Annotated in this window: 48 protein-coding genes (2 of these 48 only partly in view); 23 read left to right on the plus strand and 25 right to left on the minus strand. The window is 49.8% G+C overall.

The genetic code is table 11. The annotated features are described in order from the left end of the window. Positions 1–479 carry the 5' end (the start) of a glycoside hydrolase family 43 protein gene (locus D0B88_RS18595; RefSeq protein ID WP_040393811.1) on the minus strand. Its footprint begins 496 nt before the window's first position, so 479 of the gene's 975 nt are visible here — the first part of the coding sequence; its start codon is at positions 477–479; the stop codon falls past the left edge of the window. A gap of 356 nt (positions 480–835) precedes the next feature. Here D0B88_RS18595 and D0B88_RS18600 point away from each other — a divergent pair, with 356 nt between their 5' ends. The 7 genes from D0B88_RS18600 (at position 836) to D0B88_RS18630 (ending at position 9,102) form a co-directional block, all read left to right on the plus strand. Beyond that, positions 836–2,587 carry an IlvD/Edd family dehydratase gene (locus D0B88_RS18600; protein ID WP_007646115.1) on the plus strand — a complete coding sequence of 584 codons (1,752 nt, stop codon included), beginning with the start codon at positions 836–838 and terminating at the stop codon, positions 2,585–2,587. A 23-nt stretch (positions 2,588–2,610) separates the two neighbouring features. After that, positions 2,611–3,381 carry an SDR family NAD(P)-dependent oxidoreductase gene (locus D0B88_RS18605; protein WP_007646113.1) on the plus strand — a complete coding sequence of 257 codons (771 nt, stop codon included), beginning with the start codon at positions 2,611–2,613 and terminating at the stop codon, positions 3,379–3,381. A gap of 75 nt (positions 3,382–3,456) precedes the next feature. Then, a complete protein-coding gene (locus tag D0B88_RS18610; RefSeq protein WP_151059025.1) occupies positions 3,457–4,401 on the plus strand; it encodes an ABC transporter substrate-binding protein in 945 nt (314 codons plus the stop codon). 211 nt (positions 4,402–4,612) lie between these two features. Beyond that, on the plus strand, positions 4,613–6,109 hold the full coding sequence (locus D0B88_RS18615; protein WP_151059027.1) for a sugar ABC transporter ATP-binding protein: 1,497 nt from the start codon (positions 4,613–4,615) through the stop codon (positions 6,107–6,109). A 15-nt stretch (positions 6,110–6,124) separates the two neighbouring features. Beyond that, positions 6,125–7,147 (plus strand): ABC transporter permease, encoded by a 1,023-nt coding sequence (locus tag D0B88_RS18620; RefSeq protein WP_007646106.1) that lies wholly within the window; start codon positions 6,125–6,127, stop codon positions 7,145–7,147. Then, a complete protein-coding gene (gene yjfF, locus D0B88_RS18625; RefSeq protein WP_151059029.1) occupies positions 7,140–8,096 on the plus strand; it encodes a galactofuranose ABC transporter, permease protein YjfF in 957 nt (318 codons plus the stop codon). Before D0B88_RS18620 ends, yjfF begins: the two co-directional genes overlap by 8 nt. Positions 8,097–8,337: 241 nt before the next feature. Beyond that, positions 8,338–9,102, plus strand: coding sequence for an EAL domain-containing protein (locus D0B88_RS18630; protein WP_151059031.1), 765 nt, complete (start codon positions 8,338–8,340; stop codon positions 9,100–9,102). A gap of 29 nt (positions 9,103–9,131) precedes the next feature. Here the strand turns inward: D0B88_RS18630 and D0B88_RS18635 are convergent, their stop codons facing one another. Then, positions 9,132–9,920 (minus strand): helix-turn-helix domain-containing protein, encoded by a 789-nt coding sequence (locus tag D0B88_RS18635; protein ID WP_151059033.1) that lies wholly within the window; start codon positions 9,918–9,920, stop codon positions 9,132–9,134. 142 nt (positions 9,921–10,062) lie between these two features. On the opposite strand from D0B88_RS18635, the gene D0B88_RS18640 reads away from it, so the two are divergent. Next, entirely contained in the window at positions 10,063–11,280 is a 1,218-nt protein-coding gene (locus D0B88_RS18640; RefSeq protein WP_151059035.1) for an MFS transporter, read from the plus strand. A 117-nt stretch (positions 11,281–11,397) separates the two neighbouring features. On the opposite strand, the gene D0B88_RS18645 is transcribed toward D0B88_RS18640, so the two are convergent. Further along, a complete protein-coding gene (locus D0B88_RS18645; protein WP_191966472.1) occupies positions 11,398–12,057 on the minus strand; it encodes a PEP-CTERM sorting domain-containing protein in 660 nt (219 codons plus the stop codon). 118 nt (positions 12,058–12,175) lie between these two features. Here D0B88_RS18645 and D0B88_RS18650 point away from each other — a divergent pair, with 118 nt between their 5' ends. Then, complete coding sequence (locus tag D0B88_RS18650) at positions 12,176–12,559, plus strand: hypothetical protein (RefSeq protein ID WP_370452469.1); 384 nt, start codon at positions 12,176–12,178, stop codon at positions 12,557–12,559. Positions 12,560–12,579: 20 nt separating this feature from the next. On the opposite strand, the gene D0B88_RS18655 is transcribed toward D0B88_RS18650, so the two are convergent. Then, entirely contained in the window at positions 12,580–13,506 is a 927-nt protein-coding gene (locus tag D0B88_RS18655; protein WP_151059039.1) for a LysR family transcriptional regulator, read from the minus strand. Positions 13,507–13,785: 279 nt separating this feature from the next. Between D0B88_RS18655 and D0B88_RS18660 the strand changes: the two genes are divergently transcribed. The 7 genes from D0B88_RS18660 to D0B88_RS18690 all read left to right on the plus strand — a co-directional run bounded on the left by D0B88_RS18660 (position 13,786) and on the right by D0B88_RS18690 (position 21,256). After that, a complete protein-coding gene (locus D0B88_RS18660) occupies positions 13,786–14,226 on the plus strand; it encodes a DUF4198 domain-containing protein (RefSeq protein WP_151059041.1) in 441 nt (146 codons plus the stop codon). Position 14,227: 1 nt separating this feature from the next. Next, positions 14,228–15,400 (plus strand): lipase family protein, encoded by a 1,173-nt coding sequence (locus tag D0B88_RS18665; RefSeq protein ID WP_151059043.1) that lies wholly within the window; start codon positions 14,228–14,230, stop codon positions 15,398–15,400. 509 nt (positions 15,401–15,909) lie between these two features. Next, entirely contained in the window at positions 15,910–16,164 is a 255-nt protein-coding gene (locus D0B88_RS18670; protein ID WP_007644850.1) for a DUF2798 domain-containing protein, read from the plus strand. A 99-nt stretch (positions 16,165–16,263) separates the two neighbouring features. Further along, entirely contained in the window at positions 16,264–16,929 is a 666-nt protein-coding gene (locus tag D0B88_RS18675; protein WP_151059045.1) for an SDR family oxidoreductase, read from the plus strand. Between the two features lie 159 nt (positions 16,930–17,088). Next, positions 17,089–18,099 carry a Gfo/Idh/MocA family protein gene (locus D0B88_RS18680; protein WP_151059047.1) on the plus strand — a complete coding sequence of 337 codons (1,011 nt, stop codon included), beginning with the start codon at positions 17,089–17,091 and terminating at the stop codon, positions 18,097–18,099. Positions 18,100–18,194: 95 nt separating this feature from the next. Further along, entirely contained in the window at positions 18,195–19,499 is a 1,305-nt protein-coding gene (locus D0B88_RS18685) for an NAD(P)/FAD-dependent oxidoreductase (protein WP_151059049.1), read from the plus strand. Between the two features lie 362 nt (positions 19,500–19,861). Further along, entirely contained in the window at positions 19,862–21,256 is a 1,395-nt protein-coding gene (locus D0B88_RS18690) for a diguanylate cyclase (protein ID WP_151059051.1), read from the plus strand. Positions 21,257–21,262: 6 nt separating this feature from the next. Here the strand turns inward: D0B88_RS18690 and D0B88_RS18695 are convergent, their stop codons facing one another. The 4 genes from D0B88_RS18695 to D0B88_RS18710 all read right to left on the minus strand — a co-directional run bounded on the left by D0B88_RS18695 (position 21,263) and on the right by D0B88_RS18710 (position 24,084). Next, a complete protein-coding gene (locus D0B88_RS18695; protein WP_151059053.1) occupies positions 21,263–21,781 on the minus strand; it encodes a GNAT family N-acetyltransferase in 519 nt (172 codons plus the stop codon). A gap of 173 nt (positions 21,782–21,954) precedes the next feature. Further along, a complete protein-coding gene (gene lipA, locus D0B88_RS18700; RefSeq protein WP_151059055.1) occupies positions 21,955–22,989 on the minus strand; it encodes a lipoyl synthase in 1,035 nt (344 codons plus the stop codon). Positions 22,990–23,159: 170 nt separating this feature from the next. After that, positions 23,160–23,810 carry a lipoyl(octanoyl) transferase LipB gene (lipB, locus tag D0B88_RS18705; protein ID WP_225318464.1) on the minus strand — a complete coding sequence of 217 codons (651 nt, stop codon included), beginning with the start codon at positions 23,808–23,810 and terminating at the stop codon, positions 23,160–23,162. 1 nt (position 23,811) lies between these two features. Beyond that, the gene (locus tag D0B88_RS18710) at positions 23,812–24,084 is read right to left on the minus strand and encodes a YbeD family protein (protein ID WP_007644831.1); all 273 of its coding nucleotides are present in this window, start codon (positions 24,082–24,084) and stop codon (positions 23,812–23,814) included. A gap of 311 nt (positions 24,085–24,395) precedes the next feature. On the opposite strand from D0B88_RS18710, the gene D0B88_RS18715 reads away from it, so the two are divergent. The 7 genes from D0B88_RS18715 to D0B88_RS18745 all read left to right on the plus strand — a co-directional run bounded on the left by D0B88_RS18715 (position 24,396) and on the right by D0B88_RS18745 (position 33,480). Beyond that, positions 24,396–25,091 (plus strand): RDD family protein, encoded by a 696-nt coding sequence (locus D0B88_RS18715; RefSeq protein WP_007644828.1) that lies wholly within the window; start codon positions 24,396–24,398, stop codon positions 25,089–25,091. Positions 25,092–25,130: 39 nt separating this feature from the next. Beyond that, positions 25,131–26,126 carry a stage II sporulation protein M gene (locus D0B88_RS18720; RefSeq protein WP_151059057.1) on the plus strand — a complete coding sequence of 332 codons (996 nt, stop codon included), beginning with the start codon at positions 25,131–25,133 and terminating at the stop codon, positions 26,124–26,126. Continuing rightward, entirely contained in the window at positions 26,123–27,799 is a 1,677-nt protein-coding gene (locus D0B88_RS18725) for a hypothetical protein (protein WP_151059059.1), read from the plus strand. The genes D0B88_RS18720 and D0B88_RS18725 overlap by 4 nt, the downstream gene beginning before the upstream one ends. Next, positions 27,796–29,292: a DUF4350 domain-containing protein gene (locus tag D0B88_RS18730; RefSeq protein ID WP_151059061.1), complete on the plus strand. Its 1,497-nt coding sequence runs from the start codon at positions 27,796–27,798 to the stop codon at positions 29,290–29,292. The genes D0B88_RS18725 and D0B88_RS18730 overlap by 4 nt, the downstream gene beginning before the upstream one ends. Further along, complete coding sequence (locus D0B88_RS18735) at positions 29,289–30,356, plus strand: MoxR family ATPase (protein ID WP_151059063.1); 1,068 nt, start codon at positions 29,289–29,291, stop codon at positions 30,354–30,356. Before D0B88_RS18730 ends, D0B88_RS18735 begins: the two co-directional genes overlap by 4 nt. A 175-nt stretch (positions 30,357–30,531) precedes the next feature. Continuing rightward, positions 30,532–31,878: a DUF58 domain-containing protein gene (locus D0B88_RS18740; RefSeq protein ID WP_151059065.1), complete on the plus strand. Its 1,347-nt coding sequence runs from the start codon at positions 30,532–30,534 to the stop codon at positions 31,876–31,878. Positions 31,879–32,112: 234 nt separating this feature from the next. Further along, positions 32,113–33,480 carry a hypothetical protein gene (locus D0B88_RS18745; protein ID WP_151059067.1) on the plus strand — a complete coding sequence of 456 codons (1,368 nt, stop codon included), beginning with the start codon at positions 32,113–32,115 and terminating at the stop codon, positions 33,478–33,480. 150 nt (positions 33,481–33,630) lie between these two features. Here the strand turns inward: D0B88_RS18745 and D0B88_RS18750 are convergent, their stop codons facing one another. The 17 genes from D0B88_RS18750 to nadD all read right to left on the minus strand — a co-directional run. Further along, on the minus strand, positions 33,631–34,641 hold the full coding sequence (locus D0B88_RS18750) for a DUF1566 domain-containing protein (RefSeq protein ID WP_151059069.1): 1,011 nt from the start codon (positions 34,639–34,641) through the stop codon (positions 33,631–33,633). A gap of 98 nt (positions 34,642–34,739) precedes the next feature. Continuing rightward, on the minus strand, positions 34,740–36,071 hold the full coding sequence (locus D0B88_RS18755) for a DUF1552 domain-containing protein (RefSeq protein WP_151059071.1): 1,332 nt from the start codon (positions 36,069–36,071) through the stop codon (positions 34,740–34,742). Positions 36,072–36,088: 17 nt separating this feature from the next. Then, on the minus strand, positions 36,089–42,916 hold the full coding sequence (locus D0B88_RS18760; RefSeq protein ID WP_151059073.1) for a starch-binding protein: 6,828 nt from the start codon (positions 42,914–42,916) through the stop codon (positions 36,089–36,091). Between the two features lie 588 nt (positions 42,917–43,504). Further along, on the minus strand, positions 43,505–44,224 hold the full coding sequence (locus D0B88_RS18765) for a UbiA family prenyltransferase (protein ID WP_191966473.1): 720 nt from the start codon (positions 44,222–44,224) through the stop codon (positions 43,505–43,507). A 90-nt stretch (positions 44,225–44,314) separates the two neighbouring features. Next, complete coding sequence (locus D0B88_RS18770; RefSeq protein ID WP_151059077.1) at positions 44,315–45,679, minus strand: alkaline phosphatase family protein; 1,365 nt, start codon at positions 45,677–45,679, stop codon at positions 44,315–44,317. Between the two features lie 58 nt (positions 45,680–45,737). Then, entirely contained in the window at positions 45,738–46,841 is a 1,104-nt protein-coding gene (gene eboE / locus D0B88_RS18775) for a metabolite traffic protein EboE (protein WP_151059079.1), read from the minus strand. 2 nt (positions 46,842–46,843) lie between these two features. Further along, positions 46,844–47,992, minus strand: coding sequence for a 3-dehydroquinate synthase (locus D0B88_RS18780; RefSeq protein ID WP_151059081.1), 1,149 nt, complete (start codon positions 47,990–47,992; stop codon positions 46,844–46,846). 18 nt (positions 47,993–48,010) lie between these two features. Further along, positions 48,011–48,907, minus strand: a complete 897-nt coding sequence (locus tag D0B88_RS18785; RefSeq protein WP_151059083.1) for a TatD family hydrolase — start codon at positions 48,905–48,907, stop codon at positions 48,011–48,013. A 55-nt stretch (positions 48,908–48,962) separates the two neighbouring features. Then, positions 48,963–49,634: an EboA domain-containing protein gene (locus D0B88_RS18790; protein ID WP_151059085.1), complete on the minus strand. Its 672-nt coding sequence runs from the start codon at positions 49,632–49,634 to the stop codon at positions 48,963–48,965. A 304-nt stretch (positions 49,635–49,938) separates the two neighbouring features. After that, positions 49,939–51,153: a D-alanyl-D-alanine carboxypeptidase family protein gene (locus tag D0B88_RS18795; protein ID WP_007644802.1), complete on the minus strand. Its 1,215-nt coding sequence runs from the start codon at positions 51,151–51,153 to the stop codon at positions 49,939–49,941. A 97-nt stretch (positions 51,154–51,250) separates the two neighbouring features. After that, positions 51,251–52,153: a septal ring lytic transglycosylase RlpA family protein gene (locus D0B88_RS18800; protein ID WP_007644801.1), complete on the minus strand. Its 903-nt coding sequence runs from the start codon at positions 52,151–52,153 to the stop codon at positions 51,251–51,253. After that, entirely contained in the window at positions 52,153–53,184 is a 1,032-nt protein-coding gene (gene mltB, locus D0B88_RS18805) for a lytic murein transglycosylase B (RefSeq protein WP_151059087.1), read from the minus strand. Before mltB ends, D0B88_RS18800 begins: the two co-directional genes overlap by 1 nt. A gap of 36 nt (positions 53,185–53,220) precedes the next feature. Then, positions 53,221–54,375 (minus strand): rod shape-determining protein RodA, encoded by a 1,155-nt coding sequence (gene rodA / locus D0B88_RS18810; protein WP_007644799.1) that lies wholly within the window; start codon positions 54,373–54,375, stop codon positions 53,221–53,223. A 3-nt stretch (positions 54,376–54,378) separates the two neighbouring features. Further along, positions 54,379–56,385: a penicillin-binding protein 2 gene (mrdA, locus tag D0B88_RS18815; RefSeq protein WP_151059089.1), complete on the minus strand. Its 2,007-nt coding sequence runs from the start codon at positions 56,383–56,385 to the stop codon at positions 54,379–54,381. A 77-nt stretch (positions 56,386–56,462) separates the two neighbouring features. Then, complete coding sequence (gene rlmH, locus D0B88_RS18820) at positions 56,463–56,939, minus strand: 23S rRNA (pseudouridine(1915)-N(3))-methyltransferase RlmH (protein ID WP_007644797.1); 477 nt, start codon at positions 56,937–56,939, stop codon at positions 56,463–56,465. A 27-nt stretch (positions 56,940–56,966) separates the two neighbouring features. Next, the gene (gene rsfS / locus D0B88_RS18825) at positions 56,967–57,299 is read right to left on the minus strand and encodes a ribosome silencing factor (protein ID WP_007644796.1); all 333 of its coding nucleotides are present in this window, start codon (positions 57,297–57,299) and stop codon (positions 56,967–56,969) included. Positions 57,300–57,356: 57 nt separating this feature from the next. Then, positions 57,357–57,671, minus strand: partial view of a nicotinate-nucleotide adenylyltransferase gene (gene nadD, locus D0B88_RS18830; protein WP_151059091.1) — the 3' portion only. 324 nt of this gene lie beyond the right edge of the window; 315 of the gene's 639 nt are visible here — the last part of the coding sequence; its start codon lies beyond the right edge, outside the window; the stop codon is at positions 57,357–57,359.

Here is a 57,671-nt window from a genome sequence, read left to right on the forward strand (position 1 = left end):
ATATCATCCCAGTCATTTTTGGTGGCGGTGGTCATGTCGTTAGTAATCAACGCCTTACCGCGCGCATCCTTAAAGGGGCCAAGTGGGCTATCACCCACCGCCACACCTATGGCAAAACCGGGTTTGGTGTCGTTGTGGCGCGCAGTGATATACCAGTAGAACTTGCCGTCGCGCTCAATAATTTGGCTGGCCCAGGCATCGCCCTTGGCCCATTTGAAATCTTTCACCTTTAACAGGGGGCCGTGGGCTTCCCAATTGACCATGTCATCCGAGGAATAAACCAGCCAGTCGTGCATCTCAAAAAACTTGGTATTGTCTTTGGCTTCATCGTGACCGGTGTAAAGGTAGACCTTGCCGTCATGCACCATCGCCGCCGGGTCAGCGGTAAACACATCGGTAAAAATGGGGTTGGCTGCTTGTGTGAATGCCGCACAGCAAGATGCCACTGCCACGACCAAGGGTTTGATGAATGAACGCATAGGAGATTCCTCTTTCTTGTGTTTTCTTCTGTTTATTGTGCACGCCAAACGACGCAGCGGCTGATTATCAACAAGCCCCATCAGGTGGGGTTGATTTATATTGATATTATATTACAATTAAATCAAGCATCCCTTTCAAATTTTTACGTTGCCATCACAAAAGCCCCCAAACTTCGCAAGCGTCAGGGTTATTGTTCGTAAATCCTCACAATTTGGATTGCTAGAGAGGCTGCCGAAAACTTATATTGTAATACATTAATAATAATCATCTGTTCCAAGTATCTCTATATTGATATACCTGCGGCAACGGGCAGGAGCAGATTCCACTGGCGTGGCGTATTAACGAAGTAGCCTTTATGAGCCAAGACAATAACAACAGATCTACCACCAAAGCCCTGCGCAGCGCGCAATGGTTTGGCACGCAAGACAAAAATGGCTTTATGTACCGCAGCTGGATGAAGAATCAGGGCATTCCTGAGCATCATTTCCAGGGCAAACCTATTATCGGCATCTGCAATACCTGGTCTGAACTCACCCCCTGCAATAGCAGCTTTCGCGACCTGGCCGAAAGCGTGCGCCGCGGCATTCTGGAGGCTGGCGGCGTGCCGGTAGAGTTTCCGGTGTTTTCCAGTGGTGAATCCAATTTGCGCCCGAGCGCCATGCTCACCCGCAATTTAGCGGCGATGGATGTGGAAGAATCGATTCGCGGCAACCCGATTGACGGCGTGGTGTTATTAGTCGGCTGCGACAAAACCACCCCCGCATTAGTCATGGGCGCGGCGAGTTGCGACCTGCCTACTATCGTGGTGACCGGTGGGCCTATGCTCAACGGCAAACACAAGGGTAAGGATGTCGGCTCAGGCACTCTGGTCTGGCGCATGAGCGAGGACTACAAAGCCGGCAAGATTTCGCTGCAAGAATTTATGGATGCCGAAGCGGACATGTCCCGCTCCACCGGCACCTGCAACACCATGGGCACCGCCAGCACTATGGCCTGCATGGTGGAATCACTCGGGCTATCGCTGCCGCAAAACGCCGCGATTCCAGCGGTGGATTCGCGCCGCAAAACCCTCGCTTACGCCTCGGGCATGCGCATCGTCGAGATGGTGAATGAAGATTTATGCCTCTCGCAATTAATCACCCGTGAGAGTGTGATTAACGCTATTCGCACCAACGCTGCTGTTGGCGGCTCAACCAATGCGGTGATTCATTTAAAAGCCATCGCCGCACGGTTAAATATTCCCCTGGTGCTGGACGACTGGCACAGCTACGGCCATCAAGTGCCGACACTGGTCAACCTGCAGCCCTCTGGCCAATTTTTAATGGAAGATTTTTATTACGCAGGCGGTTTACCGGCCGTGTTAAAACGCATGGGTGATGCCAATTTACTGCACAAGGATTGCCTCACCGCTAACGGCAAAACCCTGTGGGAAAACAACCAGAACGCACCGTGCTACAACGATGATGTCATCCGCCCACTCGACAACCCACTGTGCGACAACGGCGGCATTTGTATTTTGCGCGGCAACCTCGCGCCGCGCGGTGCGGTATTAAAGCCCAGTGCCGCGTCACCGCAATTAATGAAACATCGCGGCCGCGCCGTAGTATTCGACAGTTTTGATCACTACAAAACCCGCATTATGGATGACAGCCTGGACGTAGATGCCAACAGCGTAATGGTCTTAAAGAACTGCGGCCCCAAGGGTTATCCCGGCATGCCGGAAGTGGGCAATATGGGTTTACCACCTAAACTACTCAAACAAGGTGTGACCGATATGCTGCGCATTTCCGATGCGCGCATGAGCGGCACGGCGTTCGGCACAGTGGTATTACACGTGGCGCCCGAAGCGCAGGAGTTTGGCCCACTCGCCGCCGTAGAAGATGGCGATTGGATTGCACTGGACGCCGAAAATGGCTCGCTGCATTTGGAAGTGAGCGATATGGAAATTGCCGCGCGTCTTGAGCAATTACGCGCCCAAAAAACGCAGCAAAAAACCGGTGGTTATTTACAGCTTTATATAGAACACGTGATGCAGGCCGACGAAGGCTGCGACTTTGATTTTTTAGTGGGTTGTCGCGGCTCTGCAGTGCCCGGCCACTCACATTAAGGTGATTTATTAGGTCAACAACTATGGCAATCACCAACCAATATCCAAGCCTGAAATACAAAGTAGTACTGATCACCGGCGGTGCATCCGGCATTGGCGCCAACTTAGTGGAGGCATTTTGCAAACAGGGCGCGCAGGTGTGTTTTATCGATATCCGCGATGAAGATGCGCACAAATTGGTGGAGCAACTGAGTCACAGCACAAGCAGCACACCACCGCGCTACTATCGCTGCAACCTGCTCAATATTCCCAAGTTGCAGGCCACCATCAAACAAATTTATAGCGATGTCGGTGCCATTAATGTGCTGATTAACAATGCCGCCAACGATACGCGCCACGATTTTCGCACTGTTACGGTGGATTATTGGAACGAGCGTTTGGCGGTGAATTTGCGCCACCATTTTTTTGCCGCGCAAGCGGTGTACCCGCAAATGCTCGAATTGGGCGGCGGATCGATTATCAATTTAGGATCCATGAGTTGGTACGCCACCCAAGGCGGTATGCCCGGTTACACCAGTTCCAAAGCAGCGATTGAAGGTTTAACACGCGGCCTTGCGCGCGATATGGGTGGTGACAATATCCGCGTAAATACGCTGGTACCCGGTTGGGTGATGACGGATCGCCAAGTAGCGATGCTCACGCAAGACAAGACTGCGCGCAACATTTTGGATAACCAGTGTCTAAAAAAATCGGTAATGCCCGAAGACATTAGCGCTATGGCATTATTTTTAGCATCAGACGATAGCCGTATGTGTACCGCGCAACATTTTATTGTGGACGGCGGCTGGATTTAATCAGCACAAGAATTCGCTTTACCGTTTTATTGCTTTATCACTTAATTTATAAATTGAATAACTCGAGGAATAACAATGAAAACTATTTTTAAAACCCTGACCCTCGCTGCCGCTATCGGCATCAGCGCCACTGCCAATGCCTTAACCGTGGGTTTTGCGCAGGTGGGTTCTGAATCCGGCTGGCGCACCAGTTTTTCTGAATCGGTAAAAGCTGAAGCCGAAAAACGTGGCATCACCTTAAAGTTTTCTGATGCGCAACAAAAACAGGAAAACCAAATTAAAGCGGTACGCAGTTTTATCGCCCAACGGGTGGATGCGATTTTAATTGCACCAGTAGTGGAAACCGGTTGGCAGCCAGTGTTGATGGAAGCCAAACGCGCGCGTATTCCGGTGGTAATTCTGGATCGCAATGTATCCGTCACCGATCAATCGCTCTACCTCACCCGCATTGCCCCCGACTTTGAAGTGGAAGGCCAACGCGCAGCAAACTGGCTGACCGAAAAAACCCAAGGCAAGTGCAACATTTTGGAACTGCAGGGCACTGTTGGCTCAAGCGCTGCTATCGGCCGCATGAAAGGTTTTAACGACACCATCGCGAAATTCCCCGAGACCCAAATTGTGCGCAGCCAAACTGCTGAATTCACCCGCGCCAAGGGCAAAGAAGTGATGGAAACCATGCTCAAAGCCGAAGGTGGCGGCAAAAATATTTGTGCGATTTGGGCGCATAACGACGAAATGGCACTGGGTGCAATTCAAGCCGTAAAAGAAGCAGGCTTGCAGCCGGGTAAAGATATTTTAATCGTATCGGTAGATGCGGTGGACGACGCGTTGAAATCTATTGTGTCCGGTGAAATTAACGTCTCCGTTGAACTCAGCCCGCACCTCGGCGGCCCGGCGTTTGATGTGATTGATCAAGCACGCGCAGGCAAAAAAGATTTTGAAAAGTGGATTCGTATGGGTGGTGCAGTATTCACTCAAGAAAATGCAGCGGCAGAATTGGCTAAACGCGGCGCCAAATAATTTTTCAAATTAATGCTGCTGAAACTGCCGAAGAAGCTGGCTGCAGGCTCGTGAGACAATCGGAGACATGGATGTCGACGCTTAGCCTCCAGGGACGGATTCACGGCGTGTCTCACGAGCCTGCAGCCAGCTTCCGATGCTTCTAGTGGCACAAACACGTTCTTAATTATTGATCGCAAAAAAGTGATCATAACTACAGTGTTAATTAACTATGAACACAAATCCAGTTTTACAACTCAAGGGAATTCATAAAAAATTCCCGAGTGTGCATGCGCTTAAAGGAGTGGACTTCACTCTGCGTGCCGGTGAAATTCATGCGTTGCTCGGTGAAAACGGCGCAGGGAAATCCACACTCATTAAAGTCATGACCGGTGTTTATCAACGCGACGGTGGCGATATTTTATTAGATGGTCAACCCATATTTCCCACCAACACGGGCGATGCACAAGCGCTTGGCATAAGCACCGTGTATCAGGAAGTGAATTTGCTGCCCAACTTAACCGTGGCGCAAAATATTTATTTGGGCCGCGAGCCACGCCGCTTCGGTTTAATTAACTGGGGCAAAGTGAATCGCGATGCCGCGGAATTATTAAAAGGCTACGACCTGGATATAGACGTAACCCAACCACTCTCCAGCTACTCCATCGCCGTGCAACAATTAATTGCCATCGCACGCGGTGTGGACATGTCGGCCAAAGTATTAATTCTGGACGAACCCACCGCCAGTTTGGACGCCGACGAAGTACAGTCGCTCTTCCGCATCATGCGCGACCTGCGCAGCAAAGGCATTGGCATTGTTTTTGTCACCCACTTTTTAGATCAGGTCTACGCCGTATGCGACCGCATTACTATTTTGCGCAGCGCAGAACTCGTCGGTGAATTTGAGGCGGCCACTTTGTCGCGCCCGGAATTAATCGGTCATATGCTCGGCAAAGAATTAGCAGCGTTGGGCGAACACAAACCTCAGAGCAGTCACAGCAGCAGTGAACCGCTGGTGGAATTAAAAGCCTTGGGCCACAACACCAATTTATCGCCGATGGATTTAACCGTTGGTAAAGGTGAGGTAGTTGGTCTTGCCGGCCTGCTCGGCTCCGGCCGCACTGAACTGTGCCGTTTATTATTTGCTATCGATAAACGCAACAGCGGCCAATTATTGCTGGATGGCAAACCAGTCAATTTCTCCGCGCCGCGCGAAGCCATTATTGCGGGCATGGGTCTCTGCCCGGAGGACCGCAAACACGATGGCATTCTCGGCCAATTATCGATTCGCGAAAACATGATTCTCGCCCGCCAAATTAAACAGGGGTGGTGGAAATTTATTTCGCGTAAAGAGCAGGAAGAAATCGCCAATCGTTACGTGAAAGAGTTGAACATCGCCACCTCGGATATTGAAAAACCGATTGAACAATTAAGCGGTGGCAATCAGCAAAAAGTCATTCTCGCGCGTTGGCTGGCAGCTGACCCACGCTTGTTAATTCTGGATGAACCTACACGCGGTATTGATATTGGCGCGCACGCCGAAATTATTCGCCTGATTCGCAAACTCTGCGCCGATGGTTTGTCACTGGTAGTCGCCTCCTCCGAACTGGAAGAGCTGGTTGCATTCAGTAACAAAGTGGTAGTGCTGCGCGATCGCAAAAAAGTAGCCGAGCTGCAAGGCGACGATATCAACCCACAACGCATTATGCAGGCGATTGCGTCGAATTAATTGATAGAGGCTGTTATGAATTTTACCAAGAACCAAAATCTGCGCCGCTATTTATGGCCCTGCGCGGGTTTGCTGGTGCTGATGATTATCAACGCCATCATTGCACCGGAATTTTTCAATATTGAATTTAAAGATGGCCGTTTCTACGGCAGCTTGATTGACGTACTTAACCGCGCCGCGCCCGTCGCGCTCTTGGCCATTGGTATGTCTTTAGTGATTGCTACCGCCGGGGTGGATTTATCGGTCGGTTCTATTATGGCCATCGCCGGTGCGGTGAGTGCGTACTACATCACCAAAGGCGTGGACAACCTTGCACTGATTATCGGTGCAGGTTTAATTGCCGGTTTAATTGCGGGCATAGTGAATGGTTTTCTCGTGGGGTATATGAGCATCCAGCCGATTGTTGCCACCTTGATTTTAATGGTAGGCGGACGCGGTATTGCGCAATTAATTAACGAAGGCCAGATCGTCACCTTTGATCACAGCGGTTTTGCATTTTTGGGCACCGGTCATTTTCTCGGCCTGCCCTTCCCTGTGGTGTTGGTAATTATCACTTTTGCGCTAGTGCAATTGCTCACGCGCCGCACGGCGCTGGGTTTATATATTGAAGCGGTGGGTGCCAACCCATCGGCCAGTCATTACATGGGGCTGAATGCTAAAGCGATTAAATTATCCGTCTACACTGTTGCCGGTTTATGTGCGGCACTGGCGGGCATGATTGCAGCGGCCGATATTCGCGGTTCCGATGCTAACAACGCCGGTTTGTGGTTGGAGCTGGATGCCATTCTCGCCGTAGTGATTGGCGGTGCATCGCTGATGGGCGGGCGCTTTTCTATTTTCCTCGCGATCATCGGCGCGCTGATTATTCAAACCCTGACCGTCACTATTATTTTGAGCGGCATTGAACCCAAATTTAATCTGCTGATTAAAGCCAGCGCCATCATTTTAGTGCTGCTGATGCAATCGCCGCGCTTCCAACAGCAATTAAGTCAGTTGAACTTCTTTAAGAAAAACAACAAGGAGATTAACCGTGCTTAATCCCAAATTTATTCCCCTCGCCGTCACCTGCATTTTATTTTTTGTATTGTTCGGAATAGGTTCAGTGCAATTTGAAGGTTTTGGCAGCTCTCGGGTATTTTTTAATTTACTGAGCGACAATGCGTTTTTAATTATTGCCGCTGTCGGCATGACCTTCGTGATTTTATCGGGCGGTATCGATTTATCGGTAGGCGCGGTTATCGCACTCACCGGTGTGGTTTGCAGTGTGTTAATTAGCAAATACAACATGCATCCGCTGGTAGTATTTCCCATCGTTCTGGTGGGCGGCACCGCCTTCGGCGCGATCATGGGTGCAATTATCCACTACTACAAAATGCAGCCGTTTATTGTCACGCTTGCAGGAATGTTTTTTGCGCGCGGTTTGGCGAGTGTAATTAGCGAAGAGTCCATTCCGATTGAACATGAATTTTATAATCAGGTCGCCGAGTTTGGTTTTATGTTGCCGGGCGATGCCTGGGTAGGTACCAGCACGATTATTTGTTTAATGGTATTAACCATCGCCATCATCATCGCCCACTACACCCGTTTTGGCGGCCGCGTTTACGCCATTGGTGGCGATATGAACTCCGCAGCACTCATGGGTATTCCGCTGGCACACACGACCATCCGCATCTATGCCATCAGCGCATTCCTCGCGACGCTGTCCGGCATTGTCTATTCCTTCTATACCTTCTCCGGTTATTCCCTCGCCGCAGTCGGTGTAGAGCTGGATGCAATTGCCGCGGTCGTTATCGGTGGCACCCTGCTCACCGGCGGTTACGGCTACATGTTCGGCACCCTGATTGGCGTACTCATCATGGGCGTAGTGCAAACCTACATTTCGTTTGATGGCACCTTAAGCAGCTGGTGGACAAAGATCGTGATTGGCCTGCTACTCTTCTGTTTCATCGCCCTGCAACAACTCTTGGTGCGCGCAAGACCTAAATAGATTGCCTTTCTGTGTAACAGAAGGGCACAGCGACTTCCGACAGATTGTTTCAAAAGCCCGGCGTCAACCACTCCGGGCTTTGTTTTTCTCCCTACCCGCCTCCACCCTCAAAAAATCTCACACATGGGCGAATAGACATTCATCGCCTATACTGGGCTTCAGGCTTGCCCTAAAAGTGGCTCAATAGAGATTGTCCCCTCCGCGAGTTAGCTACCCACATTAGTGAATAAATGAATCGACCATGAGCAAAGACGAACACTGCGGCCCAACCGGGTGCGAAGAATGCAAAAACGGCGAAGGCCTGGATTTTGACTTCACCATGGCGTTTCAGCCAATTGTGAATTGCCGTACACGCGAGATTTTTGCGCATGAAGCGCTGGTGCGCGGCTTAAACAATGAAGGTGCCGGGCAAATTTTTGAGCATGTGAACGACAGTAATCGCTACCGTTTTGATCAGGCCTGTCGCACCAAAGCCATCAAGCTCGCCGCAGAGCTGGGCATGAAAAGCTTGCTCAGCATTAATTTTATGCCCAATGCCGTGTACCGACCCGAGCTGTGTATTCGCACCACTTTAGCCGCGGCGGAAAAATACAATTTCCCCATCGAACAAATTATTTTTGAAATTACTGAAAGTGAAAAAGTCGATGACTTGGCGCATGTGCGCAATATTGTTGATTACTATCGCCAGCGTGGTTTTAAAACCGCCATTGATGACTTTGGTGCAGGTTATGCGGGTTTGAACCTGCTCGCCGAGATCCAAACCGATATTATGAAATTGGATATGGCGTTGCTGCGCAATATTGATACGCGCAAATCCAGCCAGATTATTGTGCGCGGAATTGTGCAGGTCTGCGCTGAGTTGGGTATGACTGTGGTTGCCGAGGGCATAGAAACCCACGAGGAATATGCTGTACTGCGCGATATGGGGATCGACTTATTCCAGGGTTATTATTTTGCGCGCCCCGCGTTTCAAAGCCTTGCCCAAGTACCTGCCGAGGTTTTTTAAAATCCTTTCAACAACCAATTCACAACCAATCAATCCGGAACTTGTTTTAATAAATACTGATTCGGCGCCACACCAAAACTGCGTTTAAACATCGCGGTAAAAGCGCTGGGGCTGCTGTAGCCTAAAAAATTGGCGATGCGTGCGATGGCTTCACCACGCTCCAAACGACAAATCGCTTCCGCCAGTTGTACCTGCTGCACCCATTGGCGATATTTCAAGCCAGTTTCTTTGGGAAACAAACGGATTAAGGTGCGCGCACTCGCACCTACCATTGCAGCCAAATCATCAATCGTATGGCTAACACCGGGGGCATTCATCACAAATTGGCACACCCGCTGTAAGCGTCGATCCTGCGGCCAGGGAATCTCCACGGCTTGGGCGGCGGCACCACTAATTTCCATTAGTATCAAGGCCACTAAATGCTCTCCCCGCCCCGGAATAGGATATTCCGCCGGTTCTTGCAGCAGCCCCAAAATCAACTCGCGCAATAAACTCGAGACCGAAATCGCCCGGCATTCAGTGCCGAGCGCGCGGGAAATATCCTCGCTCACGTAGAGCGTGCGCATTTCCAGATCACTCATCATGAACGAGTGATGCTCAACATTTGGCGGCACCCAGAGCGCGCGATGTGAGGGAATAGTCCACACACTATTGGGGGTAAGCACGCGCATAACCCCCTCAACGGCATAAAGCAGCTGCGCGCGCGGATGGGTGTGCGGGGGAATTTCATCGCCATTGGCATAACGCCCGCCCCAAGCCACAATCGGGCGGGGCACATGCTGTAAACCTTCCGGGCTACGCTGCTGTACGATTTTCATGCTCGAGTCCCCCTTCCCAGCAAAAACATATTCATGCCCCAAAATAGCTCAACATGTCACTTATTCGACAGTTTATGTCATATCTGCTTTTTACAGCACTTTATACTGTGCGCGCCCAGAACTCCCGGAGATAGCTACCGACATGACCCAACTGGAACCAATTCCCGCCCAGCCCCTTAAACCTATGGAATTTGATGCGACCAAAACCATTCTGCCCGTCGTGGGTGCAGTGAGTTTTGTGCACCTGCTGAATGATTTGATTCAGGCGATTTTGCCGTCCATCTACCCCATGCTGAAAACCAACTATGAGTTGAGTTTTACCCAAATCGGCATGATCACCCTCGCCTTCCAAATGACTGCATCCTTGTTGCAGCCGGCGATTGGGTTATACACCGATAAAAAACCCAAACCTTACCTGCTGCCGACCGGCATGCTGTTTACCCTGTGCGGTTTGGTGATGCTGGCGCTGGCCGATAGCTTCACCTGGTTGCTGATTGCCTCCGCGATGATTGGTTTGGGTTCATCCACTTTTCACCCGGAAGCCTCGCGCGTGGCACGCATGGCGTCGGGTGGACGTTTTGGCTTTGCACAATCATTTTTCCAAGTGGGGGGCAATGCGGGTTCGGCGTTTGGCCCACTGCTCGCGGCGGCAATTATTATTCCGCAGGGGCAAGGTGCCATTGGCTGGTTTACCCTATTTGCGATTCTGGGTGTGACGGTATTGTTTGGGGTGAGCCGCTGGACAATTCGCTCCGGCGCCTGCATTAAGAGTGTAAAAAAACACGCGCATTTTGCGCATTTAACCCGCCAGCAAGTGATCGGTGCACTCACAGTATTGGCGCTATTGGTTTTCTCCAAATACATTTACATGGCGGCGTTTACCAATTACTACACTTTTTATTTGATCGAAAAATTTTCCACTTCCGTCGCCAATGCACAATTATTTTTATTTCTGTTTTTAGCAGCAGTGGCACTCGGCACATTTGCCGGTGGGCCTATTGGCGATAAGGTCGGGCGCAAAGCGGTCATCTGGATATCCATTCTCGGTGCCGCGCCTTTTACCCTGCTATTTCCCTACTGCAATTTATTCTGGACGGCGGTGCTGTCGGTGGTAATTGGTTTGGTTTTATCCTCCGCGTTTTCAGCGATTGTGGTGCTCGCGCAGGAATTAGTACCCAGCAAAATCGGCATGATTTCCGGTGTATTTTTTGGATTAATGTTTGGTATTAGCGGTATAGCGGCGGCGGGTTTGGGCGCATTGGCGGATGCGACCTCAATTGAACATGTGTTTAACTGGTGCGCCTTTTTACCACTGCTGGGGATTATCACTATTTTATTGCCGAGGATGAAACGGGATTAATAGTATTGAGCATGTAATTGGCAGGATTGATGGGCATTTGAATAAACAGACGGCATTGTAAAAAAGGCGGCAATTGCCGCCTTTGCTGAATCCAATGTTAACGGTTTAAAAAAATAATCAAAAATCAAATATTGATTTGCGTTTACGACGCACAACGAAAAATAAAGCCGAGGACAACAACAATAAGACCAGACTGTTTGGCTCGGAAACGTTAGAAGATGTACCGCTAACAAACATTCTATATCTACCCTGACTACTCACTGATGAGTCCCACGTTAGAAGCGAAGAGGTATTTAGCGCTAGCACTTCGCCTTTGGGGTTAGATACCTGATAGGGCTGAATAAGAGTTAAGGCAGAATGACCATTGGCGCCAAACAGGCCAGAGCCAAAAATCAAACCGTAAACCCCAGCTTCAAGATCCACATCAACAGACGCGAAAGTATTTGCTGAATTTAACGGATTAAACGTGGTATGTGCCAATACATTACTCAAACCTGTCAATGTACCAGTTGGTAAGCCGAACTGATCCAACTCAACAATTGCCCCAAAGATGCTGCCTGAAGAACCACCAAAGTTGCGAAAGTGCCCGCCTATAGCATCAATTTTCGTTTTTCCCGTTAGACTAAAAGTAGTGCCTATAAATTGATCTTTAGCGATAGATGATCCGCAGCAGACAGTTGAATCAAATGGTCCCGTTCCTGTTTCAAAGATAATGCCTGCGTTAGCGTTAGAGACCAGAATAACGGTTGCAAAAAACAAAGTAATTAGCGATTTCATTTCCTTTTTTCCTTTCCTGAAATTGGACATATAGTTTATAAGGCCGAATACCAGCCGACCGCATTGTACTGTATACCTTTCGTATTACACCAAAAGATTCAAAGCGAAACACACCGAATTGACGCATAAAACATGCTCACTTCACGATAAAGTCGGGCGCAAAGCAGTAATCTGGATTTCCATTCTCGGCGCAGCGCCATTTACGCTGTTATTTCCCTACTGCAATTTATTCTGGACGGCGGTGCTGTCGGTGGTAATTGGTTTGGTTTTATCCTCCGCATTTTCAGCGATTGTGGTGCTCGCACAGGAATTAGTACCCAGCAAAATCGGCATGATTTCCGGTGTATTTTTTGGATTAATGTTTGGTATTAGCGGTATAGCGGCGGCGGGTTTGGGCGCATTGGCGGATGCGACCTCAATTGAACATGTGTTTAACTGGTGCGCCTTTTTACCACTGCTCGGTATCATCACTATTTTGCTGCCGCGCATGAAACACACCTAAAACTTTACGCCTATTATTGACTAGACTGCCCGCCACTCAGCGGGCAGTGCTTCTACCAAATAATCCATAAACGCGCGCACTTTCGGTGTTAATTGGTGCCGGTCGCGCACGCAGGCGTAAAAATCCAGTGGTTCAATTTCCGCATTAAAACCGGTGCATTCGTCGCAGGTAAATAATTCTTTTAATTCGCCTCTGCGCAAATAATCATTGGCGACAAACGCGGCCAAACGCGTAATGCCGCCACCCGCCGCCGCAAGACGCGCAAGTACATCGATATCGTCACTGATGATTGCTGTGCGCACGTCTGCGTCAAAACGCATCCCGTTTTCAACAAATCCCCAACGCAGCAATCGTCCATCAACAGCAAGACGAAAGACTAAACAATCGTGCTCGCGCAAATCGGCAGGGGTTGATGGTCGCCCTGCCCGCTCAAGGTATGCCGGTGATGCACAAAAAATGGAGGGAACCGTTGCGATCTTGCGTGCGACCATTCCATCATCCAACTGTTGTTTGATGCGGATGCTCACATCAACCGATTCCTGCACGTGATCCACACGCCGGTCAGTCGATGTAAGTTCAATTTCCAAACGGGGATACCGCTGGTTAAACGCGGGAATTAGCGGCGCTAATACATGACGACTGAATGCGGCGGTGGAGGCGATGCACAAGCGCCCTTGTAACTCTTGCTGCGTGTCGGTGACCGCTGATCTCGCCAACTCCAACTCGTGAATCAGCAGCGCGACTTTGTCGTAATAGACTTGCCCTGCGTCAGTTGTCGCAAGGCTTCGCGTAGTCCGCGTCAGCAAGCGCACACCGAGATAAGACTCCAGGCGAGCGATATTCTGGCTGGTCGCCGCGGCGCTAATCCCCACCCGCCGCGCCGCAGCCGCAATACTGCCGCCTTCAACTGCCTTCACAAAACACTCAATCCCACGCAGGGTATCCATAGTTTTCGCTTCCGAATTTGCAAGTCAATTAATAAGCTTTACTTAATACAATAAGTGCCCCTATTTATCCACCCTAGGTAGATTTATGCCCCACATCTCAAACCGGCATGGATAACCAATGCTAAAATCGCCGCCGCTTATTCAACAGAAAAAGCAACCAACGCCTGATCCACTCAGGATAGGAGTCAATAAAACGGAGTACAGCCATTGAAAACCAGGCGAATATTTATCCTTTTATCCTGTTTAATTTCGTTTTTTTACATTCAGAAAGGAGTTGCTATGTCATTATTTTTTGGCGGAGAGAAGAAAGAAGCCGTGCTTTTTTCACCACTCGAGGGAAAAATTACATTTGAGGGTAAACCTGCCGCCGGGGCGAAAATAAAATTGTGGTTTGCCTGGAAAGATAAAGAGGGAGAAAGCGAATATTTCACTGCAGATGATCAAGGGTATTTTTCAATTCCAACAAAAACTGCCGTATACAAACAAACCCCCTTGGCTCAGATATCCATTGGGCAAATGATCACAGTTGATTTTAACGGGAAAGAATATCTTATTTGGAGAGGTGGAAAATCCAGTACACATCTTTATGGTGAGCTTGGAGGCCAACCTCAAAATGTAACCTGTGAGCTCACTACAGAAGAAATGGATGCTCATTTAGAAAATGCCCTTATAGAAACGTTATGTAAATGGGATCAGTTAATTAAAAAGGACGGTAAATAATATGGTTGATTTAAATCCAACTGCTGCGGCTACCCTCGCTGCAAGAATATACGACGTTCAAAACCCAATGTTGGTTGATTTATTTTTGAAGTTACCTTATTTCAAACGATCTGATAAATCCACCACAGCCCAACATACACACTTAAAAGCCGAAGTTGGCGGTCGAGTGGTGCTGAATCATGAAGATGGTTTCGGTGTTTGTGCCGAAGGGGGTGAAAATAATAAAGGCGAGATTTTCTTAATATTCCGTGGCACTACTATGGAAAATAAAAAGGCCGATGTACTTACTGATGCACGCATTGGCCTCTCATTCTCAAGCACAAGTAAATGGCCAGTGCATTCGGGATTCCAACACTGTTTTGAATCTATGCTACCGGCTATACGTAGCTTTTTTACATCATTTAAAGGCAGCGTCAAAACTGTTCACTGCATTGGGCACAGTCTTGGTGGCGCCGTGGCATCACTGGCTGCTGACTGGGTTGCACAAACATTGAAACTCCCAACCAAGCTATACACCTTTGGTGCCCCCAGAGTTGGCACTGAGTTGTTTGCCAAAAGTACAACATCAGCTATCGGCGAAGGCAACATTCATCGTGTCTACCACCGCACAGATCCAGTACCTATGGTTCCACTCTATCCATTCGTACATGCACCTTACGACAGACAAGGGCACTATCTTTATTCTGCTCATCCGTTAACGTCAGCCGCCGCGCACTTTATGGCGAATTACATAGCGTCGGTAGACGGGAAATCCTGGCAACAAATGTGCGATGCACCTGACCAGCCTTATACAATTGAAAGCGCAATTGAAGACTGGCTCAAATCCAAATCGCCAGTGGATACCTCATCCTCAACATTTTGGCGCTGGGTAGATTCAGCCATCATTTATGTCATTAAAAAAGTGGCGATGACGGCAATTATGGGAATACAAGCCACATTTATCAGCACTTTTACTGTTGCAGATAAAATCGCTTATATCCTCGCAAAAGGGATTGATCTGGCAGAAAACATAAGCGTATGGGTTGAGCGATTGATGCGGAAATTAATGCAGGCAATCGGAATGACTGTAGCCAAAAACAAAAAAGAACTTACTCGCAGTTTAATTCGGCAGGTTTTAACGCGCCTGAGTGAAAAAGCTAACCAGCATGCGCGTAATGCCTTGAGAAAACTGTAACGGCTTTTGTGCTATGCCTGTTCAATGCACATGCGGCAGGCATAGCTATTCACATCAAAGCTGTGAGTTTTGAATATTTTGTTAACATCACAATAAATTTATTTGATATGTCTTTCATTTTAACCGCGCTAAAAATACTTGCCTCTATCTTTCTAGTCGCACTGTTCATCACCAGTGTTTTTAAAGCTCATCCCCGGACACATAATCCAAAAAATGGCCACCTTGCCGAATATACAACGGGTTTTATTCTGTTCACTGCGTCACTAGCGGGGCTGTACTACCTTTGGAGCTAAATTAGTACTAAGAATTAGCCTGGCGAAGGCTTTGAATAGCGATTACTTACGAAATAATTGGTCGATTACCAAGCTTTGCTTAATATAGCAAATAGCTTTGCTGATCTACTGCCAATCCGGTCTGCCGCGTAGAGTGGCCCTTTGTTAAACCTGCGCACAACACTTGGGCATTACAACTGCTCTCACCAATTGCACCGACAGTAGAAGGGCATGCCTATGCAAAACTCCATCGCCACTACCAATCGCAAACTACACCCCAAATACACCCCCGTTGTGTTTGCGTTTTATATGTCGCTGATCATGGCGTTTTTGATGTCGCTGATTATTGTTGCGGCCAACAGTGGAATTGCCGATCACTACTTCCAGCAGGTGTTGCATGCTTATCGCATCGCTATGCCATCCGCATTTGTGTGTATTTTAATTGTGCGCCCGCTGGTTATGCGCCTGGTGAAACTCACCGTAAATAATTAATTGCCGCCCCTTTTTATGCGCTACTCTCGCCCATAGATCGCAGCTACGCCTCAATGAATTAGCTCAATCAATGAACTCAATAAATGCGTGGAGTAATAAATGATGAAAACAGCAGTAATTACCGGTGCTAATCGCGGCATTGGCTTGGCATTAACGCAAAACTATCTCGCCCAAGGCTGGCAAGTAATCGGCATTTGCCGCACTACATCGCCTGAGCTGGAGACCTCAGGTGCGCAAGTTATTAGCGGTGTGGATGTCACCGATGGCAAGGCAGTTGCGGCGCTCGCACAACAACTCAAGGGCAAGCAGGTTGATTTGTTGATCAATAACGCGGGAATTTTTCAACACGAGCAACTGGGCAATATCGATTATGAATCGATACAACAGCAATTTTTGGTCAACGCTGAAGCGCCGCTGCGCGTGACCGAAGCACTGCTGGGCAATTTGACCAGCGGTGCCAAAATCGCGTTTATCACCAGCCGTATGGGCTCTATTGCCGACAATACTTCTGGTGGTTATTACGGCTATCGTATGTCCAAAGCCGCACTCAATGCAGCGGCTATGTCGCTCGCACGGGACTTAAAACCACGCGGCATTGCAGTGGCAATTTTGCACCCAGGTTATGTACAAACGGCGATGGTGAATTTTGGTGGCGATATTTCCGCCGCTGAATCTGCCCAGCGCCTGACCCAGCGCATTGCCGATTTAACTCTGGAGAATTCCGGCGGCTTCTGGCATTCCAATGGCGAGACATTGCCCTGGTAAAAAACCGTTAACCAATCACGGGTGAGTGTTTTAAACGCGTAATTTTGCCCCTTGATCTGGCCCTGCGGCTCACGCTTTGAGCCGCGCTTGGGCTACACTGACAGCACTTTTTTAGATCCCTGTCTGTAGTGGCCCTGCGCCGTATCAAGGAACACAATTATGTCGACTAGCATTTCATCATCCGCAAAAATCCGTTGGGGTATTCTCAGCACCGCCAAAATCGGCCGCACCAAAGTGATTCCCGCATTGCAAAGCTCTGCACACAATGAAGTGCTCGCCATTTGTTCACGCGATAGCCAAAGTGCGCGCAACGCTGCCGATGAATTGGGTATTGCCCGTGCCTACGGCAGCTACGAAGAATTGCTCGCCGACCCGGATATCGATGCCATCTACAACCCGCTGCCCAATCACCTGCATGTGGATTGGTCGATTAAAGCCCTGCAAGCTGGCAAACATATCCTCTGTGAAAAACCTTTGGGGCTAAACGCTGACGACGCCCAGCGCCTGCTCGATGCCGCCAAGGCGCACCCGCATTTACACGCGATGGAAGCCTTTATGTATCGCTTTCATCCGCGCTGGCAAGCGGCCAAAGCGCTGATCGATTCCGGTCGCATTGGTAAATTGCTCACCCTGCATTCACATTTTTCTTACAACAATCGCGAGCCGCAAAATATTCGCAACAATGCCGATATGGGCGGTGGTGCATTAATGGATATTGGCTGCTACTGCATTTCGCTCTCGCGCTGGCTGTTTAATGCCGAGCCGACACAGGTGATTGGCCAAATCACCCCCTACGAAGATTATGAAGTGGATTGTTTGGTCTCAGGCATTTTGGAATTTGATCAAGGCAGCGCAACGTTTACGGCTTCCACTAAAATTGAAGCGCATCAATACATGGAGGCTTACGGCGAAAAAGGCAGTATTTTGCTGCCGATTCCATTCAACCCGATTAGCGACAGCGCCACTGAAATTCATATCAAACACGATGGTGAAACTGAAATTATTGCGATTGAATCCAGCGATCACTATCGCGAAATGGTCGACGCTTTTGCGCGCAGCATCCTCAACAAGCAACCGACACCCACACCGCTGACTGATGCAATTAATAATATGCGTGTGATCGATTCCGTTTTTGCCAGCGCCGCCGAGGGCCGCTGGGTAGAGCTATAGTTTGTAAACAAAAGCTCACAAACAAGCGCTGGCAAACGAGAACCGCCAAGCGCTAATTGCTCAACGAATTTTTAATGTAAAGTGCAGGAAAAAACATGCAGACACAAAAACCACGCATTGTTGTTGTCGGCGGTGGCGCTGGCGGATTAGAACTGGCCACTAAACTGGGCGATAAACTCGGGCGTAAAAACAAAGCGGAAATTACCCTGATTGATCGCAATACCACTCACCTGTGGAAACCACTGCTGCACGAAATTGCGGTGGGCACCATGGATGAAGACGTGGATGCAGTGAGCTATCGCGGTCACGCCAATGCGCATCACTTTTTCTTTCGCGTGGGCACCATGATTGATTTGGATCGCGAACAACGCGAAGTAGTATTGGCGCCCATGCGCGACGAAGATGGTGTGGAATTTTTACCCTCTACACGCATCCCTTACGATTATCTCGTCATTGCACTCGGTTCTGTCTCGAACGATTTCAATACCGCTGGCGTAAAAGATCACTGCTTGTTTTTGGACAGCCCAACACAGGCACACAAATTCCACACCAAACTGCTCAATAAATTTTTGCGTATCCAGCGTGTTACTGGCGCCGACGACAATGTGCGTATTGCCATTGTGGGTGCAGGTGCAACCGGTGTGGAACTCTCCGCAGAATTGCATCACGCCGTACACGAAATTCACAACTACGGTTTCAATGCGGTCACCAACGAACATTTACACGTAACACTGATTGAAGCTGGCCCACGTATTTTGCCCGCACTGCCCGAACGTATTTCCGGCTCAGCGCACAGTGAATTGGTAAAAATTGGTGTAGATGTAAAACTCAATACCATGATCACCTCCGCCTCTACCGAAGGGCTGCACACTAAAGACGGTCAATTAATTCAAGCGGATATCATCGTGTGGGCAGCAGGCATTAAAGTGCCCGACTTTATGGCCAACCTCGCCGGTCTGGAAACTAATCGCATCAATCAATTGCATGTGAATGAATTTTTACAAACCACCCGCGACGCGACCATTTTTGCCATCGGCGACTGCGCACAATTTGTAAACCCGGACGGCAGCCGTGTGCCACCGCGCGCGCAATCCGCCCACCAAATGGCGAGCGCCTGTTACAAAAATATTATCGCGCACCTGAATAACAAACCGCTCACCGCCTACAAATACACCGACTACGGCTCACTCGTTTCCCTCGCGAGTTATTCCACCGTCGGCAATTTAATGGGCAATCTGAGCAAAGGCAGCATGTTCATCGAAGGCCGCTTGGCGCGCATGGTTTATATCTCCTTATATCGCATGCACCAAATCGCCATTCACGGTTTACTGCGCACTGGCTTGATTATGCTCGGCGGCCGTTTAAACCGCTGGTTAAGACCGCGCTTGAAGTTGCATTGATTTAAATTCTCCGTGCAACCAACTACAGCCCTGCACAGAGGGCTGTAGTTAAACATCCCGCATAAATATCAATTCCTCGCACTACAATAATTTAATTCATCCGCAATTAGCGACATACATTCCTTTGCGCTGCACAATACTGGACATATTTATTATCCTAATAACAATTACTACAGCCTTGATGATTACAGTTGGTTGGAATAACTAAAAAGACTAAAAGATTTTTTTAACATTCGTATTGCTTCAACAACTCAATAAATTAACCATTCATGCCTCATGTTGCTGGCTTATTGTGATCAATGTCACTACTCTTAGGATGTCGCTTAAAGAAACATAGGCCCAGCCGCTAAAGGTGTCTGCTTATGAATGGCATAGACGCAATCAGCCTACAAACACTCCTTGAAAATGCCCATATAGGTGTTGTCATACATCGCTGGGACACATCTATTGTCTACGCTAACCCCACGGCGCTGAAACTGCTGCGACTCACTTATGAGCAAATCATTGGCCGGGATTTAGCGGATCCACAATGGCGTTTTATTGATGATGGCAACCGGGTGTTACACCACAATGAGTTTCCCGCTAACAAAGTAAAACGTTTTAGAAACCCGGTTACCAATGAAATCATGGGGGTTTTAGATGGCAACCGTAAAAATGCCACCTGGTTTTTAGTCAATGCTTATATGGATGAAGCGGACAAACTCGAAGACAGTTTTATTATTGTCACTTTTAATGACATCACCGACAGCAAAAATCTTTTTTCCTACGAAAATATTCTGCAAAACAGCCAAGACATTGTCATAGTTACCGAAGCCGGAGATATAGACTCACCCACCGGCCCCAAAATTATTTATGTAAACGCCGCATTTGAAAAACTAACTGGCTACAGCGCGAGTGATGTTATCGGTGAAACACCGCGTATTCTGCAGGGAAAACATACAGACCCGGACACACTCGCACGCATACGTACTGCGCTGCTTGAAAAAAAATCCATTCGCGAAAAAATATTAAATTACGGCAAAACCGGCCACCCCTATTGGCTGGACATGAATATATTCCCGCTCACTAATCGCTATGGTGACATCACGCATTATGCCGCTATAGAGCGCGATATCACTGAGCAAATGTATCACGCCGAGCAACTGGAAAAACGCAATAAAGATTTGAAACTACTGAAAGATAACCTGGAACAATTGGTATCCCAACGCACCGATGAATTGCGCATGGCCAATCAACAACTGGAACGTTTGGCATTTAATGACAGCCTCACCAATCTACCCAATCGGCGCAGTTTTAACGATCATGCCGCCAAACAAATTTTTCGCGCACAGCGCAATCAATTTTTTCTGCTGACGGGCATTTTGGATCTCGACAATTTCAAAAACATTAACGATACCTATGGCCACAGCGCTGGCGACCAGGTATTGGTCAGCTGCGCTGAGTGCATCATGCAATTTTTTCGTCAGGAAGATATTTACGGCCGCATTGGCGGTGAAGAGTTTGCATTTAGTATTATTATTGGTAACAAAAGCGATGCCGAACTTATCTGTAACAGGCTGCTCGACAGTCTGCGTGAAAAAAAGATACTGCTCGACTGCAACCAACACATTTCCATCACTGCCAGCATTGGTTACAGCTTAGCCTCACCGAATACTGAGATATGTTTTGACGAGGAAATGCGCCGCGCCGATCAGGCACTCTACCAAGCCAAAAATAATGGCCGTAACCACGCGGTCGCATTTTTAACGGCTGAGTGATTAACGTTAACCTTCCAACCCCACCCGCATCACATTCACCTGACGCCCACCCAATTTCGTGCGGCGTACAATTTCCCAGCCGCGTTTTTGGTAGTAGTCGGTGTAGTCTGTCGCGGATAGCCAGAGCTCTTCCAAACCTAAATCCAGTGCGTAATTTTTTGCGGCATCGATCAAGCTATTGCCTATACCTTGATGACGCAAATTTTCCTCTACAAATAAATTGCTGAGCCACACCGGACTGGCGCTGGTGACTTTGGGCATACGTTCGCTACTGCGATAGGTGTAATCCACCAGGCTAACGCAACCGACCAGTTGATCGGCTTGCAAGGCGATAAGCGTTTTGGGGATGGTACTTTCACGGATATGCATAACCAAGCGCTGTTGACGCAGGGCGAGAGTTGATTTTAAGCCTTGGCGCTCACATTCCTGATGGTGCCAACGCGCGACCTGCGCAAAGAATTCCGGTTTGGATTCCAGTGCGCAGACGCTGATCCTAATGTCTTTTTTTACTGCCGATAATTTCACAATCGTTACTCGATGCGCACAAAAAGCAGTGCCGAACGGGCACTGCTATAAAAAATGGGGATGCTTGAAGTGGGGCAATCTACTTAGTGAGACAGTCTAATTAATGGGACAACAGGCAGAGACAAAAAACTCCCGGCTAGCGGGAGTTTTTTAAACACCAGTAAACAGGTCCGTTAATTGGTTTTGGTTTCACCGAACCATTTTACGTCTTCACCGTGCGCTTGTTTGTCCGCGTGGTACGACGAGCGCACCAGTGGGCCGCAGGCGGCGTGTTTAAAGCCCATTTCTTCCGCGAGTTTGGTGTACTCGGCAAATTCGTCAGGGTGAACAAAACGCTCAACTGGCAAATGGTCTTTAGAAGGCTGCAAATATTGGCCGATGGTGAGCATGTCGATGTCGTGCGCACGCATGTGTTTCATTACTTCAATAATTTCTTCTTTGGTTTCGCCGAGGCCAACCATCAAACCGGATTTGGTGAGTACATCGGGACGACGCGCCTTGTATTGTTTGAGCAATTCCAGCGACCATTCGTAATTCGCACCGGGACGCGCCTGGCGGTACAAACGCGACACGGTTTCCATATTGTGGTTGAACACATCGGGCGCTTCTTTTTCCAGAATATCCAAGGCGATATCCATACGGCCCCGGAAATCCGGTACTAATACTTCCACTTGCAATTTCGGGCTGAGTTCGCGTGCTTCGCGGATACAGTCGGCAAAATGCTGGGCGCCGCCATCACGCAGATCGTCGCGGTCTACCGAGGTAATCACCACGTATTTCAACCGCATCTCCGCAATTGCTTCAGCGAGTTTGCGTGGTTCCTGTTCGTCGAGTGGATTGGGTTTGCCGTGGCCCACATCGCAGAAGGGGCAGCGACGGGTACAGATATCACCCATGATCATAAAGGTCGCGGTGCCGCCGCTGAAACATTCACCCAGGTTCGGGCAGTTGGCTTCTTCGCACACGGACGACAATTTGTTTTTGCGCAGAATAGATTTAATGCGATCAATTTCGGGCGAGGCGGGAATACGCACACGAATCCAGTCAGGTTTGCGCTGGGTTTCGTCGCGATCGCTGGCAATCACTTTTACCGGAATACGCTCGACTTTGTCGGCATCGCGCAGCTTTTCACCCTGTTTGTAGCGCTCGGTACGTTTGACCGGCTGCAGTTCGGGTACGAAAGTCGATACGGGTGGAAGGTCTGTCATAAGAATCTCGTTGTTGGCTGACTGTGCCATTAACCCGTTGCGAGCCAGGAATAGCCTTGTGAGACACGCCGTGAACCCATCCATGGGGGCTTGTCGTCGACATCCTGTCTCCGGCAGTCTCACAAGGCTATTCCTGCCTCACAACTCACTATGATGAAAATTCAGGCGTATTAATTGGCGCGCATTGTACAGGTTTCATAACCCAATTTCCGCGCAAATTCTGCGACAAGTTGGGTTTGAACATCCGCCAATGCGGGCGGATTGGGCAATAAATCTTTCATTTGCGTCATCGCCAAGCCCTGATAACCACAGGGGTTGATGCGCTGGAAGGGCGCTAAATCCATCGCCACATTGAGCGCCAAGCCATGAAAACTGCAGCCGCGCCGCACGCGCAGGCCGAGAGAGGCGATTTTATCGCCGTTCACATACACGCCCGGAGCATCCGCCTTGGCGGCAGATTCAATGTCGTAGTACGCGAGCGTGGCAATAATAGTTTGCTCGATGCGAGTCACCAGCTCACGCACACCGATGTTCAGGCGACGCAAGTCCAGCAACGGGTAGGCCACCAACTGGCCGGGGCCGTGATAAGTCACCTGCCCACCGCGATCCGTCTGGACTACGGGAATATCACCGGGGAACAGCAAGTGCTCGGCTTTGCCGGCCTGCCCTTGGGTAAATACCGGCGGATGCTCCACTAACCACAGCTGATCCGGTGTTTCCGGCGTACGCTGGTTGGTGAAATCGGTCATGGCTTGCCAACTGGTTTGATAATCCTGCTGGCCGAGGTTGATGACTTCCAGCGCTAAAGAGGATTGCGCCAAGTTACATCACCATTTTAATGCTGCGATTAATACGCAGATCTTCGTGAATTGCCGTCAGCTGCTCTACGCCTGTAGCGGTAATCCACACAGTTAATGAGTTGTAACGGCCTTTGCTGCTTTCTTTGATAGTGATGCGCGTCTGATCGAAGCCGGGCGCGTGGCGCTCCATAATTTCTATCACATAGGTATGCAGATCCGGCCCTGCCTCACCCAGCACTTTGATGGGGTAGTTTTCGCAGGGAAACTCAATTTTGGGGGGCTGTTGGTCTGACATAAGGTATCTCGGCTATCGACAAGTTGGGCAAACGGGCTGTCCTTGATACTTGCGCGGGTACTTGTCTTGGTAAATAGAGGGATAAAAGCTGGCGCAAATTATAGCCTCAGTATGGGGGCGAAATCCTCTTTAACAAGCCGGAAAAGGTGGTTTTGACTATTCAGATATAGGCTTATCCGTTATGCTCGCCGCCAATCTTGGCGTTAAAAAAACAATTATTTGCGCCAAAAAAGAATAACTTTTGCGCCAACTACGGTAGCCATCACCTACGCTGATACGGCCCCAGTGACATGTAAAAAGGATAGCCAGACTTGTCATCACACTCGCACCCACTACTCGACACCCGCCACGCCATTGAAACCCCGGAAGGTGCGCTCCTGCCGCTCACGCCCGCTGGGTTTATGGTGCGCTGTTTAGCGCAGCTGATCGACATTCTGATTCGCGGTGTGATTACCACGATTATGTTTGTCCTGCTCTCCCTGCTCGGCAAAATGGGCACCGGAGTCGCGCTGATTCTGGCGTTTTTACTGGAGTGGTTTTACCCGGTATTTTTTGAAGTGACACGCAACGGTCGCACGCCCGGCAAAAAATGGCTGGGCATTCGCGTGGTAAACGACGACGGCACACCCATCACTTTCGGGCCATCGCTGCTGCGCAATCTGCTGCGCGTGGTGGATTTCCTGCCCATGCTCTACCTCACCGGCATTATCACCAGCCTGTGCAATCGCCAATTCAAACGCCTCGGTGATTTAGCCGCCGGCAGCATGGTGGTGTACGACGCAACCACCGCCCAACACACCGACTTTGCCGTGCGCGGCCAACTGCCGGTGCCAGCCGATTTCTCCACCGACGAACAGCGCGCGCTGCTCGCCTTTGCCGAGCGCAGCAATTATTTGTCTGCCGAACGCCAGGCTGAACTCGCGGCACTCTTAGTACCGGTGATAGGCGCGCAGGACCCGGTCACGCGCATTAAACAAATGGCCAACAGCATGGTCGGCAAACACTAAGCCCACCGCTGCAGCATTCAGCCAAGGAAAAAATAGCCGATGAAACAAGGCCAATTTGAACAAACCTATCAACCCTTATGGGAATTGCTGGAACAGCAAATCATTGCGCTGGAAAGCCCCAATCGCCAGCTCTCCGGCGGCGAACTGGCGAGCTTTGCCAGTCGCTATCGTCGCCTTTGCCACTTACATGCACTGGCAACAGACCGCCATTACTCCAGCCATTTGGTGGATAAATTAGGCGATTTGGTGGTGCGCGGCCATCAACAACTTTATCGTCGCAAACAACCGTTTATGCAGCAAATGATCAGCTTTGTAGTCGCGGGTTTTCCGCGTTTGGTGCGCGCACAACAATCCTATATTTGGTGGGCGACAGCATTGCTCTATGTACCTGGGCTAATTATTTATTTAGCGATTTTGTGGCAGCCGGATTTGGTTTACACCATTACGCCACCGGCGCAAGTCAGCAGTTTTGAAGAAATGTACGATCCACAAAACCGCACCCTGGGCAGTGCACGCGAATCCGACACAAATGTGCAGATGTTTGGTTTTTATATTCGCAACAATATCGGCGTGAGTTTTCGCACCTTTGCCTCGGGCATTTTATTTGGTGTCGGCTCAATTTTTTTCCTCGTTTACAACGGCTTGTTGATGGGCGCCGTGGCGGGGCATTTAACCAATGCGGAATTTACCCAAACTTTTTTTACCTTTGTGGTGGGGCACGGCAGTTTTGAATTAACGGCGATTTGTATTTCCGGCGCCGCCGGTTTGAAACTCGGTTATGCGCTGCTGGCGCCGGGCAACCTCACGCGCACCGAATCGCTAAAACGCGCGAGTAAAATTGCCATCCAATTAATTTACGGCGTGATTATCATGTTGGTGATTGCGGCGTTTATTGAAGCCTTTTGGTCCTCCAACAATATTTTATTGCCCTGGCAAAAATATCTGGTCGGTGGATTTTTATGGACCTTGGTCATTAGCTATTTTGTCTTTAGCGGGCGCGGGCTGGATACACGCGCAGAGGGAAGCCCGTCATGAATCTGGATCAGGTCACGCTGGAAATTCGCCCGCGCTCAGCGTGGGAAGCAGTGGATTTAGGTTTGCTGATGGCCAAGCGTTGGTGGCTGCCGATGATAAAAGTCTGGCTACTCGCCAGCGCACCTTTTTTGGCGCTGGCACTCATGGTGCCAGAACATTATTTCTGGGTCGCTTTTGTATTGCTCTGGTGGTTTAAACCACTTTACGAGCGCCCGCTGTTGCACATTCTAAGCCGCGCAGTATTTAACAATTTACCCACGACACGCAGCACGTTAAAAGAATTCACCAAACTCGCGCGCCAACACCTGTTTATGAGCCTGACGATTCGCCGCTTTAGCCCCACGCGCTGCATGGATTTACCGGTGCTGCAACTGGAAGGACTTGCTGGTAAACGTCGCCAAGCTCGTTTATTGGTATTACACCGTGAAGATTCAACACCCGCCGGCTGGCTGAGTTTTATCGGGCTGTTGCTGGAAATTTTTCTCACCATCGGCATGATCACTATTCTCTGGTCGATGGTTCCGCAGGAACTGGAAATCGAATGGCGACATTTCTTTTTTAATCAGGAAAAGTCGTGGCTGCCTTATTTACAACTGGGGCTGTGGTATGTGGCCCTGGGTTTAACCGCACCTTTTTATACGGCCTGTGGATTTGCGCTTTATTTAAATCGCCGCGTGAAATTAGAAGCCTGGGATATAGATATCGCCTTCCGTCGCATTGCCAACAAACGCACCGCTTCATCGCAACTGGTTTCGCTGCTCGGCGCTATCGCGCTGGGCTGTTGTTTGTTAATCGATGCTGCACCACACGCTTATGCCGATGACCCATTGCCGACCATGGAAGCTGCGCAAGAGCAAACGGAAAATAGTGCGCAAGAATTACTTGAGCAACCACTGGGCGATTATCAGGACATTAACCGTGAGCAAGCGCAGAAAGCGATTACCGAGGTAATGCAACAAGCGGAATTTAGTCGCAAAGAAATAAAACGCACGCTCACCTTTATAGAAAAAGAGGAAGAAAAAAATTGGTTTTTTGAATTTCTTGATAAACATTTTGGCGATTTTTTTGACGAATTTGAGGATTTCAAAGGCTTTGGTTTTTTCGCCAGTGGTTTGGAAATACTCTTGTGGAGCGCCGTGCTGCTACTTGTCGCACTGGTAGTGTATCGCTACCGCCATTGGTTGTCAGCGCAATTTGTACGCATTGCGCCCACCAAGGTACCGCGCAGTAAACCGCAAACACTATTTGGTATGGAGGTCACGCAGGAGTCATTGCCCGACGATGTCAGTGCCAATGCCCTGCAACTCTTGCAACAAGGCAATAGCCGCGCAGCGCTTGCCCTACTCTACCGCGCCAGTTTGTTTCAATTAATTTATAAAGGCGCCGATATTCACGAAGGCCATACAGAAGGTGAATGTGTACAACTTATGCGCGACCTGCTGAATCATGTCTCTGCCGCGCAGCATCCGCAGCAACAACATTTACATCAGAAAATACTGCAACAACAAATCGACTATTTTGCCGAGCTAACGCGCTCGTGGCAGCAACTTGCCTACGGCCACAAGCTACCGGAATTTGCATTGGCGGAGCAGCTCTGCCTGCAGTGGAATAGTTGTTGGCTATTACCAGTCGCACCGACATCGCCAGTTGCTGGCAAGACGGGTGCGCAATGAGTAAAAAATCCCTGTCGCTGCACCAAATTATTATCTTGCTTGCGTTTGCTGCCGTGGTGATTGCCGGGCTGGTTTACTGGGCAATCAGTAACTTTCGCTGGGAAGAAAAAGAAATCGATTTAGGTTATTCCAGCGAAGCCAAACGAAATGATTTTCTCGCCGCCGAAATATTTTTGCGTAAACACGGCGTGCAAGCGACCAGCATTAAAAACCTCAGCCTGCTTGATGACCATCGCTGGCGCAATATTCCCTTGGGGCAGGACGATACCATCGTACTGATTAACGCCAATAAAACCCTCACCCAGGAACGCTATGAGCGTTTGTACGAGTGGATTGAAAACGGCGGCACACTGATTACCTCCACGCAAAACCCCTTTATCGGCTCCCACACCGATGAAGAGGATTTACTACTGCGCGATTTTGGCATCACCCCCGCCGCTGATCATGTGCCGGATTTAGCGCAGTCATTGTTTGACGCTTTTGATAACAAGGATGACGAAGAACAGGAGGAATCAGAAGAAGACTCAACCGAAGCTACTGATAGCCAAAATGCTAAGCAGCTCCCCAAACAAGAAACTGAAGAAAACACTAAACAAGAAAGCACCACGCAAGAAAATAAAGAAGAAGCAAAACAAAACGATAAAAAATCAACCACTAAAAAAACCAAAAAAGAAGATAAACCGGAAAACTATTATCGCTGCAACTTGGGTGATGAGCCGAACGAAGTAGAATTTGCCGAAGAAGAAAAACCCTTGCGTTTTGACTTTAGCCGTTACGATCCATTTTTTTATGAGGATGAGGACTACGACGAAAGTGAAACAACTGCAGAAGATGAAATATTTGCAGAGGATGAGGAAAACACGGCGGAAGTGAGCACAGAAGAAAACAACAAAAGCACCGACGATTCAGAAACATCGCACATGGTTTATTTTGAAGTTGGCGCTGGCGGCATCACCATTACCAGCGACAATACTATTTGGAGCAACCGCCGCATTGATTGTCACGACCACGCCTATGCACTCTGGAGCCTTGCTAACCACAATGGTCGCGTGTGGTTTTTAAGCAATCAGGATGCGCCCTCACTCGCCGCAATCCTGTGGCGCAACGCGCCCTATGGTGTACTCGCCGCACTGCTTGCGCTGCTGCTGTGGCTCTGGGCAAAAAGCCAACGCTTCGGGCCCATTTTTGTGAACAAGGAAACCGCGCGCCGCAGTTTGGCGGAACATATTTTTGCCAGCGCCATGTTGCTCTGGCGCAATCAGCAACACCCACAATTACTCACTGTATTGCGCCAGCAAATTTTTACTCGTCTGGTGCAACAGCATCCGCAGTTAGCACAAGCCGACAAACAACAGCGCAGTGTATTTTTACAGGAATTAACCGGCATTGATCTCGCGGCAATCCAGCGCGCACTCTATGCCGAGGATTTGCATCAACCGCAAGACTTTGCCAACGCCATCGCCCATTTGCAAACCATCAGGAAGCAACTATGACCGAGTCAATACATAGCAGTGAAAGCGCCGATATCAATTTACAAAATGCTGAACATGCGCAAGATGTCGCCACCAGTCCAGCAACAGGTGCCGATGAAAACCTGCAGCAACGTTTACAGCAAGCCAGCGCACTGGCCAATAATTTATTAAACGAAATAAAACGCGTATTAATCGGTCAGGATGCGATTATCGAACAAGTATTAATTGCTTTGATTGCACGCGGCCACGTATTAATCGAAGGCGTTCCAGGCTTGGGTAAAACCCTGCTGGTACGCAGCTTGGCAAAATGTTTTGGCGGGCAATTTTCGCGTGTGCAATTTACGCCGGACCTAATGCCTAGCGATGTCACCGGTCACGCCATGTTCAATATGGCAAAGCAGGAATTTGAAATCCGCAAAGGCCCGGCCTTCACTAATTTATTACTCGCCGATGAAATTAACCGCGCGCCCGCCAAAACCCAGGCAGCGCTATTGGAAGTGATGCAGGAAGGTCAGATTACGATTGAAGGAGAATCCTTTAAAACCGGCGAGCCGTTTATGGTATTGGCGACCCAAAACCCGGTTGAACAGGAAGGCACTTACCCGCTGCCAGAGGCGGAGCTGGATCGTTTTATGTTGAAGGTCATTATCGATTACCCCAGCGAAAACGATGAGCAATTAATGTTGCGCCAGGTTACTTCGCAAGCACAAGGCGGTTTTGGTTTGGAACATATTCGCACCCTGTTAAAACCAGCACATGTATTAAGCCTGCAAAAAATCGCCGAGCAAATTACGGTGGATGACCAAATTCTGCAGTACGTAGTAAAACTGGTGCGCGCCACCCGCAGCTGGTCAGGTATTGCGCGCGGCGCTGGCCCACGTGCTTGTATCGCATTACTCGCGGCAGCGCGTGCCTACGCATTAATCAGCAACAACACCTTCGTCACACCCGACGACGTCAAAAAAATGTTTATCCCCGCGCTGCGCCACCGTATTTTGTTATCGCCGGAATTGGCGATTGAAGGCATAGCGGCCGAGCGGATATTGCACAATATTTTATTGCAGGTTGATGCACCGCGGAATTAATTGGATTTTTAAATCCGCGCCCTTGAAATAAAGGCTTCATTTCGAAAACGCATGAATACATCCCTGCAGCTCCCTCAAGTCGTCCATGACTTGAGGGTTTCGAAATAAAGCCTTTATTTCAAAACCGCTAACACCAATACCACATCAAAATATTTTCAGCCCAACCGGAAATTTTATGCGCAGAAAATGGATTCCCAGCTCACGATTGATTACCGCGTTTTCGCTGTTGGGCGCAGCGGTTTTTATTAATGCCTTCAGCAAAAGTTATTTTAATACGGGGCTGGCCGACTATTTACCCGCAGCGCTGTTTGGTGGGCTGATAATTATAGCGCTGCTGGATTTTATGTTGTCGCGCCGCCTGCCTCCAGTAGAAATAACTCGCGAAGTCGCCGGCAACCTCGCTGTGGATAAGTGGGCACCGGTAACGCTGCGCATTAAACATCGCTTCACCCAGCCCACGCAGATTAAAATTTTTGACGGCGTTCCCAATAGCGCCGACCACGACAACCTGCCACTCACCATTGCATTACAACCCAATCACAACAGCCGCAACGAATATCAATTGCGCCCGCTTGTGCGCGGTGCAGAACAGATTAAGCAAGCGCAGGTGGAGTTTTATAGCCCACTCGGTTTCTGGGCGATTCGCTACTGGACGGGTGACATAACCCCCATCAAGGTCTATCCGGATTTTGTCGCCATTGCGAATTACGCGATTCTCGCCACCGAAAATCACACCAGTCAAATGGGCATTAAAAAACGTCAGCGACGCGGTGAAGGTATGGAGTTTCATCAATTACGCGAATATCGCCAGGGCGACAGCTTGCGTCAATTGGATTGGAAAGCTACCGCGCGCCGCCAGAAATTAATGGCGCGGGATTATCAAGACGAACGCGACCAGCAAATTGTATTAATGATCGACAGCGGCCGACGCATGCGCGCCAAAGACGACGAACTCAGCCATTTTGATCACGCGCTTAATGCGATGTTACTCGTCAGTTATATTGCATTGCGCCAGGGCGACAATGTCAGCCTGCTCAGTTTTGGTAGCGAAGGCAACAAAAAACACCGCTGGATTCCACCACAAAAAGGCGTGGAGCGTGTAAAAACTTTGCTCAATGGGATTTACGATTTGCAAGCCACCCAAGCCACGGCAGATTACATCACTGCCGCCGAAAAACTCGCCATCCTGCAACCTAAACGCTCACTGGTAATTCTCGTCACCAATTCCCGCGACGAAGACAACAACGAATTATTACTCGCGGTAAACCTGCTGAAGAAACGCCACTTGGTCATGGTCGTTAACATCCGCGAACACATTCTGGACAAACTCGCCGACACCCCCGTCCGCGATTTTGATGACGCCCTGCACTATGCCGGCGTACAACAATTTTTACACGAGCGCAGCGAAAGCCACCAACAACTAACCTCCTCCGGTATCTACGCCATCGACTGCACCGCCAATGAATTAGCAGTGCGTGTAGCGAATGCGTATTGGGAAATTAAGGGGGCGGGGGTTTTGTAGCCTGGCACGAGCAATCCAAACGGAAAAACTCGCATGGCATTAGCCATAGCTATTAGCCTTTTTTCGTACACACTGAGAAACGAGTTTTATCCAAAGTAATTTCAAATTTTTATTTGATAAAAAACCGAAAAACCACTCTTATACACTAGGATTTTCATAGCTCTCATTATGGGATACAATCCCACCGGCGTTATTTCAGCGCAATTAACTCGGATTAACAACTTAGGGATATTTATGAAATCAATAGTTAAGAAATATTTAATTTTATCTATATCGATGCTTTTTTCTACCACAGGTCTCGCAGATTATCCTCTCGCCATATTAAAAAACGGCACCGATACAACAGTTGTTTCAGCAAAAACATATGAAGACAATAGCTTTGCCGCCACTCATTTAATTGGTATTACTAAAAATGGAGAAAATGTATTTCTGGATCCATTAGCACCTGCCAAGTTTGGTGCACCAGAGATTGAGATTATGCATGGTTATTGCGCAGTTATTTCAGATAACAGCTTATTTACTGGAACGAAAACTCGATATTTTGGAGAAGGGAAGTACAATTTAAAAAGAGACTATGGCTATACAGATGGCATTAAAGCATTGGCATTATACTGGAGCGGAAGAAACACAAAATGTCAAACACTCAAAGATATACCAATTATATTTAATGCAGAAAAAACCCAGCTTTTTCCACTAATAGACACCAGTCAACAAAGATTGTATTTCACTAAAGTAACCAACCCAACCGGTTTTGGAAATGCCATTAGCGAGACTTATTTTGCCACCGAGTCCACCAAGCGCTACGTGCGATTAAATGATTTTTTCTACGTTAAAAATGGTGCCTTATTTTACGATGTGCACAGCAACCGCGGCGGATTTATTGATTCCGCTTTCTTGTTGAGTGTACCAAAATGTTACGAAGTGGAGATCACTGACACCAATACATACATAAGCAAAGTATACAGAGCAGGCATGCACAATTTGAAATCAGACTTTAAGCAGGTTCATGTTGCTGATGCAAAAACCATTTCAAACTGCATACCAGAGCGGACCACAGGATTAATAGCATCGGAATATGACGACCTGCCTACTTTCTCCGCCGATTATTATCTAGCTGCTAATGATGATATTTCAAATGCATATGGACGACAGAACTTCAAGGCAGCCAGATTGCATTGGGATACACACGGTAAAAAAGAAGGAAGAATTAGCTCACCAAGCTTTAATGTAAAAGAGTATCTACAACTTAACCCCGACTTGGTTTCTGCATTTGGAAACAGTTACGTCAACGTTATTGAGCACTTTAAAAATTACGGCATAAAGGAAGGGAGGCAGTCTAGCCTGAGTTTTAACGTGAGACAGTACTTATCACATTATCCAGACTTACAAAATGCGTTTGGAACAACCGGGTTTTTGAAAGCTCACAACCACTGGATTCATAGCGGCCTGAATGAGGGAAGAAGATCTTCAGCTACATTTTATGTAGCTAGTTACCTGACAAAATACTCTGATCTTGCTACCGCATTTGGTAACCGCGACTATGTTCGCGCGTTAGTTCACTATCACCAGTTTGGCATATCAGAGGGAAGAACAGCTAACTAACTAAATACAGCCGCTTGGACAACAAAATCAAGCGGCTGTATCTACCCCAAGAATCAAAAAAGTACTCCTTTGTAAAGTCTACCAATCCGCACATAGTGAAAATTAATCCTACCTACTGTTATTCATAATTCCATCCGAGATTGTAGCTATTTATAAAGATTCAATGAATGCATCATCACTGACAAGGCGAACGTAAACAAACTCCGTTTTTTCAACATCGTTTACCTTACCCACAGCAAAATTGATTGCCCAAGCGTTATATTCCGTGTAAGCAAAACCTTCCCGGCTCCAATAGTAATCACTTTGGGTAAGCGGAAAATATTTAATGTCAACAGCAGGATTATGTTGCCCAGATTTAACTATAGATTCTAATTCCAATACGCTTGGAACATGCCAACTATTTGTGCCACAAAGCGACATCGAATTTATCGCAATGCTGTGCATGGATATATTGCAATCTTTCAAATTACCCGTTTTATCTTCCGTAAAATATGGGCAATTACTAACAATCCGCTGATTATCCTCTATTGACAGCGAGCCTGACGCGTCGTCACTCCAGCGGTACCGAAACTCGTGAGATAATCCCGGCGCACTTACACTTTTACTTTCCCATAAAAGGTTGGTTTTGTTGTCGAATATACATGACCAAACTTCAGCATCATCGGCAAGCCGGTTTCCAAATGAATCTATCTTGATAAAACGATGCCTTTTAGGCAGGTCGTTATCTTTATCATCGAGATTCAACTCACTTCCAAGCGGTGCTTCAGACGACTCACTAGGCGCATCGTCAACTGACATATCTTTTATTTTTCGCTCTGACTCAAATACTTCGGTGATATCCTGAGCATGTTTTTGAGATTCTTTATCAAGATCCGAGAGGGCGATACTACTTGAGTGTTTATTTGAAGAGGTTGGCTGTATTGAATCAGATAGCTTTTTTTCAAACTTATCTTTCTCTCCAATATTTTCATTCACACCAGAACCAGCATGATGAATGGTTTCATTAGAGTGGTGTGCTGACTTAGTTTCTGAATTTTCCTTAAGAAATTCTTTAAAATGCAACGCGAAGAATGTTGCGGCTATGCTTACAGCCACCAAAATTGTAAGTAATCGTTTTGTTTGCATAAATCCCTTTCCGTGAGCGCGTAGCTTCAGCGCCATTTCTGCTCGACATTCCTGTTGAATTTACTCGATCATAAATAAAAAAACTACCTATCATCACTGACAGATAGTTTCTTTGATTACTTTGCAAAAAATAATTACAACAAGAAACCACTAATCCCCCCATAACTATTCCCATACCGCCCCCAGTTCAAACCAAAGGCTTTGGCGATATCCAGATATAAGTTGGACATGCCGTTATTCATTGCATCAATGGCCTTGCCGTTTTGGATGGCGCCACCGGCGCCGCCTGCGACATAGATGCCGGGGTTTTCTTGTTGGTGGTTGCCGCCGCCGACTTCTGACATAACTAATATCAGCGTGTTATCCAGCAGTGTGCCGCCGTAGGCGACATCTGGACGAACGGCGAGTTCGTCCATGAGGTAGGCGACCATCATGTTGTACCAGCGGGTTTGTGAATCAAATAATGCGGATTCATTGTGAGAACTCACATGGCTGCGGGTTTCGTTGTAATTTAATTTATCGCCCGAACCGAAATCGCCCATGTAGGGGCGCACGCTGGGGAAATTAATTTTTAACGATTCATCCTGCGCACCCATAAATTGAAAACTAGCGGTGCGGGTAATGTCTGCTTGAAATGCCATGGCGATATTGCGCATTTGCGCTTTGGCAATTAATTCCGCGTCGTCGTTTACGCCGGTCATGCCGATGCTGGGGCGGCTAAAGCCGGTGCCGCCGCCGATATCCAGCGTGCCGGTGAGTGTGCTCTGGTAATAATTGAGCGCTTCTTCGTGGGTGAGTAATTTCCCTTGCTGTTTAATGTTGAGGGTATTGGCCTGCAACAAATCCAAATTTTCGTGCAGGCTTTCCAATACTTTTTTGCGGCGTTCCGCTTCCGGGTCCGGTGTACCACTGCTGCTGCCAACAATGTCGGCGAGTAAATTGTCGTACACCTGTTGCGGGTTGTCGGACACTTGAATTTTATTGCCGTTTTTATTGGTGAAGGGCAAATACTCTGCGCCTATCGCCCGGCTTGACCACACGCCGACATGCATATTGTTGGTGAGGCGACCACCCAATGCTTCGCCCATAGCAACATCAAAAGACGGTGCACGCTCGACACCGCCGGAGAACACGCCGCGACAGGCTTCCGGGTGACCCGAACTGCCGCCGTGGCCGTTGTAGCTGAGATTTTTAAACGCGACAATTTTGTTGATATGCGCGTTTAAATGTTGCAGCGGGCTGGTATCAAAACTGCCACTGCCGAGTGCGCCAGTATTGTAGGAATGCCATTTGTCGCGCACACAACCGTTGGGGTAAAACACCATCACAAACCGTTTGGCGCCGCCCACTTGGGCGAATACATTGGCCGACAACATAAACTGACTGGTGAACGCGGTGGTTAAACCGGCCTTCGCAAGCGTGCGGAGGAAATCGCGACGCTGCATTTTATTTTTTAAAATATTCATGCTGATGTCCTCCGCAATTATTTGCGCAAAATGTAGTTTTTGGTTTGAGTGAATTCCACCATCAAATCCAACAGGTTGGCATTGGTGGCGGTTTTGAATTCACGACCAAAAACTTGCAAGGTACAGCTGTCGCTCGCCTCCTCCAGTTGGCCGCGAGTGTAGCGATACCACTGACGCGCATAACAGGCTTGCGCATTCGGGCTTTGGGCGAGCAAATCGGTCAACTCATCCATGCCGTGATACAGAGTCACAGGTTCGGACTCGGATAAATAAGTCTCGGCCGAATTCAAGCTGCCTATTTCACCCAGCGAGTTGATGGCTTTTACCAGACCGTTGTCGGTGGTTTCGCTGTTCACATACAGGCCAAGGGCGTTGTAATTTTCCAAACCAAAACCTATGCCGTCGATGTACTGGTGACAGGACTCGCAGCCCTCTTGCAAATGCGCGGATTCAAACCGCTCACGCACGGTGAGGCTTGGATCTTCCTGCGGTTTTAACTCCGCGCCCACTGGCGGTGGCGGGAAGTCCTGACACAACAAATTGCGTCGCACAAACAAACCGCGTTTGACCGGATGGGTTTTCTCCGAGGCGGATTGAATCGCCAGAATACCGGCATGCCCCAATACCCCACGACGCTCGGCATTCACGCCGCTGTAATCCACGCGCTGCACGCCGCTACCACCCGGCCAGTTCAGGCCGTAATGGTTGGCCATCTGCTGGGTCATGTAGCTGTAGTTAGCGGTGAGCAATTCCTTGTAACTGCCGCCGCCAAATACTGTGCGTTTTACAAACTCGATGGTCTCGGCCTTCATGTCCGCCTTGAGGCTATTACTGATGGCGGTGGTTTTGATGTCTTTGTCCAAATCCAGCCAACCGGTAATAAAGCGCTCAAAAGCGACTTGGGCTTTTGGATCCTGCAACATGCTGCGCACGCGGGTGGCGATTTGTTCCGGCGAACTCAACTGCCCAGCATCGGCGGCGGCCATAAGAGTGGCATCCGGCGTAGTCGCCCAGTAGGTATAGGAGATCATGGCGGCGACTTCATAGTCGGTCAGCTCGTAATAGTTCCCTACTGGCACACCCACTTCCGAGCGATAGAGCATGGAGGGCGAGGACAAAATCGCCGTGAGCAAGGCCAAGTCGCCCTGCGCACTGTGCAGTGCCACCAGCTTGGTTACTTCGCTCGAACTTAATGGCCGACGGAAGGCGCGCTTGCCAAAGTTCTGCACAAAACAAGTCACGTTGTTACAACCGGGAGCGAGGCTGTAGAGGTTGGTCACCATGCCCGCCGCCGCTTCTGCCGCGAGTACATAACCTTTGGCATAGTCGTTGGTGAACACCGCATTGGCGTTGGTTTTGAAGCCGTTAACCGGCAAGTCGCCCGGAATACGGCCACTGGTGACATCGATAGGGGTGGTTAAACCCAGTAAATCGCGCACCGAGTTGTTGTATTCCAGCGTTGATAACAAGCGGAAACTGCGATCTTGTGGGATCAAATCGTCCAGGCTTTCAGCATCACACACACCTGCGGGCGGCAGTATGGCATCCGCCAAAATCATCGCGGCGATACTGGTAGCACAACTGCCAGTACAGGTGCCAAGGCTCGCACCATTGGTGTCTTTGGGCATATTGGTGGCGATGTAGTCCGCCAATGTTTGCAGGTTGTAGCGACCAGCAATCGCTTGGTTAGTGAGCTTGTAACTGCCGGTCTGACCATCGCTACCGTGACAACCCACACAGCCCTGACTTTGGTAATGGCCGCGCGCTACTTCATGTTGATCGGTGATGGCATCAAACACCGCCAGCAGCGTCAGCGACAGCGCATTGCCCACCACCATTTGGGTAGTGGCACTATTGGCATCCAACAAGTAAGCCGCGCCGGTACCTTCCCAGTGCACAAACTGCATGCCGGGGCCGGCGGGATTGGCGTTGATATCCAACAAAGTACCAGGCACAAACAACTTGCCACTCAGGTTGCCGCTGGCGCCGATACTCGCACTGCCGTTACCGACCTGAATCTGGGTGCCTGCTTCCACTGCAGCTGCAGCGGGTTCAGCAGCCAGCCAGCCATTGTCATACCAGCTTGGCTGGGCCTGATTCACGGTAAGGCCGGTGCCGGTCTGGTTAGCGCCGTTATTGCTGAAAATAATATTGGTCGCACCGCTGGTGTTCGCCCAGCTGGCGGGAATCACCAAGCGCAGCCAGCCTGCGCCATAGGCCGTGGCCGCCTCGGTCAGCGCAGTTCCCGGCCATGGGCCAGTGCGCGGTGTTTCTACACCGTTTTGGTTAGTCCACACATAGGCTGACACTGTGCCCCAGTTGGCAGGCTTTTTCACATACACATACTGCCCCTGCCCCAACCCCGTCACGGTGTAACTAGTAGTCAGGTCGCCGTAGAGGGCGTTAATAGTGGTGGTACCTGCTGCGGTGCCTGCGGTGAGTAAACCGAAGGCCGATACAGTCGCCACCTGTGGGTTGCTGCTGGTCCAAATCACCCGTGAAGTCATGCCCTGCAAGCCATCTGCCGCCGTAGCCACGAGTGCCAGCTGGTGCTTTTCACCTGCCAGCAAACGCACATTGGCACGGCCGACAATAGTCAGTGCGGTGATGGGGTTGGATGGCGGCACCACCTCCAGCGTGATGCTATCGCTGTAGCCGTCACTGCTCGCGGTGATGGTTACCGTGCCGGTGCTTAATGCCGAGAGGTTGATGGCGGCGCCGGTTTTACCTTGGGTAGAAATCACCGCCGGGTTGCTGGAACTCCAGCTCACCTCACCCACCGCAGGCAGTTGGGTGCTGTTGCTGTAGAGCATCGCCAGACTCAGGCCGATGACCTCGTTCACTTCGGCGCTGGTTTTACTGGCGCTGAGTGCAACACCGGTTTGCACTACATCCACACCCAATTCATTGATCCAATTGCGGAACAGGGTTTCCGCCTGGGCATTGGTTTCGGTGGAGCCAAAAGGCATGCGCATACCGGAACCGGTTTGGTATTTGTAAAGGTTGCTATTGGCGGGAATGCCCGGAATTACCCGGTTGCTCTGGTTGACCAGCTTCATGGATTCCAGCGCGGTGTCAAAACGCAAATCCATACCGCCTGAGGTACCGGCGTGACAGTGGGCGCAGTTAACATCCAGGTAAGCCTTGGCGCGTTCGGTCAAACTCGCGTTGCTATCGGTTGGCGCCGCAAACTGCGCATAGCTGCTGGCATTGCCAATGGCGCTGCTAAACAGGTTGATGCTGTTGAGCACTGTCAGTTGGTTAGCGGTCACGCCCTGGTAATTGAAGTTGCCGTTGAGTTGACGGGTGCTTAGCGCCAGCGGGGTGAGTTGACCCTCGGCATTTTTATGACAGCCGCCACAGGTGCTGCCGGTTTCCACTTTGCGCGTCACACTCACCAAGCCGCCATCCGGCACCACGGCCGATTCAGTAACCAAATCGGCATCAGTTCCGGCGCTATTCCACTGGTAGTTAGCGGCCTGCCAACCGGTTTCCTGACGGAACAAAACCGAGGTGGTAAAGGGTTTATTGGCATTGCTGGCGGTGGCTACGGCCAGGTGTTTTACCACCACCGAGCCGACCGGCAAGTCCCAGAGTGCTGTCGGGTCAAAGCCCGTTGTGCTGCTATTGGGCAGGGCGATAAAGTGGCGCATTTTGCCGCCATCAAACCAACCGCCGCTATTGAGCGAATACTCAATCACGCCGTGGGCCGGAATCAGGTTAGCCAAATCGGCAAACAGACCGGTGGTGGAAAGTTTGGTCGGGATCTGCGCGGTAGCGACATCGTCATCCACCACTTTGAAAATGCTGGATGGCCCACCCAATTCGCGGCCGTGGCTGGAGATCAGCAGGTTCTTCTGTAAATCCTTGCCTATCGACGAGATGTAGTAAGGGAATGCTTCGCTGATCAGTTTCTTCGCCTGCCCGTCATTGCTCACCGACCAGAGGCGCTTGGTCACGTAATCGCCAAAAATAAAACTGCCATTGAGCGCCGGTAATTGGGTGCCGCGATAGACAAAACCACCAATGATCGACACGCCGGAAGTACGGCCATAACCATCGCGCGGCGGCACATAATCCGTCAGGCAATTTTTGCTGGCAGCACCACCCAAGGTGCCACGGTTACGGGTGCCTTCACACACCGGCCAACCATAGTTTTGGCCTTTGGTGATGATGTTTACTTCCTCATAGGCCAGATCGGTGTCCTGCCCGATTTCGGTTTCCCACAGGGTGTAGGGGGCATCGGTATCAAACGCCCAGCGCCAGGGGTTGCGATGGCCCATAGACCAGATCTCCGGCAAATAACCCGCCTGCCCGACAAAAGGGTTGTCCGCCGGCACGCTGTAATACTTGCCATTCACTGGCGTCGCCAGCGGCTGAATGCGGATAAATTTGCCGCGCAAGGTAGTCGGATCTTGCGCGCTGTTGTTGTGGCGGCGCTGATAAGCATCGCTCGGCTGCGGGTTGAGTGGGAAGGCGCTATGTCCATAACCGCCCTCGCCGATGCCTACATAGAGGTAACCCTCGGTGGGGTGGAATTGCATCATGCCACCCTTGTGATCCTCACCCGGTTGCGGAATGCGCAGCAGCTCGACCTTGGACCCAGCAGAGGTTGGGTTTGCCGGGTTATCAAGCGTCCAGCGCTCGATAATCGCATCGCCGGTTTTCCCGCCCACTATCCCATCGGTGCGCGGGTAGAAATTATCGCTCTCACCAAAAATGTAATAGACGTAGATAAAACCATTGCTGGCGTAGTGCGGGTCAAAGGCCATGCTGAGCATGCCGCTTTCGTTGCTGTTGAGCACAGTGGTTTTGATATCCAACAACTTGCGCACTTCTGCCGGCACTACCGATTCTTTGTTGGGGAATGCGTAGATCGCGCCCTCTTTATCCACCACGTACACCAAATCATTGGCGCCGTCGTTAGTCACCATTACCGGTGAAAAGAAAAAGGATTCCAACGCCGGGAAGGCGTTCACAAAGCGGTATTTACCGCTGCTCACCGTGCCGGTAATCGGGAAGCCAAGTGGCGCTGCCAATTGTGGGCGCTCAGGTAAACCTTGAGTCGCCGCAACAACATTGATCACCAGGGTATCGGTCACTGTTGAGCCGTTTGCAGCCGTGAGTGTGAGTGTGACCGTGTGATTGCCAAGACTGGTCAATGGCGGCGTCACCACTTGTTTACCCACCAGCGCGCCCGCCCAAGCGGTACTGGTCCAGCTGGCCGTCGTGTAATCGCCAGTGGATGCTGCCGCCGACAATGCCTGACGACCATTCACATTTGCTTTGCGATCCACCCCCGCATTAGCGACCAGGGTTGCAGGCACGCCGCAGGCCGCCGGTGTTTTCCAGGACGCAGTACCAAAGTCATAACAATTATTGGGTGCGACAAAATTTAAATCGCCCGTTTTAGGGTTGCCGTTTGCGCTAAACACCATGCCCGCCGATGTGAGCGCGCCCGTGAATTGATAGCTGTAAATTGTCGGTGCATTCGCAAGGCGAACCATCGCAGGCCCCGGCCACACACTGCCAGTACGCGCAGGCACGGCATTGAAAAAATGCACGTTTACACTGGCCCAGTTAGCGGTATTTTTAAAATACAGGGTGGTATTTGTGGCGGCCACGCTTGAGGGGGTACTGGAAGAGGTTTGTGCAACGCTTGACGATGCTATCGACAGACTGGATGAGCTTGGCGCAACACTTGAAGAAGCAGGTGCAACACTGCTTGATGCCGGTGCAGAGGAGGATGCCACTGCAGTGGTAAAGCCGCACTGCGCAAGAGTTTTCCATACAGTATTTTCATAACAACCGGCGCCGGTAAATTTCAAATTCGCACTTTGCGGCGCACCGGTATTGTTAAAAATAATATCCAGCGAGGTTGGCATAACACCAGCAGCCAAGTCCGCGCTAAAGTCGTAACAATAAAAAACGCCACGCTTGGTCATACTCTTACCGGGCCAAGCGGGCAAAGCGGTAATGGCCCCTGCAGGAGCAGGGTTCCAAAAATAAAGTGAGGGGTTTGCGTAATTAGCAGGATTATTAAAACAAATCGAATTGGCGCTAATGATTTGCGTCGCTACCGATGATGCCGCGACACTGGATGGCACGCTCGAAGGTGCAACACTGGAGGCGACAATGGAAGAAACCGCACTGGACGATGACGCCGCATTTGCTAAATAAAACCCGCACTGCGGCAAACTTTTCCACACGGTATTTTCATAACAACCCGCGCCGCTACCTGAACCATTAAAAGTGAGATTGGCGGTTTGATTTGCACCGTTGTTACTAAAAATAATACTGAGCGATGTTGGCAATGCACTCGCTGTTAAATGGCTCGCCAAATCATAGCAATAATAATTGCCAATCTTGACCATCGCCCTGCCCGGCCAGGCAGGTAAATTGGTCATGCTGGACGCAGGTGTAGGCGCCCAGAAATAAATACTGGGGTTGGCAAAATTGCCGGGGTTATTAAAACAAACACTGCTGCCTGAGACTGTCGCCGCTAATTTTACGGCAGAAATTGCCTTGCTCGTTTCATTGAAAGCAATGTGATAATCACCCGTAGAGGCGATTAAAAAATCTTGCGCCGGAAAGGTTTCATTCCAATTGTCGGTATAGCGACCAACCTTAAAGCGCGGATTAGTCCCTGCAAAATTTTGTCGCGTCTCCCACAAACCTGTTGCGGTGTTTTTCGTCATGGCAGTGGCGACCCAATCCGTGGGAGTACCGCGAAAATAAGCATTGCTCCACTGGGCGCTACTCCCATGGGAATAAGCAAGGGCGACAACACTGAACAAAAGAGTGAACCACCCTTTTGCCGCAAAACAGGCTGATAACTTACGCATAGTATCTTCCTACAGGAAACCAAACGACCGGCGTTACGCGCCGCGAAGCCTGGAAATATTATTGTTATGTAAATTGATATTATTTAAAGAATAACGAACCCGTGGAGCGGAGTTATCGCCCAACCAGTGCAACGTTTTGCAAATTATTTTCAGAAAAACATTAAGCAAAAGTATGCCGCTACCCAGCCACAGTAATGCCCGCAACTGTTGCGTACCGGATCCATAGTCTTTTGTAACGTAAGAGTATTTGTAAGGCGCTGAAACAACGCAGGGTGATACTTGTTCGAATTACTTTATTTTTTTAGTGTGTTGTTTTTTTACTGTATTGATCGATGCGAGAAAGCAGATGATTGCGCTAACACAAAAGTATTAAAACGATCACCATCGCCATTGCAGAATAGTTTTGTTCCGTTGTTGCAAGCAATATGAATACGTATGCAGAAAACTCAGGCAGGGAATACAAAAGTATTGGGTGACAATTAGTTACATCGCGTAACAGCGGAGCAACCCATAGTCGAATGGAAAACCACTTGCTAGCCGCATCACTTCAAGCAGCTAGCATTGGTTGAGAAATTAACGGATAAAGTGTTAGTCACCACGCACATAGCGTTGACCAAAACGCGTTAATACTGCCAGCGCGATGCCAACCAATAACCAAACTGGCGCAACCACTAGCGCGAGCAATATGCCATCCACCACCGCCATGCCCGCAATCATGCGTGGAATAACCGGCCCGGTGTAAGGTTTGCCGCGCATATGCTCATAGCGTGCAACAAAGGTTAGCGATAGGGTGTACAGAAACTGCAATATGGCGGCAATAATCACCCACTGCAACCACTGGGCGGTTAACGCCATAAGCACCACTACAAATACCAGTGCACGCGCTAACCCCATTACCAAAATACTGGCGGCCGTTTTTTTATGGAACACATCATAAATTGCAATGGTTGCAAACAGTGCGCTTGCAGCACACAGACCTGCCAGCGCAAAGGGTGTGAGTGCGACAAGAATAAAACCCGTTAAAAATAATGTAATCGCAATAATCACCGCCGTTTTTACGCTGACACTGCCAGTCACCAGCGGGCGATAGGGTTGGTGTTGTTTGTCCCATTGATAGTCACACAGATCATTCAGCACCATGCCGCCGCAATAAAATGCCGACAGCGCAAGCGCCAATACCGGCAGCCACACCCACTGCACCGTAGCAGGAACAGCATGATCAATTAACACCACGGCCGTGAGCACATTCATCCACACTGTGGGCAAGTTACTGATACGGCACAGAGCCAAGAGTGGTTTTATTTTCATGTACATATCCCAAGAGACAAAGTTGAACGCCAAGAAATTTCTGATAAATACACTTTTTGTCATACTCGCGAACGCGAGTATCCATAAAAGTTAATCAAACACATGGCGCAGCATTAAATCGCATACGTCAGTGGCGGCAATAGGTTCACGGGGCACCAGACGCGCCTCGGTGGACATAAAAATCGGCGTAGAGTCTGCACCAGGCAATGCCAAGCCGTGTGAACCTTTTACCTGTTCCGGCTGCATGGAAATCACATCCATTAAATAGCGGAAGCCTAATTTTTTGCGCAGCACCTTACCCGCCATGCGCAGCATAGGGAAACGCAATTTGGGATTGAAAAATAATTCGCAGGGGTCATAACCGGGTTTGCGATGAATCTCTACTGTGGGTGCAAAATCCGGCGCCTTGTTATCGTCCAGCCAATAATAATAAGTAAACCAGGCATTGGCGTCGGCCAATAAAATAAGTTCGCCCGAGCGCTCATGATCCAAGCCCAGCTCGCGTTTTCCTTCTGTATCCAACACCCGCGCAATGCCAGGTTGCTGCTCAAATAATTGTTTAACGGTGGGAATTAATTCAGCGTTTTGAATATATACATGGGCGATTTGATGGTCGGCCACGGCAAAGGCTTTACTGGTTGCAGTTTCCAAATACTCGCGCCCCAAATCGGTTTTTACCGCGAGTAAATTCGCTTCGCGCAAAATACGATTGGGGTGTACCGGTGTGTCCACCGCGCCAATACCGTATTCAGATAACACAATCACCCGGCAATTGCGCGCGGTAAAAAAGTCGAGCAGTTTGCCCACCAATCCATCCACTTCTTGCAGGTCTTTGCTGATATCGCCTTGGGGGCCGACTTTTTGTAAGCAGTAATCCAAATGCGGCAAATACACCAATTGCAAACTGGGGGATTTTTTTAGCTCCACGTTTATCGCGGCGTCGGCAATCCAGGCGCTGGATTTAATGGAAGTCGCTGGCCCCCAAAATTGAAACAAGGGAAATGGCCCAAGTTCTTGCGATAATTCTTCGCGCCATTCCAGCGGGTAGGTATAACAATCCGGCAGCTTGCTACCATCGGCGCAATAGAGCGGGCGCGGCGTTAGTGTGTAGTCGGCACCGGTGGCCATGGCATACCACCAGAAGGTATTGGCGCAGGTGAACGACGAATCTTTTGCGCGTGCTATATCCCAAATTTTGGGCGCTTGAATTAAGCGGTTACTCTGCCGCCACAACCAAACTTCATTAAGGTCGCGAAAATACCAGCCGTTGGCAACTATGCCGTGCTCTGCCGGTGTTTTTCCGGTGAGGTAAGTGGCTTGCACGGCGCAGGTCACGGCGGGCACCATGGGTTTTATATCCACACTGTTGCCCAGCAACTTTTGTAAGTTGGGTGTGTGCTCGCCAATTAAATTGCGCGTTAGCCCCACCACATTAATCACCAGCGTTCGTTGCATAAAACTTACCTATTGTATTTTTTCGTCATACTCGCGAACGCGGGTATCCATAAAAATCTTAATTATTTTGGCCGAGCAGATTTTTCACCCACTGCAATTCGCGCGCAATGGATACATCCAGCGGGTAATCCCGTAAGTGGGCGGGCAGATTTTTAAAACTGTAGGTTTCCACTTCTAATGGAATAGACGCATCCAATTGCGGTAAAAAATCGGTCAGGAAAAATTGCGTGGTGGTACATGGCCCGAGGTTATCGATAAAAATCGGCACATGAAAATGCACACGGCATTCGCTGTAAACTTCGCCATTTTCAAGTGCAGCTTGCAGCTCCGGCAAATCGCTAAAACGATGCAAACCCTGCGCATGTTTGGCAACCGCCTGATGCAAATACACCGGCTCGTTAAATTGCATTAGCGTGGCAATTTGCTCGTCTTGCGCCCGCAGGGCACTGGAGACTTGTACTTTCGCAATAGTGATATTGGCAGCGCGCAGCCGCGCGAGCACATCGGCGGCATCTTCAAACTCTACCGCCTGATGGCAACAGTCGAAACAAATCCCAATGTAGGTTTTTAGTTCCGCCGGAAAATCCATGCGCGCAAAAAAGTCGATGGTTTCAGCGGTGGTTTCTAATACACAGCAGGGTTCAGGTTCCAGCGCCAACTGGATCAGAATGCCATTGCGGTCATGCAGTGATTTTAAATGCTCAAGTACGGCGATTACGTTTTTGCGCACTAGCGGCCAATCGGCTTCCGCAAAACCTTGTTTATAGGCAATAGGTACAGTGGAAATCGATAATTGCTGCGCACGCGTGGTTAAAGCCACCGCCAGATCGGCTAAACGCTGGGTATAAACCACTCGCTCCTGCGTGCGCCAGTCGGGCTCATAGACAGCTTCTTTTACCGGCTGATCATGAAATGTGCCGTAGGGAAAACCGTTAATGGTAAGCAAGTAACAATCGTGTTGTTCACACCAGGTGCGGAACTCGGCGATTTTTTTATCGTCCAGTTCAACGCTGGCCTGCTGGGCGATACGCAGCCCGAGCGGGAACGCCGCATTAGGTGAAACTTGTTGTTTTACACTCAAGCCGTGGGATTCAAGGTTATCCAGCACGTGCTGCCAGGATTCGCCGGGGTGAATATTGCTGCAGTAAGTTAATTGGCGCATGGTCAATTGGTGGCCGGAAAATCACTAAGTAATTTATCAATACTGCGCTGCATCACATCAAGCTCAATATGATTAAATTGCGCCGCCTGCCCTTCGCCAGTTAATAAGGTAATACATAATTCCCCGCCCAAATGCTCGCGGAAATCCTGCAGGGCTTTGTGAATATCCAGGCGCGTTAACGCACTGTGACTCAGGTTAAAACCCAAATCGCGCAGTGTTGCCACTATTTTTTCCAACAGTGTTTGGGTAATAAAACCCATGTTGGCGGAATAGAGTGAATCCAGCGCAATGCCAATCGCGACTGCTTCGCCGTGACGTAAATCGTGGCCGGATAATTCTTCCAGGCGATGTGCCGACCAATGGCCAAAATCGAGTGGACGCGCGCTGCCGTACTCAAAGGGGTCGCCGCTGGTGGCGATATGATGCAAGTGCAATTCGGCGCAGCGACGAATCATATAGGCTACCGCTTGCTCATCAAATTCAGCGAGCAAGTGGCGACTCTCGTGCAGCCAATTAAAAAAATCCGCGTCTTTAATCAGCGCGACTTTTACCGCCTCGGCAATACCGGCGCGTTGGTCGCGTTTGGGCAGGGTTTGTAAAAAAGCAAAATCGTTAATCACTGCAAAGGGCGGTACAAAGGTACCCAAATAATTTTTGCGGCCTAAAAAGTTCACCGCATTTTTTACACCGATGCCCGCATCGTTTTGCCCCAGCACGGTCGTGGGCATACGAATTAAACGAATACCGCGGTGTGCTGTTGCTGCCGCATATCCCATCGCATCAATCACAGAACCACCGCCAATCACCAGTACAAAACTGTGACGATCGATTTTGTAATCCTGTGTCAGGCGATAGAATTCTTCGACTTCTTGCGGATCGCTTTTGCAAATCTCACCACTGCGCACAATTAACGGCGGTAGAATTAAATTAATCGTATCGCTGTGACAGCGTGCATATTCCGCTAGGTCATCTATTAATTGCGGGTGATTTTTCAATACATCAGCGTCTATAACCGGAAATACTTTATGCTCGCGATCGCCAGCGCGCTGCAGAATTTCGCGCAGCACCGGGTTTTCTACTGCAAAGGTATGCCGGGTAAAACTCACCGGAAATTCATAGCTGACACTGAAGCGTTGGATAATTTGCGACATCTTTTTTTACTACGTCTTTTAGTTGGGAACAGGTTCGTCAACACGGGGTTTTTGCCCGCGCAATACCGAGTTATCACTGTAAGACTGGCGCTGATCAATCACCGGCGTTTGCATTAACGCATCCACATCAATTTGACCCGACTGGGCGTAGGCGCTAATCGCATTGGTCCAGGTGGTGAGTTCAACGGCAGCGGGATCAATGCCGCGCTCTAACATCAGTTGCGCGGTTTTGGGAACCGCGAGCGGATCGCTCACGCCCCAGTCGGCGGAGCTGTCGATAATAATGCGTTCAGGGCCATATTCGCGCACAATTTCCACCATGCGCGCCGAGCCCATTTTGGTATTGGGGTAAATAGTAAACGCCGCCCAGGCGCCGTAATCCAATACGTCGCGCACGGTTTCTTCGTTGTTGTGATCCATAATGAGTTTGTGCATGGGCACACCCATTTCGCGCGCGACATCCATGGAGCGCAACACGCCGCGTTTTTTATCGCGATGGGGCGAATGCACCATCACCAGCATGTCGTAATCCACTGCCATTTTTAATTGCGCTTGATAGGCATATTCTTCGGCGGGTGTCATTTCGTCGTAGCCAATTTCGCCAATCGCGACCACGCCTTCTTTTAAAATAAATTGCGGCAAAATTTCCAATACTTCGCGTGCTAGACCTTCGTTGTTGGCCTCTTTGGAATTTAAGCCCATGGCACAGTAATGGGCGATACCGAATTGCGAGGCGCGAAAGCGCTCCCAGCCAATTAAGCTGGCGTAGTAATCGATAAACGAACCGACATTGGTGCGCGGTTGCCCCAACCAGAACGCCGGTTCAATCACGGCGCGAATGCCGGCGGCGGCCATGGCCTGGTAATCGTCTGTTGTGCGACTGCACATATGAATATGCGGATCAAAAAATTTCATAATTAAAATTCCCGGTGATTGTCTGTCGCACTGACAGAGAAAATATTGAGGCCTATTACCCCACTAATAACTGCACATCCGCTGGAATATCGCGCCCGGCACTGCGTCGTTCATCGATATAGTCATTTACCATCGCGACTAATTCTGGCGTAGTACGCAAATTAACGCCGTAAATATTGCCCAGCGGTTCGCCAATAAATAAAGCTTTGAGTAGCATTTGATTCCAGGCGAGAGCGTCGAAATACAAAAACGGATACGGCGAATCGCAGGCGACAGCAGAAAAGACCGAGCGCATATTGGTGCGACACCCTTCGGCGGCGCGCCAGACATGTTGTTGTGACTCAGGCAATAAACAGAGCGCGCGATAGTAAGCGCAGGACTCACCCTCATCGGCAAAGCGAAACCATTGATTAAAACGCTGGGCAAAGGCGGGCTCCGCCAGATCCGCGCGCGCCAGCACAAAACTGACACGCACCGTATCCAGCAAGCTCCAGGCCTTGGGGCTCCATCCGGGAATTAACGCGGCGGCGCGTTCAAGGTCCGCACCAGAGGGGGCAAGCGGCTGGCGCGGCACATGCCGGCTCGCCAACGAAACCAGCTGGGTAAATCGATCGTCCGTAACGCCAGTGGAAATTTGATCCTGAGTGCGCTGTATAAATTCCTGGGTGGTTGAATTCACACGCACTGCCAACACACTATTCAATAGCGCCAGACAGGGTTTACTCATGGTTTGCAGCTTTTAGGAGAAGGTTATTGTTTTTATCTTGCTTCAACCTCAGGGTAGTTTTAGGCAGGAGAGCGGAGCAAGATGAATACGTATGCAAGGTATTAGCACCCACCAAATCCCTGATGACAAGCCAGCCAATATAAATATGACTTTATTAGACCATTACCAACGAAACGGGAAAAGCGAAGAATCGCTAAGAAAAGAAAAGAGAGGGGATTTACCTGAACCGCGCGGGGCAAAAAAGCACAAGGTAGTGGATAAGCGGCCCTATACTGCGATACAAGCAATATAGAGCCACAATGGCTTAGCTAAACAAATTGCGGAAGAACAATTTCAAGTTATCCAATAAACGCGCGAAAAAGCCCGCTTCTTCTACAGCCTGAACCGCCACGATTGGGGTATTTACCAACAGCTGCCCATCCAATTCCACCGTAAGGTTACCCAGCTCCTGACCAACTGCAATCGGCGCTTTGATGATTTCGTTGATATGCATTTTTGCTTGCAGTGACTGCTCGCGTCCCTTGGGCAGAGTGAGCACTATATCCTTGGGTATCGCGAGGCTGACTTCGTCGGCCTGACCCGCCCATACACGGGAAGTACCTACTTGCTGACCCGCTTGATACAGCGATGTAGTTTGGAAATAACGGAAACCATAGGCCAATAACTTTTCCGTTTCTGCCGCGCGCGCGCGCTCTGACTCAGTGCCCATTACCACAGCGATAAAACGGGTGTTATCACGCTTGGCTGAGGCCACCAAACAATAGCCCGCCTCGTCGGTGTGACCAGTTTTTAAACCATCCACCGCGTCGTCGCGGAATAACAGCGTGTTGCGGTTGGGCTGGCGAATATTGTTGTAGGTGAAATACTTTTCCGCATACAGAGGATAATGGGTTGGGTGATCATTAATAATCGCACGCGCCAGCACCGCTAAATCTTTTGCGGTAGTTAAGTGGCCTTCGGCGGGCCAGCCCGATGAATTTTCAAAATGGGTACTGACCATGCCCAGGCGGGCGGCGGTTTGATTCATTAAATCCACGAATGCATCTTCATTGCCGGAAATATATTCGGCCAAAGCAACCGTAGAGTCATTACCGGATTGAATAATTACCCCGCGCAGCAAATCGATTACTGGAACCTGGGTGCCCTCTTTTACATACATGCGCGAACCGCCCATCTGCCAGGCTTTAACACTGATATTTACCAGTGAGTCTTCGCTAATTCGCCCCTTCTCAATTTCATCCACCACCAAATAGCTGGACATCATTTTAGTAAGGCTCGCGGGAGGCAAGCGTTCCGCCGAATTAAACTCCGCAACAATCGCTCCAGTAGTGGCATCTACCAAAATGTAGCCCGTAGCCGCCAATTGCGGCGCAGAGGGAATTGCTTGTGGCTGTTGCTGAACAACCTGACCGGGTGTAGGAGTTGGCAAAGTGGTAGCAGGGACAGGAGCCGAAGGCTGTTGCGCAAACGCGATACTCGCGCCGGCAAGAAAAATACTGGCAGCAATTTGTTTAATCATGATGAGATAACACTCTTTAAAACGAAAAATAAAAATGAATGACGAATTGTAACAGTAAAGCAGCGCAGTGAATCAAACCTGAATCACTTTGCCACCGTTACTGATAAACCACATGGGCTTCGTATATTTTTATGCGCGCCAATTGATCGCGCGCTTCCTGTAAGGATTTAGCATTGGCGAATGGGCCAACACGCACACGGTGAATTTCTTTGGGCGACTGAGCAGAATTAATAGTGAGTGGATAGGTTAATTTAGTGCCAATACTTGCGGCAAATTGCTGCGCTGCATTTTTTTGCGAAAAAGCACCAACTTGCAAATAAGTACCTGGTGGCAACGCAGACTCGACCTGTGCAGCGGAATTACCACCCGCACGCAAAGGCACCGGTGCTGCGTCATTCGGCAACGCGATTTCAACTTCAACACGTCCGGTTCCTGTTTTATGAATTCCGATACGCTGGGCAGCGGCATAACTTAAATCAACAATTCGCCCGTGATGAAAAGGCCCGCGATCATTAATACGCACCACGACACTTTTACCATTGTCGAGATTTTTCACCCGCACATAGGATGGAATAGGTAAGGTTTTGTGCGCGCCGGTCATAGCGTACATGTCGTAGACTTCGCCGTTTGAGGTGCGATACCCGTTGAATTTTTTACCATACCAGGAGGCATAACCCCGCTCTTTGTATGAAGACTCATCTGCGATCAAGTGATAAGTTTTGCCCAACACGGTATAGGGATTTTTGTTGCCCGCACGGGTGCGCACTTCATAACGCGGCACCGCATCTGGCACGTGAGACAGATCGACATCTTCATCCGGGCCAAAATCTTTATCGTGGGCATAGCGCCCATCGTTGGGATTATAGGGCGGTTTGGTTTTTCCAGTGGGCGCTTTTTGTGGTGCGGAACAAGCGGCAAGCAAAACACACAGGCCGAGCAGACAGAGAAAATAAATCTGGCATCTGCCAAAAAATTGTTTTGCGCGCGCCACCCATTGCATTAGTTTGCTCCCGCTACTTTTTGGTTGGATTTATTCATCGCATTTTTGATTTCTACACTCAAGTCATACACCGCCATGGCATACATCGGACTGCGGTTATAACGGGTAATCGTGTAAAAATTTTGCAGGCCAAACCAATATTCCAGACCTTTTACGCCTTCAAATTCAATGGCGATAGCCGGGATCTTGCCGCTCGCCTTAGTGACAGGGACCACACCGGTTTTTTTCCATTCATTTAATGTCAGTGTGGGTGGCACCACTTTATTAAATGCGTCGTTGGCGATCACTTTACTGCGCGCCTGCGACAGTTTTGCCGGTACCACTACTGCCTTATCTGTCTGCCAGCCATGTTGTTTAAAATAATTGGCCACACTGCCAATCGCATCGGTGGGGTTGTTCCAAATATCGGTAAAACCATCACCGCTAAAATCAACCGCATAATTGCGGTAGCTGGAGGGCATAAATTGCCCGTAGCCCATAGCGCCCGCGTAAGAGCCTTTGAATTCGAGCGGATTATGCTGTTGTTCACGCGTGAGAATTAAATAATTCACCAACTCCGAGCGGAAAAATGGTGCGCGCGGTGGGTAATCAAACGCCAGTGTGCTCAGGGCATCAATCACTTTCCAGCTGCCCATATTGCGGCCGTAGTTAGTCTCCACGCCAATAATCGCCACGATAATTTCGGCGGGCACACCGTATTCTTTTTCAGCCAACGCCAGTGCCGCGCGATGTTCATTCCAAAAGGCAACGCCATTAGCCACGCGCATGGGCACAATGAAAATAGGGCGATACTCTTTCCAGGTTTTGGACTTTTCTGCCGGGCGTGCAATTGCATCCAGGATCGGCTGGCGTTTTTCCGCCTTGTTTAACAACTGCGTCACTTCGGCCGCCGTAAAACCATGCTGCTGTACCATTTCGTCGATAAATGCTGGCGCCAAAGGGTGCTGGCTGTAATCTGCCCAGGCCGGAAGCGCCGCACCCAGCAACAGCGGCAGTGATTTTTTTGCTAAACAACGTATTGAAGAAAACATAAGACCTCGATTCCTGTTGTGCCCCGCCCCCGGTCGTTAACCTTGCGGAGTCATTACCCGTTTTTTCTCTGTTGATATGGCCATCAAAATGCCGAAGCCGGCAAAGAGCGCAACAATCGCGGTTCCACCCTGGCTAATCAGGGGCAAGGGCACCCCCACCACCGGCAGCATGCCCGATACCATACCCATATTGACGAACACATAGACAAAAAACGTGGAGCTAATACTCGCCGCCAAGAGGCGACCAAAGGTGTTTTGCGAATTGAGTGCGATCATCAAGCCGCGAATAATGAGCATGGCGTAGATGGTTAACAGCAGCAGCACACCAAGCAGACCAAACTCTTCCGACATCACCGCGATAATAAAATCTGTATGCCCCTCCGGCAGAAAATCCAGCCGCGATTGGGTGCCTTCCATCCAACCTTTGCCCGAGAGGCCGCCAGAGCCAATCGCTGTTTTGGACTGGATAATATTCCACCCCGTCCCCAGCGGGTCTTGCGTGGGGTCAAGCATGGTTAACACCCGCTGGCGCTGATAGTCATGCATCATAAAATGCCAAATAGGCCAAAGGCTGGCGAGAAAGACCACGACCGCCGCCGCGATGTAACGCCACAATAATCCACTAAAAAACAGCACCATAATGCCCGAAGTCGCGACCAGGATTGAGGTGCCCAAGTCAGGCTGTTCAATGATCAAGGCCGTAGGCACACCAATAAGCCCCAGCACCGCCAACACATGCTTGAAACGCGGCGGCAAAAAACGCCCACTCAAATAAGCAGCAATCGCAATCGGCAGTGCAAGCTTCATAATTTCAGAAGGCTGAAAGCGAAAGCCGCCAATTTGCAACCAGCGCTGCGCGCCCATAGCAACATTGCCAAAGATGGTGACTGCAACCAGCAGAATAACGCCGCCCACATAGGCAAAGGGGGCCATGCGCCGCATGAAATCCACCGGTATTTGCGCCACCACAAACATAGTGATGTAAGCGATCACAAAAAAAGTGGCCTGCTTTTCCACGCTCGGCAAGTTGTGACCGCTGGCGCTGTAGAGCACGGTCAAGCCTATCACCGTCAATATCAGCAGCAGTCCCAGCAAAAAGAAGTCGATGTGCAAGCGCTCCGCCAGCCGCGCCCGGCGACTGAATGCACTGGCAGCCTCGGGCATACGCCGTAAAAAATCCTGTCTACTCATCAATCAGTTTCCTGCAGCACTGAGGGCTGATGATGATGCAGCGGCACTGCTGCTAGCCGCCGCTTCACGCGCAGCTTTGCGCTCAGCGATATAGTTGTTGGCGCGCTTGACGATGGCAGCATGGTGATAGCCCAGCGGCGGCACAAATTCATCCTGTTTCAGGTAGTAACCCAACAGGTGGGCATCCATCATGGCGCGCGCCACCGGTGCCGCCTGACTGGATCCGCCCTCGGCGTTTTCCAACATCACCGCTACCGCGATTTGCGGGTTTTCCACCGGCGCAAACGCAATAAACAAGGCATGGTCACGATGGCGCTCCTTGAGCAAACCGGAGTTGTACTTGGCATTTTGCGCTATACCTACTGCCTGTGCTGTCCCCGACTTGCCAGCCATTCGGTATTCAGACCGCTCGGCCGCCCTGCGCGCCGTACCACGGGCGCCGTGCATTACCTCGGCCATGCCGTCAAAGATGGCATCCCAGTATTCAGGCTTGGTTTCCAACTGGCTTTCAATGATCGGCGCTTGTGGTTGATCGCCAATCTGCCTCACCAATTGCGGGCGAAAGCGAGTGCCACGGTTGGCAATGGTGGACGCCATAACCGCTAATTGCATGGGGGTCGTCAACACAAACCCCTGCCCCACGGACATATTCACTGTATCACCCGGATACCAGGCCTGACCTTTGGTGGCACGCTTCCACTCGCGGGATGGCCACACACCTCTGCGCTCGTTGGGAATATCGATCCCAGTCAGCATGCCCAAACCAAAATGGGCGCCAAACTCACTCATATGATCAATACCCATACGCACCCCCAAATCCCAAAAATAGGTGTTACAGGATTCAGCAAGCCCGGTTTTCAGGTTGACCATACCGTGACCGCCGCCAGTTTTAGCCAGAATCCAGTCGCGATAAATACGCGAGCTGCCTGGCAGGGTATAAAAACCCCGATCGGCGATGGTGCGGTTAACATCGGTAAAACCATGATACAAGCCCGCCATGCCCACCACCGGTTTGACCGTTGAACCGGGCGGATATTGGGCCTGCAGGAAGCGATTAAACAAAGGGGTATCTATGTCATTGTTGAGCGCGCGATACTCAGGAACACTGATGCCCGTCACGAATAAATTGGGGTCAAACCCGGGATAACTGACAGCCGCCAAGACCCCTCCGGTTTTTACATCAATCGCGACAACGGCACCGCGCCGACCGCGCATAACTGCCGTCGCAGTTTCCTGCAGACGGGAATCAAGATGCAGGTGCAAATCGCCCCCCTGCTTGGGGTCGATACGATCCAGAACCCGCATTACCCGACCGCGAGCATTAGTTTCTACGTTCTGGCTCCCCACCTGCCCCAACAAGGTATCTTCATAACTGAGTTCTATACCGCTTTTGCCAACCGAGTGAGTGCCTGAATAACGCTGGATTTGCTCGGGAGTAAATGCGGCCACCTCTTTTTCGTTGATGCGCCCGGTGTAACCAATAACATGGGCAAACAGGTCGCGGTATGGGTAGTTACGCACCAGCTCTGCATTCACCTCTACCCCGTCAAGCAGATGCTGATTAACCGCCAAACGGGCAATTTCTTCTTCGGTGAGGCGATAGCGCAGGGGCACCGGGTCAAGTGAATGGCGCCGCTGTTTTTTGGCCTTGTAAAACTTTTCCAGATCCAGAGGGGTGACCTCGATCAGGCTTTTTAGTAAATCGATGGTCGCATCCAGCTCATCTTGACTGGAGCTGATGACATAGAGAGTAAAACTGGGCTTGTTGTCGGCGAGCAACTCGCCGTTGCGGTCAAAAATCAACCCGCGGGTAGGCGCAACCGGCTGTACATGCACGCGGTTGCGCTCGGATTGAGTGGCATACTCCTCGTAGTTCACAATTTGCAAATCGTAATAGCGATACACCACGGTAGAGACCAAGGTCAGCATAAAGGCGGCCATCACCAGAATGCGATTGCGGAATAATCGAGCCTCGCGCTGGTGATCTTTAAACTGTTGGTCTTCTTGCATTCTTGGGCCAGAGGTTGATCAAAATCAGTAATTGAAGTTATGGCCATCGCAGCCCTTAGGGGTGCAAACAGCCGATGTTATTTGTGATAAGGATGGTTTTGCAAAATACTGCAGGCGCGATACAACTGTTCAATGACCAGAATGCGAACCAATGGATGGGGTAAGGTCAGCGGTGACAGAGACCATTTAACCGATGCCATGGCCAAACATTCGGGCGCTAAACCATCGGGGCCGCCAATCAATAAGCAATAATTAAAACCGCTCATCTTCCAGCTGGCGAGATTCTCTGCCAATTGTTCAGTGCTCCAGGGTTTGCCCTTTACATCCAACGCAATTACCTGCTCGCCCTTGCCACCTTTTTCAATCGCCGCAAGCATGGCCTCGCCTTCTTTGGCCATGGCAGTGGCGATATCGGTATTTTTGCCGCGCTGGGCGAGCGGCAACTCCAGCATTTCAACCGTGACATCGCGCGGCATACGCTTGGCGTATTCCGCGTAACCCTGCTCGACCCAGTCGGGCATTTTGGTGCCCACGGCTATAATACGAATACGCATTCGCTGTTAACCCGTCACTCATTAACGTTAAAGGCGATTAGCGGGTTTCATTGACCAGAGTTTTTCCAGCTCGTAATAATCGCGCGCTTCCTGCTGCATCACGTGCACAATGGTATCGCCGTAATCGACCAGCACCCAATCACCGGCGTCCAGCCCCTCAACACCCAGAGCGCGAAAACCGGCCTTTTTAGTCTCTTCCACCAAGTTTTCCGCCAGCGAGCGGGTGTGACGGCTGGAGGTACCGCTGGCAATAATCAGGGTGTCGGTCACATCGGTGAGTTCATGCACATCGAGCGTCACTATCTCTTTGCCTTTGAGGTTCTCAAGGGCGTTAATGATCGCTTGGTTTAAATCAGACATTCAATTACCTATAAGTTTTAAAAAATCAGACTGTGTTAGAAAATAAAAAATAACAATTTAACGGTACAACTGCTGAGCATGGATGTATTCAAGGACAGCATCCGGCAGTAAAAATTGCGGTGACTGCCCGGTCTTTAGCTGTGCGCGAATATCCGTGGCCGATACCGGTAACAGGCGCGGCGCAACAATGACGACTGCCCCCATCGCAGCCGTTTTAATCGCGGCGACATCGGCACTATGACGACGCACAAGCTCCGCCACTGGTCCTACAGCTGGCAATTCATAGCCAGGGCGCTCTACCACCACAATATGCGCAAGGCGAATTAACTGCTGCCACTCGTACCAGGTATCCAGGGTGCAAAAGCTATCCAT

The organism is Cellvibrio sp. KY-YJ-3 (assembly GCF_008806955.1).
Taxonomy (GTDB): domain Bacteria; phylum Pseudomonadota; class Gammaproteobacteria; order Pseudomonadales; family Cellvibrionaceae; genus Cellvibrio.

Excerpts from the sequence above, each read along its gene's own strand:
- D0B88_RS18760 (WP_151059073.1), bottom strand. The coding sequence starts at position 42,916 with ATGCGTAAGTTATCAGCCTGTTTTGCGGCAAAAGGGTGGTTCACTCTT.
- mltB (WP_151059087.1), bottom strand. The coding sequence starts at position 53,184 with ATGTTTTCTTCAATACGTTGTTTAGCAAAAAAATCACTGCCGCTGTTG.
- D0B88_RS18660 (WP_151059041.1), top strand. The coding sequence starts at position 13,786 with ATGTCATTATTTTTTGGCGGAGAGAAGAAAGAAGCCGTGCTTTTTTCA.
- D0B88_RS18730 (WP_151059061.1), top strand. The coding sequence starts at position 27,796 with ATGAGTAAAAAATCCCTGTCGCTGCACCAAATTATTATCTTGCTTGCG.
- mrdA (WP_151059089.1), bottom strand. The coding sequence starts at position 56,385 with ATGCAAGAAGACCAACAGTTTAAAGATCACCAGCGCGAGGCTCGATTA.
- D0B88_RS18720 (WP_151059057.1), top strand. The coding sequence starts at position 25,131 with ATGAAACAAGGCCAATTTGAACAAACCTATCAACCCTTATGGGAATTG.
- D0B88_RS18620 (WP_007646106.1), top strand. The coding sequence starts at position 6,125 with ATGAATTTTACCAAGAACCAAAATCTGCGCCGCTATTTATGGCCCTGC.
- D0B88_RS18750 (WP_151059069.1), bottom strand. The coding sequence starts at position 34,641 with ATGGCGCTGAAGCTACGCGCTCACGGAAAGGGATTTATGCAAACAAAA.
- D0B88_RS18610 (WP_151059025.1), top strand. The coding sequence starts at position 3,457 with ATGAAAACTATTTTTAAAACCCTGACCCTCGCTGCCGCTATCGGCATC.
- D0B88_RS18770 (WP_151059077.1), bottom strand. The coding sequence starts at position 45,679 with ATGCAACGAACGCTGGTGATTAATGTGGTGGGGCTAACGCGCAATTTA.
- D0B88_RS18790 (WP_151059085.1), bottom strand. The coding sequence starts at position 49,634 with ATGAGTAAACCCTGTCTGGCGCTATTGAATAGTGTGTTGGCAGTGCGT.
- D0B88_RS18740 (WP_151059065.1), top strand. The coding sequence starts at position 30,532 with ATGCGCAGAAAATGGATTCCCAGCTCACGATTGATTACCGCGTTTTCG.
- eboE (WP_151059079.1), bottom strand. The coding sequence starts at position 46,841 with ATGCGCCAATTAACTTACTGCAGCAATATTCACCCCGGCGAATCCTGG.
- rlmH (WP_007644797.1), bottom strand. The coding sequence starts at position 56,939 with ATGCGTATTCGTATTATAGCCGTGGGCACCAAAATGCCCGACTGGGTC.
- D0B88_RS18780 (WP_151059081.1), bottom strand. The coding sequence starts at position 47,992 with ATGTCGCAAATTATCCAACGCTTCAGTGTCAGCTATGAATTTCCGGTG.
- D0B88_RS18735 (WP_151059063.1), top strand. The coding sequence starts at position 29,289 with ATGACCGAGTCAATACATAGCAGTGAAAGCGCCGATATCAATTTACAA.
- D0B88_RS18600 (WP_007646115.1), top strand. The coding sequence starts at position 836 with ATGAGCCAAGACAATAACAACAGATCTACCACCAAAGCCCTGCGCAGC.
- D0B88_RS18640 (WP_151059035.1), top strand. The coding sequence starts at position 10,063 with ATGACCCAACTGGAACCAATTCCCGCCCAGCCCCTTAAACCTATGGAA.
- D0B88_RS18710 (WP_007644831.1), bottom strand. The coding sequence starts at position 24,084 with ATGTCAGACCAACAGCCCCCCAAAATTGAGTTTCCCTGCGAAAACTAC.
- D0B88_RS18680 (WP_151059047.1), top strand. The coding sequence starts at position 17,089 with ATGTCGACTAGCATTTCATCATCCGCAAAAATCCGTTGGGGTATTCTC.
- D0B88_RS18630 (WP_151059031.1), top strand. The coding sequence starts at position 8,338 with ATGAGCAAAGACGAACACTGCGGCCCAACCGGGTGCGAAGAATGCAAA.
- D0B88_RS18645 (WP_191966472.1), bottom strand. The coding sequence starts at position 12,057 with ATGAAATCGCTAATTACTTTGTTTTTTGCAACCGTTATTCTGGTCTCT.
- D0B88_RS18795 (WP_007644802.1), bottom strand. The coding sequence starts at position 51,153 with ATGATTAAACAAATTGCTGCCAGTATTTTTCTTGCCGGCGCGAGTATC.
- D0B88_RS18685 (WP_151059049.1), top strand. The coding sequence starts at position 18,195 with ATGCAGACACAAAAACCACGCATTGTTGTTGTCGGCGGTGGCGCTGGC.
- D0B88_RS18755 (WP_151059071.1), bottom strand. The coding sequence starts at position 36,071 with ATGAATATTTTAAAAAATAAAATGCAGCGTCGCGATTTCCTCCGCACG.
- D0B88_RS18785 (WP_151059083.1), bottom strand. The coding sequence starts at position 48,907 with ATGAAATTTTTTGATCCGCATATTCATATGTGCAGTCGCACAACAGAC.
- rsfS (WP_007644796.1), bottom strand. The coding sequence starts at position 57,299 with ATGTCTGATTTAAACCAAGCGATCATTAACGCCCTTGAGAACCTCAAA.
- D0B88_RS18655 (WP_151059039.1), bottom strand. The coding sequence starts at position 13,506 with ATGGATACCCTGCGTGGGATTGAGTGTTTTGTGAAGGCAGTTGAAGGC.
- D0B88_RS18725 (WP_151059059.1), top strand. The coding sequence starts at position 26,123 with ATGAATCTGGATCAGGTCACGCTGGAAATTCGCCCGCGCTCAGCGTGG.
- D0B88_RS18765 (WP_191966473.1), bottom strand. The coding sequence starts at position 44,224 with ATGAAAATAAAACCACTCTTGGCTCTGTGCCGTATCAGTAACTTGCCC.
- D0B88_RS18675 (WP_151059045.1), top strand. The coding sequence starts at position 16,264 with ATGATGAAAACAGCAGTAATTACCGGTGCTAATCGCGGCATTGGCTTG.
- D0B88_RS18800 (WP_007644801.1), bottom strand. The coding sequence starts at position 52,153 with ATGCAATGGGTGGCGCGCGCAAAACAATTTTTTGGCAGATGCCAGATT.
- lipA (WP_151059055.1), bottom strand. The coding sequence starts at position 22,989 with ATGACAGACCTTCCACCCGTATCGACTTTCGTACCCGAACTGCAGCCG.
- D0B88_RS18635 (WP_151059033.1), bottom strand. The coding sequence starts at position 9,920 with ATGAAAATCGTACAGCAGCGTAGCCCGGAAGGTTTACAGCATGTGCCC.
- D0B88_RS18670 (WP_007644850.1), top strand. The coding sequence starts at position 15,910 with ATGCAAAACTCCATCGCCACTACCAATCGCAAACTACACCCCAAATAC.
- D0B88_RS18615 (WP_151059027.1), top strand. The coding sequence starts at position 4,613 with ATGAACACAAATCCAGTTTTACAACTCAAGGGAATTCATAAAAAATTC.
- D0B88_RS18605 (WP_007646113.1), top strand. The coding sequence starts at position 2,611 with ATGGCAATCACCAACCAATATCCAAGCCTGAAATACAAAGTAGTACTG.
- D0B88_RS18745 (WP_151059067.1), top strand. The coding sequence starts at position 32,113 with ATGAAATCAATAGTTAAGAAATATTTAATTTTATCTATATCGATGCTT.
- rodA (WP_007644799.1), bottom strand. The coding sequence starts at position 54,375 with ATGAGTAGACAGGATTTTTTACGGCGTATGCCCGAGGCTGCCAGTGCA.
- D0B88_RS18665 (WP_151059043.1), top strand. The coding sequence starts at position 14,228 with ATGGTTGATTTAAATCCAACTGCTGCGGCTACCCTCGCTGCAAGAATA.
- D0B88_RS18690 (WP_151059051.1), top strand. The coding sequence starts at position 19,862 with ATGAATGGCATAGACGCAATCAGCCTACAAACACTCCTTGAAAATGCC.